Origin of the sequence: Streptosporangium sp. DT93 (assembly GCF_049844535.1) — a bacterium.
Classification (GTDB): Bacteria; Actinomycetota; Actinomycetes; order Streptosporangiales; family Streptosporangiaceae; genus Streptosporangium.
In genome coordinates this window covers 225,478-279,656 of sequence record NZ_JBNCLF010000001.1, presented here as the reverse complement: position 1 = coordinate 279,656, position 54,179 = coordinate 225,478, and the positions used below count along the sequence as shown (strand labels likewise).

56 protein-coding genes (2 of these 56 only partly in view) are annotated in these 54,179 nt (G+C 72.5%); 27 read left to right on the top strand and 29 right to left on the bottom strand.

Features of this window, described 5'->3' with window-relative positions; genetic code table 11:
• Together ACLQ2R_RS01340 and ACLQ2R_RS01335 are read right to left on the bottom strand one after the other, a co-directional pair.
• Positions 1–139, bottom strand: partial view of a replication initiator gene (locus ACLQ2R_RS01340; protein WP_425957410.1) — the 5' end (the start) only. 557 nt of this gene lie to the left of the window's left edge; the window shows 139 of its 696 coding nt (coding positions 1–139); it begins with the start codon at positions 137–139; its stop codon lies beyond the left edge, outside the window.
• Positions 136–1,401, bottom strand: coding sequence for an MFS transporter (locus tag ACLQ2R_RS01335; RefSeq protein ID WP_425957409.1), 1,266 nt, complete (start codon positions 1,399–1,401; stop codon positions 136–138). Before ACLQ2R_RS01335 ends, ACLQ2R_RS01340 begins: the two co-directional genes overlap by 4 nt.
• Before the next feature lie 385 nt (positions 1,402–1,786).
• On the opposite strand from ACLQ2R_RS01335, the gene ACLQ2R_RS01330 reads away from it, so the two are divergent.
• The 7 genes from ACLQ2R_RS01330 (at position 1,787) to ACLQ2R_RS01300 (ending at position 6,240) form a co-directional block, all read left to right on the top strand.
• On the top strand, positions 1,787–2,188 hold the full coding sequence (locus ACLQ2R_RS01330; protein WP_425957408.1) for a hypothetical protein: 402 nt from the start codon (positions 1,787–1,789) through the stop codon (positions 2,186–2,188).
• A complete protein-coding gene (locus ACLQ2R_RS01325; protein ID WP_425957407.1) occupies positions 2,185–2,841 on the top strand; it encodes a DUF998 domain-containing protein in 657 nt (218 codons plus the stop codon). Before ACLQ2R_RS01330 ends, ACLQ2R_RS01325 begins: the two co-directional genes overlap by 4 nt.
• Positions 2,842–2,872: 31 nt before the next feature.
• Positions 2,873–3,289: a YciI family protein gene (locus ACLQ2R_RS01320; RefSeq protein ID WP_425957406.1), complete on the top strand. Its 417-nt coding sequence runs from the start codon at positions 2,873–2,875 to the stop codon at positions 3,287–3,289.
• 4 nt (positions 3,290–3,293) lie between these two features.
• Entirely contained in the window at positions 3,294–4,562 is a 1,269-nt protein-coding gene (locus tag ACLQ2R_RS01315) for an RNA polymerase sigma factor (protein ID WP_425957405.1), read from the top strand.
• A gap of 363 nt (positions 4,563–4,925) precedes the next feature.
• A complete protein-coding gene (locus ACLQ2R_RS01310) occupies positions 4,926–5,078 on the top strand; it encodes a hypothetical protein (RefSeq protein WP_425957404.1) in 153 nt (50 codons plus the stop codon).
• Complete coding sequence (locus ACLQ2R_RS01305; RefSeq protein WP_425957403.1) at positions 5,075–5,491, top strand: type II toxin-antitoxin system VapC family toxin; 417 nt, start codon at positions 5,075–5,077, stop codon at positions 5,489–5,491. The genes ACLQ2R_RS01310 and ACLQ2R_RS01305 overlap by 4 nt, the downstream gene beginning before the upstream one ends.
• Positions 5,492–5,736: 245 nt before the next feature.
• Positions 5,737–6,240: a hypothetical protein gene (locus tag ACLQ2R_RS01300; protein ID WP_425957402.1), complete on the top strand. Its 504-nt coding sequence runs from the start codon at positions 5,737–5,739 to the stop codon at positions 6,238–6,240.
• A gap of 276 nt (positions 6,241–6,516) precedes the next feature.
• Here ACLQ2R_RS01300 and ACLQ2R_RS01295 read toward each other — a convergent pair whose 3' ends face one another.
• Together ACLQ2R_RS01295 and ACLQ2R_RS01290 are read right to left on the bottom strand one after the other, a co-directional pair.
• Positions 6,517–6,894 (bottom strand): GntR family transcriptional regulator, encoded by a 378-nt coding sequence (locus ACLQ2R_RS01295; protein WP_425957401.1) that lies wholly within the window; start codon positions 6,892–6,894, stop codon positions 6,517–6,519.
• Positions 6,891–7,706: a hypothetical protein gene (locus ACLQ2R_RS01290; protein ID WP_425957400.1), complete on the bottom strand. Its 816-nt coding sequence runs from the start codon at positions 7,704–7,706 to the stop codon at positions 6,891–6,893. Before ACLQ2R_RS01290 ends, ACLQ2R_RS01295 begins: the two co-directional genes overlap by 4 nt.
• A gap of 273 nt (positions 7,707–7,979) precedes the next feature.
• On the opposite strand from ACLQ2R_RS01290, the gene ACLQ2R_RS01285 reads away from it, so the two are divergent.
• Entirely contained in the window at positions 7,980–8,180 is a 201-nt protein-coding gene (locus ACLQ2R_RS01285) for a hypothetical protein (protein WP_425957399.1), read from the top strand.
• A 405-nt stretch (positions 8,181–8,585) separates the two neighbouring features.
• Here ACLQ2R_RS01285 and ACLQ2R_RS01280 read toward each other — a convergent pair whose 3' ends face one another.
• Genes ACLQ2R_RS01280 through ACLQ2R_RS01270 form a run of 3 tightly spaced genes read right to left on the bottom strand, consistent with a single transcriptional unit; the run spans position 8,586 to position 11,631 of the window.
• On the bottom strand, positions 8,586–9,038 hold the full coding sequence (locus ACLQ2R_RS01280) for an SRPBCC family protein (RefSeq protein WP_425957398.1): 453 nt from the start codon (positions 9,036–9,038) through the stop codon (positions 8,586–8,588).
• Entirely contained in the window at positions 9,035–10,366 is a 1,332-nt protein-coding gene (locus ACLQ2R_RS01275; protein WP_425957397.1) for a carotenoid oxygenase family protein, read from the bottom strand. Before ACLQ2R_RS01275 ends, ACLQ2R_RS01280 begins: the two co-directional genes overlap by 4 nt.
• Entirely contained in the window at positions 10,363–11,631 is a 1,269-nt protein-coding gene (locus tag ACLQ2R_RS01270) for an MFS transporter (protein ID WP_425957396.1), read from the bottom strand. Before ACLQ2R_RS01270 ends, ACLQ2R_RS01275 begins: the two co-directional genes overlap by 4 nt.
• Before the next feature lie 84 nt (positions 11,632–11,715).
• On the opposite strand from ACLQ2R_RS01270, the gene ACLQ2R_RS01265 reads away from it, so the two are divergent.
• From ACLQ2R_RS01265 to ACLQ2R_RS01255, 3 genes are read left to right on the top strand one after another with little or no spacing between them, the layout of a single operon-like run.
• Positions 11,716–14,325, top strand: coding sequence for an ATP-binding protein (locus tag ACLQ2R_RS01265; protein ID WP_425957395.1), 2,610 nt, complete (start codon positions 11,716–11,718; stop codon positions 14,323–14,325).
• 50 nt (positions 14,326–14,375) lie between these two features.
• Positions 14,376–14,729 carry a hypothetical protein gene (locus ACLQ2R_RS01260; RefSeq protein ID WP_425957394.1) on the top strand — a complete coding sequence of 118 codons (354 nt, stop codon included), beginning with the start codon at positions 14,376–14,378 and terminating at the stop codon, positions 14,727–14,729.
• Positions 14,730–14,737: 8 nt separating this feature from the next.
• Positions 14,738–15,736, top strand: coding sequence for a multicopper oxidase domain-containing protein (locus tag ACLQ2R_RS01255; protein ID WP_425957393.1), 999 nt, complete (start codon positions 14,738–14,740; stop codon positions 15,734–15,736).
• 55 nt (positions 15,737–15,791) lie between these two features.
• Here ACLQ2R_RS01255 and ACLQ2R_RS01250 read toward each other — a convergent pair whose 3' ends face one another.
• The 5 genes from ACLQ2R_RS01250 to ACLQ2R_RS01230 all read right to left on the bottom strand — a co-directional run bounded on the left by ACLQ2R_RS01250 (position 15,792) and on the right by ACLQ2R_RS01230 (position 19,781).
• A complete protein-coding gene (locus ACLQ2R_RS01250; protein WP_425957392.1) occupies positions 15,792–17,288 on the bottom strand; it encodes a PH domain-containing protein in 1,497 nt (498 codons plus the stop codon).
• Entirely contained in the window at positions 17,285–17,773 is a 489-nt protein-coding gene (locus tag ACLQ2R_RS01245) for a PH domain-containing protein (protein WP_425957391.1), read from the bottom strand. Before ACLQ2R_RS01245 ends, ACLQ2R_RS01250 begins: the two co-directional genes overlap by 4 nt.
• Positions 17,773–18,396, bottom strand: coding sequence for a TetR/AcrR family transcriptional regulator (locus ACLQ2R_RS01240; protein ID WP_425957390.1), 624 nt, complete (start codon positions 18,394–18,396; stop codon positions 17,773–17,775). Before ACLQ2R_RS01240 ends, ACLQ2R_RS01245 begins: the two co-directional genes overlap by 1 nt.
• A gap of 137 nt (positions 18,397–18,533) precedes the next feature.
• Positions 18,534–19,115 carry a hypothetical protein gene (locus tag ACLQ2R_RS01235; RefSeq protein WP_425957389.1) on the bottom strand — a complete coding sequence of 194 codons (582 nt, stop codon included), beginning with the start codon at positions 19,113–19,115 and terminating at the stop codon, positions 18,534–18,536.
• Between the two features lie 162 nt (positions 19,116–19,277).
• Positions 19,278–19,781, bottom strand: a complete 504-nt coding sequence (locus tag ACLQ2R_RS01230; protein WP_425957388.1) for a type II toxin-antitoxin system PemK/MazF family toxin — start codon at positions 19,779–19,781, stop codon at positions 19,278–19,280.
• 305 nt (positions 19,782–20,086) lie between these two features.
• On the opposite strand from ACLQ2R_RS01230, the gene ACLQ2R_RS01225 reads away from it, so the two are divergent.
• Positions 20,087–20,881: a hypothetical protein gene (locus tag ACLQ2R_RS01225; RefSeq protein ID WP_425957387.1), complete on the top strand. Its 795-nt coding sequence runs from the start codon at positions 20,087–20,089 to the stop codon at positions 20,879–20,881.
• A 288-nt stretch (positions 20,882–21,169) separates the two neighbouring features.
• Positions 21,170–21,745 carry an HD domain-containing protein gene (locus tag ACLQ2R_RS01220; protein ID WP_425957386.1) on the top strand — a complete coding sequence of 192 codons (576 nt, stop codon included), beginning with the start codon at positions 21,170–21,172 and terminating at the stop codon, positions 21,743–21,745.
• A gap of 19 nt (positions 21,746–21,764) precedes the next feature.
• Here the strand turns inward: ACLQ2R_RS01220 and ACLQ2R_RS01215 are convergent, their stop codons facing one another.
• The 3 genes from ACLQ2R_RS01215 to ACLQ2R_RS01205 form a co-directional block, all read right to left on the bottom strand.
• Positions 21,765–22,682: a DUF6891 domain-containing protein gene (locus ACLQ2R_RS01215; RefSeq protein WP_425957385.1), complete on the bottom strand. Its 918-nt coding sequence runs from the start codon at positions 22,680–22,682 to the stop codon at positions 21,765–21,767.
• 93 nt (positions 22,683–22,775) lie between these two features.
• Positions 22,776–23,573 carry an ArsR/SmtB family transcription factor gene (locus ACLQ2R_RS01210; protein WP_425957384.1) on the bottom strand — a complete coding sequence of 266 codons (798 nt, stop codon included), beginning with the start codon at positions 23,571–23,573 and terminating at the stop codon, positions 22,776–22,778.
• Between the two features lie 221 nt (positions 23,574–23,794).
• Complete coding sequence (locus ACLQ2R_RS01205; RefSeq protein ID WP_425957383.1) at positions 23,795–24,550, bottom strand: class I SAM-dependent methyltransferase; 756 nt, start codon at positions 24,548–24,550, stop codon at positions 23,795–23,797.
• Positions 24,551–24,658: 108 nt separating this feature from the next.
• On the opposite strand from ACLQ2R_RS01205, the gene ACLQ2R_RS01200 reads away from it, so the two are divergent.
• Positions 24,659–25,192 (top strand): CGNR zinc finger domain-containing protein, encoded by a 534-nt coding sequence (locus ACLQ2R_RS01200; protein ID WP_425957382.1) that lies wholly within the window; start codon positions 24,659–24,661, stop codon positions 25,190–25,192.
• Positions 25,193–25,316: 124 nt separating this feature from the next.
• Here ACLQ2R_RS01200 and ACLQ2R_RS01195 read toward each other — a convergent pair whose 3' ends face one another.
• From ACLQ2R_RS01195 to ACLQ2R_RS01185, 3 genes are all read right to left on the bottom strand, one after another.
• Positions 25,317–25,940 (bottom strand): DJ-1/PfpI family protein, encoded by a 624-nt coding sequence (locus ACLQ2R_RS01195; RefSeq protein WP_425957381.1) that lies wholly within the window; start codon positions 25,938–25,940, stop codon positions 25,317–25,319.
• Positions 25,906–26,910 carry a GlxA family transcriptional regulator gene (locus ACLQ2R_RS01190; RefSeq protein ID WP_425957380.1) on the bottom strand — a complete coding sequence of 335 codons (1,005 nt, stop codon included), beginning with the start codon at positions 26,908–26,910 and terminating at the stop codon, positions 25,906–25,908. The genes ACLQ2R_RS01195 and ACLQ2R_RS01190 overlap by 35 nt, the downstream gene beginning before the upstream one ends.
• A gap of 253 nt (positions 26,911–27,163) precedes the next feature.
• Positions 27,164–28,150, bottom strand: a complete 987-nt coding sequence (locus ACLQ2R_RS01185; protein ID WP_425957379.1) for an NADP-dependent oxidoreductase — start codon at positions 28,148–28,150, stop codon at positions 27,164–27,166.
• A gap of 199 nt (positions 28,151–28,349) precedes the next feature.
• Here ACLQ2R_RS01185 and ACLQ2R_RS01180 point away from each other — a divergent pair, with 199 nt between their 5' ends.
• Positions 28,350–29,150 (top strand): neutral zinc metallopeptidase, encoded by an 801-nt coding sequence (locus ACLQ2R_RS01180; RefSeq protein ID WP_425957378.1) that lies wholly within the window; start codon positions 28,350–28,352, stop codon positions 29,148–29,150.
• 40 nt (positions 29,151–29,190) lie between these two features.
• On the opposite strand, the gene ACLQ2R_RS01175 is transcribed toward ACLQ2R_RS01180, so the two are convergent.
• Entirely contained in the window at positions 29,191–29,574 is a 384-nt protein-coding gene (locus ACLQ2R_RS01175) for a hypothetical protein (protein WP_425957377.1), read from the bottom strand.
• A 329-nt stretch (positions 29,575–29,903) separates the two neighbouring features.
• Positions 29,904–30,467 carry a helix-turn-helix domain-containing protein gene (locus ACLQ2R_RS01170; RefSeq protein WP_425957376.1) on the bottom strand — a complete coding sequence of 188 codons (564 nt, stop codon included), beginning with the start codon at positions 30,465–30,467 and terminating at the stop codon, positions 29,904–29,906.
• A gap of 78 nt (positions 30,468–30,545) precedes the next feature.
• Here ACLQ2R_RS01170 and ACLQ2R_RS01165 point away from each other — a divergent pair, with 78 nt between their 5' ends.
• Entirely contained in the window at positions 30,546–32,030 is a 1,485-nt protein-coding gene (locus ACLQ2R_RS01165; protein ID WP_425957375.1) for an alpha/beta hydrolase family protein, read from the top strand.
• 117 nt (positions 32,031–32,147) lie between these two features.
• Positions 32,148–33,365, top strand: coding sequence for a DUF3800 domain-containing protein (locus ACLQ2R_RS01160; RefSeq protein ID WP_425957374.1), 1,218 nt, complete (start codon positions 32,148–32,150; stop codon positions 33,363–33,365).
• Here the strand turns inward: ACLQ2R_RS01160 and ACLQ2R_RS01155 are convergent.
• Complete coding sequence (locus ACLQ2R_RS01155) at positions 33,302–34,336, bottom strand: ion channel (RefSeq protein ID WP_425957373.1); 1,035 nt, start codon at positions 34,334–34,336, stop codon at positions 33,302–33,304. The genes ACLQ2R_RS01160 and ACLQ2R_RS01155 overlap by 64 nt on opposite strands.
• 263 nt (positions 34,337–34,599) lie before the next feature.
• Positions 34,600–35,019, bottom strand: coding sequence for a hypothetical protein (locus tag ACLQ2R_RS01150; protein ID WP_425957372.1), 420 nt, complete (start codon positions 35,017–35,019; stop codon positions 34,600–34,602).
• Positions 35,020–35,117: 98 nt separating this feature from the next.
• Between ACLQ2R_RS01150 and ACLQ2R_RS01145 the strand changes: the two genes are divergently transcribed.
• Complete coding sequence (locus ACLQ2R_RS01145) at positions 35,118–37,865, top strand: helix-turn-helix transcriptional regulator (RefSeq protein ID WP_425957371.1); 2,748 nt, start codon at positions 35,118–35,120, stop codon at positions 37,863–37,865.
• Here ACLQ2R_RS01145 and ACLQ2R_RS01140 read toward each other — a convergent pair.
• The 3 genes from ACLQ2R_RS01140 to ACLQ2R_RS01130 form a co-directional block, all read right to left on the bottom strand.
• Positions 37,845–38,276 (bottom strand): VOC family protein, encoded by a 432-nt coding sequence (locus ACLQ2R_RS01140; protein ID WP_425957370.1) that lies wholly within the window; start codon positions 38,274–38,276, stop codon positions 37,845–37,847. The genes ACLQ2R_RS01145 and ACLQ2R_RS01140 overlap by 21 nt on opposite strands.
• 307 nt (positions 38,277–38,583) lie before the next feature.
• Positions 38,584–41,133 carry a discoidin domain-containing protein gene (locus ACLQ2R_RS01135; RefSeq protein ID WP_425957369.1) on the bottom strand — a complete coding sequence of 850 codons (2,550 nt, stop codon included), beginning with the start codon at positions 41,131–41,133 and terminating at the stop codon, positions 38,584–38,586.
• A gap of 294 nt (positions 41,134–41,427) precedes the next feature.
• Complete coding sequence (locus ACLQ2R_RS01130; RefSeq protein ID WP_425957368.1) at positions 41,428–42,825, bottom strand: FAD-binding oxidoreductase; 1,398 nt, start codon at positions 42,823–42,825, stop codon at positions 41,428–41,430.
• Between the two features lie 244 nt (positions 42,826–43,069).
• Between ACLQ2R_RS01130 and ACLQ2R_RS01125 the strand changes: the two genes are divergently transcribed.
• Positions 43,070–45,259 carry a transglycosylase domain-containing protein gene (locus ACLQ2R_RS01125; RefSeq protein WP_425957367.1) on the top strand — a complete coding sequence of 730 codons (2,190 nt, stop codon included), beginning with the start codon at positions 43,070–43,072 and terminating at the stop codon, positions 45,257–45,259.
• 178 nt (positions 45,260–45,437) lie between these two features.
• On the opposite strand, the gene ACLQ2R_RS01120 is transcribed toward ACLQ2R_RS01125, so the two are convergent.
• The gene (locus ACLQ2R_RS01120) at positions 45,438–45,722 is read right to left on the bottom strand and encodes a hypothetical protein (RefSeq protein ID WP_425957366.1); all 285 of its coding nucleotides are present in this window, start codon (positions 45,720–45,722) and stop codon (positions 45,438–45,440) included.
• Positions 45,723–46,039: 317 nt separating this feature from the next.
• Here ACLQ2R_RS01120 and ACLQ2R_RS01115 point away from each other — a divergent pair, with 317 nt between their 5' ends.
• From ACLQ2R_RS01115 to ACLQ2R_RS01105, 3 genes are all read left to right on the top strand, one after another.
• Positions 46,040–46,513 (top strand): STAS domain-containing protein, encoded by a 474-nt coding sequence (locus ACLQ2R_RS01115; RefSeq protein WP_425957365.1) that lies wholly within the window; start codon positions 46,040–46,042, stop codon positions 46,511–46,513.
• Between the two features lie 123 nt (positions 46,514–46,636).
• Positions 46,637–47,290 carry an NUDIX domain-containing protein gene (locus ACLQ2R_RS01110; RefSeq protein ID WP_425957364.1) on the top strand — a complete coding sequence of 218 codons (654 nt, stop codon included), beginning with the start codon at positions 46,637–46,639 and terminating at the stop codon, positions 47,288–47,290.
• Between the two features lie 213 nt (positions 47,291–47,503).
• On the top strand, positions 47,504–47,995 hold the full coding sequence (locus ACLQ2R_RS01105; protein ID WP_425957363.1) for a GNAT family N-acetyltransferase: 492 nt from the start codon (positions 47,504–47,506) through the stop codon (positions 47,993–47,995).
• 94 nt (positions 47,996–48,089) lie between these two features.
• Here the strand turns inward: ACLQ2R_RS01105 and ACLQ2R_RS01100 are convergent, their stop codons facing one another.
• Positions 48,090–48,449, bottom strand: coding sequence for a DUF742 domain-containing protein (locus ACLQ2R_RS01100; protein WP_386239831.1), 360 nt, complete (start codon positions 48,447–48,449; stop codon positions 48,090–48,092).
• Positions 48,446–50,353 carry a sensor histidine kinase gene (locus ACLQ2R_RS01095; protein ID WP_425957362.1) on the bottom strand — a complete coding sequence of 636 codons (1,908 nt, stop codon included), beginning with the start codon at positions 50,351–50,353 and terminating at the stop codon, positions 48,446–48,448. The genes ACLQ2R_RS01100 and ACLQ2R_RS01095 overlap by 4 nt, the downstream gene beginning before the upstream one ends.
• A 228-nt stretch (positions 50,354–50,581) precedes the next feature.
• Here ACLQ2R_RS01095 and ACLQ2R_RS01090 point away from each other — a divergent pair, with 228 nt between their 5' ends.
• Positions 50,582–50,923 (top strand): SWIM zinc finger family protein, encoded by a 342-nt coding sequence (locus ACLQ2R_RS01090; RefSeq protein WP_425957361.1) that lies wholly within the window; start codon positions 50,582–50,584, stop codon positions 50,921–50,923.
• Here the strand turns inward: ACLQ2R_RS01090 and ACLQ2R_RS01085 are convergent.
• A complete protein-coding gene (locus ACLQ2R_RS01085; RefSeq protein WP_425957360.1) occupies positions 50,833–51,252 on the bottom strand; it encodes a barstar family protein in 420 nt (139 codons plus the stop codon). The genes ACLQ2R_RS01090 and ACLQ2R_RS01085 overlap by 91 nt on opposite strands.
• 169 nt (positions 51,253–51,421) lie before the next feature.
• On the opposite strand from ACLQ2R_RS01085, the gene ACLQ2R_RS01080 reads away from it, so the two are divergent.
• The 4 genes from ACLQ2R_RS01080 to ACLQ2R_RS01065 form a co-directional block, all read left to right on the top strand.
• The gene (locus ACLQ2R_RS01080; protein ID WP_425957359.1) at positions 51,422–52,384 is read left to right on the top strand and encodes a DMT family transporter; all 963 of its coding nucleotides are present in this window, start codon (positions 51,422–51,424) and stop codon (positions 52,382–52,384) included.
• Positions 52,381–53,004: a GntR family transcriptional regulator gene (locus ACLQ2R_RS01075; protein WP_425957358.1), complete on the top strand. Its 624-nt coding sequence runs from the start codon at positions 52,381–52,383 to the stop codon at positions 53,002–53,004. Before ACLQ2R_RS01080 ends, ACLQ2R_RS01075 begins: the two co-directional genes overlap by 4 nt.
• 58 nt (positions 53,005–53,062) lie before the next feature.
• A complete protein-coding gene (locus tag ACLQ2R_RS01070) occupies positions 53,063–53,419 on the top strand; it encodes a hypothetical protein (protein WP_425957357.1) in 357 nt (118 codons plus the stop codon).
• Positions 53,420–53,667: 248 nt separating this feature from the next.
• Positions 53,668–54,179, top strand: the 5' portion of a protein-coding gene (locus ACLQ2R_RS01065) for a sugar transferase (RefSeq protein WP_425957356.1). 952 nt of this gene lie beyond the right edge of the window; 512 of the gene's 1,464 nt are visible here — the first part of the coding sequence; it begins with the start codon at positions 53,668–53,670; its stop codon lies beyond the right edge, outside the window.

Sequence of the window (54,179 nt, the reverse complement as noted above, 5' to 3'; positions counted from 1 at the left end):
GAGGCCCGTCCGGGGACGGTGCCGCGGCGAGGAGGGTGACCTGTGCCGCCGCCTGCCTGATCGCGTCATCCAGTACGGCGAGCGTCGCCCAGTCCGGCGGGGGTGAGGCCGGGCCGTCCGGGCCGTCGAGCCGGATCACGGCGCGAGAGGCTGGCTGGGGAGGGTCGGGAAGTCACGCATGCCGCGCATTGAGGTGGCGAGCAGGAGCAGCGGGGTGACGGCGAAGAAGGTGGCCAGCACCCACATCGCGGCGCCGATCCCGAAGGTTGTCGCCAGGACGCCGGCGGTGGCCGCGCCGAGCGGCACGGTGCCGGAGATGACGAACCGGGAGACCGCCGTGACTCGGCCCAGGAGGTGCGCCGGTATGTAGTTCACGCGGAAGGTGGCGGTGACGGTGCCCGATATCGTGGCGCCGAGCATGACCACGAACGATCCCACCGTGAACAGCGCCAGCTGCCAGCCAGGGCCGCCGGCCGGCAGCAGCAGCATGAACGGCGCGGTCACGACATTGACCCCCACGTAGGTGCGCGCGCTGCCGAAGCGGGTGACGGCCCGGGACGCGAGCACGGCGCCCAGCAGGCCGCCCAGACCGGCGAGGCTGATCAGGCCGCCCACGGTTCCCGGCGCGATACCTTCGGCGCGCACCAGGAAGACGATGCGCAGCGAGAACACGCCGAGCATCCCGAGGTTGATCATCGCCGCCACGATGAGCATGGGCAGCATGAACTCGCCGTACGTGAAGTACCTCAGGCCCTCGCTGAGCTGCCGGAGCATGCCGGGCCGCTCACCCGCCGCCGCCCTCGGCTCGGGCGTGGTCCGCAATCTGAGCAGGCAGGCGGCCGAGACGATGAAGGTGACCGCGTCGATGAGCAGGCCGCCGACCGCTCCGGCCACCTCGGTGAGCAGACCGCCGAGGCCCGGGCCGGCGATCTCGGCGGCCGAGGCGCTGGCCTGGAGCCTGGCGTTGCCCTCCATCCGGTCATCCGGGGTCAGCAGGTGCGGCAGGTAGGCGTTGAACGCCAGGGTGAAGAACATGCTGGACGTGCCGGCGATCAGCACCGCGGCCAGCAGCATGGGCACGGTCAGCACACCGGTCCAGGCGGCGACCGGGACAGCGGTCAGGACCGCGGCGGACACCAGGTTGGCGGACACGAGGATGCGGCGGCGCGGCCGGCGGTCAACCCAGGTGCCGGCCGGGAGGCCGATCAGGAACCAGGGCAGCCAGCCGGCCGCGGTCAGCAGGGTCACCGTGCCGGTGCCGGCATGCAGGACGGTTATCGCCAAGAACGGGACGGCCACCGTGGTGATCGCCGAGCCTAACCCGCTGACCGATTCCCCAGCCCACAGCAGGGCGAAGTTCCGGGTACGGAACAGGCCGCCCGGCCGCCTTTTCTCAGCCACGGTGATGTGCGGCGAAACCCCCGTCTCGCGATTGCCCACCGAACTCACGGTATCGCCGCAGCCGGGAGTGGCGGCGGCATTTAACGGAGCGGTGCGACCGGGCGAGGTGGTGGCGCCGCGCTCTCTGCTCAGCCACTCCCTCAAAAGGAGCCGCACCCACCGTCCACTGCCCCCCGACCCCTGCGAACCGCGACAGCCGTCGACGCTCGAACTCGTTGATCACAGCCCGCCGTGGCGTCGCCGGCCACCACGGACCGAGCACGCTTGACACCGCCGCCGATCGGATGTCTCGGGCCTGGCGGCTCTGCGCTCCGGGTCGGCTTGCCACTGGATGACCTCGTGATCGCGCCGTCCAAGCACACGCGGACAAAGGAATGCCCCCGGTATGGGGGCAGCCGTGCAAAGGCACGCGCTCTTCGGCCTGGAAAACACGTTGATTAACCTGGATGAGGCGTTTCAGATATGGGCCGGAAAGTTCGCCGAGGAACACGATTCAGATCGTGAGGCGGTTGATTGGCTGATCGCTCTCGAGCGAGCCGGCTACCCGCACCGCGCGGTTTTCTTCACCAAGGTTCGTGACCGCCTCACCTTGCCCGAGCCGGTCGACGAGTTATCGAGTCACCTGACGCTCATCGACGTCCGGGCACGGCGGGTGCGTACGACCTCATCCACCGACCGCTTCACTCTCGATCGGGCAGCACCTCGGCTGTCCGATTCCGAGATCCGGCCTCGACTACTCCATGACCGGACGCGACCGGCGTCCATCGTCCGAGGAGTCGAGGCATGACCACTCTCACCCCTCCGTCCACCGCGGACGGCACCCGAACCGACCGGCTGCTGACCGCCGGGCTTCTCGCCGGGCCCGTGCTCGGCCTGACCTGGCTGGTTCAGGGCCTGGTCAGGGACGGGTACGACTTCACCCGCCATCCCATGAGCCTGCTCGCCCTGGGCGAGGGCGGCTGGGTCCAGATCGCTGACTTCTGCGTCACCGGCGGCTTGATGATCGGCTGCGCCGCGGGTCTTCACCGGACCTTGAAGGACGGCCCGGGTGCCCGCTGGATCCCCCGGCTGACCGCCGTGATCGGCGCGGGCCTGATCGCGGCCGGTGTGTTCACGGTCGACCCCGGAGCAGGCTTCCCGGCCGGGGCGCCGGAGGGGGCGCCGGTGCTGAGCTGGCACGGTGTCCTGCACGAGGTCGCCCACCTGGTGGTGGTCGTGGCCTGGACCGCCCTATGCTTCGTGCTGCGTACGCGGTTCGCCCGCCGGGCCGACCGGGGCTGGGCCCGGGCCTGTGTGGCGGCGGTGCCGATCGTCATCGCCCTGGTGACCTTCCCCCATCTCGACTCGTTCCCGATCCGCATCGTCGTGGCGTCGGTGCTCCAGCTCGGCTTCGTCGGGCTGGCGGCCCGGCGGCTCGGCCGCCCCACGCTGACCCGCTGACCGTCGCGACGACACGAGAGGACCACGGACGATGAAGTACATGATCTTGACCTGCGGTTCGCAGCAGGACTACGACGGCATGGCCGGCCAGGACACAGGTCTCCCCGCCTGGACCCCGGAGGACTTCGCCGCCATGGGCGCCTTCATGGGCGAACTCAACCGGCGGCTCACCGAGTCCGGCGAACTGGTGGAGACCCGGGCCCTGGCCGCGCCGGTGCACACCCGCCGGGTGCGGAACGGTTCCTCCGGTGCTCCGATCGTCACCGACGGCCCGTACGCCGAGACCCAGGAGGTGCTGGCCGGCTACTGGATCGTCGAGTGCGACAGCTTCGACCGGGCCACCGAGATCGCGGCCGAGTTCGCCGGCTGCCCGGTACCGGAGCATGTCCGGGCCGCGGCGTTCGCCGACGTCCGCCCGATCGACGAGTACGTCGCCGACGACGCCTGAGGCGATGACCGGGACCGGAGTGACCGAGGACCTGTGGCGTCGGCTGGCGCCCCAGGTCCTCGGCACGCTCGTCCGGCGGTACGGGCAGTTCGCGGTGGCCGAGGAGGCCACCCAGGAGGCGCTGTTGCAGGCCGCCACGGAGTGGAGCCGCTCCGGCGTACCGGACGACCCGCGCGCCTGGCTGACCACGGTCGCCTCGCGCCGGATGACCGACCTGCTACGGGCCGAGCTGGCCCGGCGGCGGCGGGAGGAGGCCGCGGCCGCGTGGACCTATCCCCTGGAGACGTCCGCGGCCGACGGGGCCGTCTCGGCGGACGAGGACGACAGCCTGGTCCTGCTCTTCCTGTGCTGCCACCCCGCGCTGAACCCGGCGGCCCAGATCGCCCTCACCCTCCGGGCGGTCGGCGGGCTGACCACCGCCGAGATCGCCCGGGCCTTCCTGGTGTCCGAGGCGACGATGACCCGCCGGATCACCCGGGCGAAGCAGGCCGTCCGGGACAGCGGCGCGCGCTTCTCGATGCCCGGTGGCGACGCCTACGCCCAGCGCCTGGCGGTCGTCCTGCAGGTGCTCTACCTGATCTTCAACGAGGGCTACGCGACCACCTCCGGGGAGAACCTGCAGCGCGGCGACCTGACCGCGGAGGCCATCCGGCTGACCCGGATGGTGCACCGGGGCCTGCCGGACGACGACGAGGTCGCGGGCCTGCTGGCGTTGATGCTGCTGACCGACGCGCGCCGGACGGCCAGGACCGACGAGCACGGCGACCTGGTGCCGATGGACGAACAGGATCGCGGCCGGTGGAACGCCGCGTACATCCGCGAGGGCGTCGCCCTGCTCACCGCCGCCGTGGCCCATCACAACCCCGGGCCGTACCAGATCCAGGCCGCCATCGCGGCCCTGCACGACGAGGCCCCGACGGCCGAGGCCACCGACTGGGCCCAGATCCGGGCGCTGTACGAGGCGCTGCTGCGGGTGTCGGACAATCCGGTGGTCGCGCTGAACCATGTCGTCGCCGTGGCCATGGCCGGTGGCGCCGAGGTGGCCCGGGCACGGCTGGCCGAGGTCGCCGCCGACCCGCGGATCGCCGACCACCCGCGGTTTCACGCCGTGTCGGCCCACCTGCTGGAGATGGCCGGGGACGTCGAGGCCGCCCGGGCCGCGTACGCCGAGGCCGCCCGGCGGAGCACCAGCATCCCGCAGCAGCGCTACCTCCACGGCCGGGCCGCCCGGCTGGCGCGGAACGCACAGGCCTCTGCGGGGCCGGCCGGGTAGCGTCGGAGCGGCGCCGAGCCGCGCGAGTACGTGCTCAGCGCGAAGTCAGGAAAAGGTGGGGCCGAGGATCATCCGCCGGCGTCATGGGTGATCACGCGCTCGTTCACCGATCTCGCGGCGTGGCCGTTCACCGGGAACGCGCCGTCTGCTGTGGCGGGAGCCGTTCGCGGGACAGGTCGCCGCTATGGACCGATGCTTTGCTACTTCAAGTAGTAAGATGACTTCATGAGTACGCCTGAGCGAGAGTTCGCTCCCGGGAACGGGCCGGCTGCCAAGGTCAGTGTGTCCCTGAGAACGGGTAACATCCGCGCAGTCAGGGAGCGGGTCGGAGCCCGTGGGTTCTCCGCCTATGTCGATGCCGCCGTGGAGCGCCAGATCGAGAGGGATCTTCTGGAGGAGGCCCTCGGGGCGAACGAGGCCGCTTCCGGGCCGATCCCCCAATCGTTGCGTGACGAGGCGGCGGCCCTGTTCCGCCGGGTCAGGTCGGCGCCCGAACTCCAGGGTGAGGACGGGTGACGCGCGCACGGAGCAGGCTGAGCGCGGGCACCGTGGTCCTGGACTGCGAGGGGCTCGTGAAGTGGAGTGAGGCGGACCGGCGGGTGACCGCGTTCGTACGAGAGGCCCAGGACAACGACTTCCGAGTTGTGGTCAGTGCGATGACACCGATCGAGGCGCAGGACGTTCGTGTCAAAAGTGATCGTCTCAGGTGGTACCTGTCACGCCTGAAGATCGAGCCTGTGACCGAGGACATCTCTTCACGGGCGATCGAGCTTCTACGGGACGCACGGCTGCACGGCCACAAGTACGCCATCGACGCGGTGGTCGCGGCTACCGCACTGCGCTCGGTGCGTCCGGTCATCGTTCTGACGTCCGATGAGGACGACATGGGCAAGCTGTGTGGGAAGACCGTAGAGGTGGTTCACGTCTGAGGCTGCTCGCGAGGTGACCGGGAGTGGGCTCGCTCATGCCCGCGCATCGCCGTTCTCCTCGTCTCGGGCATCGGAATCCGGGCGTCGCGGGTCGATGACCGACGCTTCTCTCGTTCTCGTCCCATGAGTATTTGGACCGGGATCGGGCGTGGATTTCAGCACAGACCGCGGCGGGGGTGAGGCGCTTTCCTTGGGACATCGGCCCGACGGGGGCCGGGACCACCGAATCGAAGGACTGAATGAAAATGCGTCGTCATCTCGCCGCTCTCGCCCTCACCGCCGCCGGTCTGGCCGGCATGGTGTCGCTGTCGGCTCCGGCCCAGGCGGCCGCGCCGATCACCGTGACCGTGAGCCTGGGGGGCATGTCGGTCGTCGGCACGACCGTCTCCGACCTGATCACCCTTGCCGAGGGTGGCGGCGGCACCATCACGGTGACCGGGACCGGTGTCACCTCCACCGACAGCGACTGCCAGCCGATCTTCAACGGGGTCAGCTGCAAGAACGCCAGCACGATCATGGTCAACATGCGCCAGGGCGACGACATCGTCAACAACGACACCGTCGGCCGCTTCACCGAGATCTTCGGCTCGGCCGGCCACGACACCCTGTGGGGTGGCAGCGGCCGCGACGTCCTGGTCGGCGGCAGCGGCAACGACTTCCTGCACGGCCGCGGCGGCAACGACACCACCGACGGCAGCGGCGACATCGACACCTGCACCGGCGAGACCGAGCAGAACTGCGAGTTCTGAGCCACCGGCCCCACCTGAAAACGGGGGCGGTGGCGGGCCGGGCATCCGATCGGACGCCCGGCCTCTCCGTATCCGGCCCCACCGGAGGCACGGCCACTTCGACCACGTCCTCCGCCGGCCGGGCGGAGCGGAGCGGTTTGGACAAGGGACCGTCCGAGCCGCTCCTGTCCGGGCGCTCCTCGGGAGTCGGGAATCGTCCCTACAGCGGTCCCACGGAAGGGATGTACGGCGCACGAATGGAGCGGACGGGGCGCGGCCGTGGCGGGAGGGTCGCGGTCAGGACGGGGCCGGTGCCGTTGTACCGGCTGCCAGGGCCGCCTGCACGATGCGGATCGCCTCGCCCGCGTCGATGCCGACGCTGGCGATCACGGCCGCGTAGTCGGCGGCGGCCCGGCGAGCCCGTTCCCGGCCCTCCTCGCCCGCGGCCGACACGAACGAGCCCGCCCGCCCGCGCGTCTCGATCAGCCCCGCCTCCTCCAGCTCCCGGTACGCCCGGCCGACCGTGTTGACGGCCAGTCCGAGGTCTGCCGCGAGGTGGCGGATGGTCGGCAGCCGGGCGCCCACGGCCAGCGTGCGCTCCTGGATCTGCCGGGCGAGCTGGGCCCGGAGCTGCTCGAACGGCGGCACCGGCGAGGCCGCGTCGATGACGATCATCGGACGCTCATGACCCTCCGGGCCACCGCCGCGCTCGACGGCGTCCTGAAGCGGAGCGCGACGCACGCGACCACGCCCAGGAGGACGTAGGTGATCGAAGCGGCGCTCAGCCAGCCGGGAGCGGTGCCGAACAGCAGGATCATGGGCAGCGACCACTGCACGTTCGGCGTGGTGAGCTCGCGGGCGTCCTCGACGCGCATGATGACGTCGGCGGTCAGTGACTCCTCGTCCTCCGCCACGACCGGGTGCCTGAGCAGGTGGCGGAGCTGCACGGCGAGGATGGCCGTCATGCCGAGCAGGGCGATCAGCAGGATGACGGCCAGCTGCCGCAGGGTGGGGTCGGGAACGGTCAGGGCGCCTGCGGTCAGCGCCATCGCACCGGCGAACGTGGCGGCCGCGAAGACGGCGTACGGCGTGCCGAGCACGGTCCGCCAGCCGGGTTGGATCGGATGGGCGGCCCTGCGCGACAGCGTCGCGCCCGCCCGCCGGTCGACGCGTCGCACCCACCGGTCGAGCAGTGACTGCGTCAGCAGCAGCCCGGCCACCAGCACGGCCAGGGCGAGCAGGGCCGACGGGGGCTGGGGCTGGAGGCGGCCGAAGGTGGAACCGGCGGCGAGAGCACTCGCGATGATCAGCGCGGCCGGGATGAGATAGGCGGCGAGGCGGGCGCGTCTGCGGACCGCCAGCCGGTTGGCCAGCAGCGGGGTCGGGCGGGCACCGGCCAGGTCGTGCATGGCCAGCCACTCGCCCGCGATTCGCAGATCGACCTCACGCGCCGGCGGGCCGGTGTCCGGTGACGGTTCGCGGATCATGACGCCTCCTTTGTCGCAAGCTTTGTAGCAACAGGATGCGTCATAACTTGCGACAAAGTCAACGCTCTGTGGCAGATGCCTGGCGTCATCGCTTGCGTTTATTTCGTTCCTGATCAAGCTTCTGGAGGAGGGAAAGATCCCGTTCCGCCTGGTCGGCAAGCACAGGCGCGTCACATACGAGGACCTTCAGGAGTACAAACGTCGCGATGATGCCGAGCGCCGTACGGTTGCCGATCGGCTTGCCGCGCTGGGCCGGGAGTTGGGCATCTGAGCATGAGCTTTGTGGTGGTCCATGACGCGAACGTGCTCTACGGCAACACACTTCGCGACCTGCTCATCCGCCTGGCCATGACGGGGCGGTGCTCGACGCTCTGGAGAAAGCGGGTCTGGTCGAGTCGGTCGCCACCCTCCGCGCTGGATAGCAGGGTGCCCGGAGCTCGGGGTGACAGCAAGAACGATGTGCCGCTGAAGTGAGCGGACACCATCGGCAGTACATCTTCAAGAGCCCCGGCGGCCACCGCGACCCTACCGCCGTGTCCAACCGGCCGATCTTCGACTGGGTGACGGCGAGCGCCGGCCAGACCAGGTGACCTTCGTCGGGATCGTCCAGCACCTCGGCGTAGGAGGCCAGGACGTGGCGTTGGGCGTCCTCGTCGGCCATCCCGTCCTCGATGAGTTCGCGATAGTCGTCACGGACGTCGCAGGCGAGGTCGTCCGAGAACAGCGCGGGACCCCAGGCGCCCATCGGTCTGTCTCCGTTCCATTACGGGGAAGAGCCAACGTATCCCGTCCGCCGGCCCGTCCGACAGGTGACGGAAGGAGCGCCGGGGAGCAGGTGGCTCCGCGGCGCTCCTCTCGGACGTCCGGGTGGACGCGGGCTCAGAGGGAGGGGGATGCGCTCTCGGCCGTCTGCTTGAGGTGGGCGAGCCAGGCGGTGAGGGACCCCTCCAGGGCGGCCCGCATGGCGTCCCGGTCGGCGCGGATCGGCTCGCCGTCCCAGGACTCGGCGGTCCGGACGAGGGTCCGGCCGTCCTGCTCGGTGAAGACCCACTCGTGGACGCCCGTGATGCCGTGGGCGGGCCCGCCCCACAGGATGCGGCGGCCGGGGTCGAGGGCGTGGACGGTGGAGGGGATGTCCATGCCGAAGGTGCTCCAGTGGAACACCGATCCCTCGGCGAGCGGGCCGTCGGCGGAGGCGGCGGTGATGTCGGCCTGCCAGGAGGGCCAGGCGTTCACGTCGGTGTGCAGGTCCCAGACCCGGGACGGCGGCGCGTCGATGACGGTCTCGAGCCGGACGACGACGGGGGCGGCGGTGTCGATGGTGGTGATCACTTGTTGTCCTCGATCCAGTGGCCGTGGATGCCGGCGGGCACCCTGCGGGGAAGTTCGACGGTGGCGACGGTGGTGAGGTCGGTGGCGTCCGCGACGAGGAGCTGGGAGGCGTCCGCGTGGAGATCGCTGACGATGGTGAGCAGGTAGCCGTCGTCCTCGCCCGTCCCGCCCTCGGCGGGGACGAAGACGGCCTCGCCGGGCATGCGGCCGGGTCCGTGGCCGAGCAGTCGCTGCCGGCCGGTGACGGTGTCGAACTTGATGGTGGAGTAGCCGTCCAGGCCCGCGCCGGGGAAGGCGATGGCGTAGCTGTAGCGGTTGAAGGCGCCGGTGTGGGCATCGTTGATGGAGGGGAACTCGGTGGCCAGGTCGTTGAGCGACTCCTCGCTCGCCGTCCCGGTGGCCGGGTCGAGGATCCAGCGGTGGAAGGTGGATCCGGCGTCGAAGGTCACTCCGTGGCCGGGGGCGCCGACCCACCACTTCCAGGAGGTCTCCCAGGCGGAGCGGTCGAAGCGCGGGCCCTCCAGCACCACGCGGCCCTGGGTGTCGACGTAGGAGTTGGTGACGTGCAGGATGGCGCCCTGCTCGACCTCGAACCACGTTACCTCGGGGGGTCCGGTGCGAGGCATGACGCCGATGCGCAGCGGCACCTCGTCGTGCCACCTGTACGGGATGCCGGAGTGCTCGGAGTGGTCGAAGACGACCGGCGAGTTGATGAAGACCGCGTGTTCGCGGGTGATGGCGAAGTCGTGCATGAGCGAGGGCCCGGAGCCGTCGATCACGGTGGTGCGGACGACCCGCCCGGAGGCGTCGGCGACATGGTAGGTCAGGTAGGGCGGGAACGGGCTGTAGGAGAAGAAGTGCAGCTCGCCGGTGACCGGGTCCTCCTTGGGGTGGGCGGTCATCGAGCTGGTGAGGGTGCCGCCGAAGTCGTAGGGGCCGACGGTGTCGAGCTCGGCGGTCACCTCCCAGGGCAGGTTGGCCTCCTGGAGCGCCAGGTAGCGGCCGCCGTGGAAGATGATGTTGGTGGCCGCGGCGGAGACCTCCAGCTCGGTGCCGGTGAACGGCACGCCGTCCAGGTACGGGGTCTTCACCCAGCGGTTGCGGTACCACTCGGCCCGCCCGCCGGCCAGGCGCAGTCCGTGGATCATGCCCTCGCCGCGGAACCAGTGGGAGGGGGTGATGCCGGGCTTGGGGTTGTGGCCGTTGCGGAGGTAGCGGCCGTTGAGCTCGGGGGGCAGCGTGCCGTGCACGGTCAGCTCGTGGGCGGTGATCTCGTCGGTGACCGGCGTGAAGTGGCCGCTCAGGTAGGGCTTGGTCAGGTCTTTCACAGGAGTGTCGCCTTTGCGAGGAGAAGGAGGGTGATGACGGCACAGGCCAGGAAGGCCGAGCCGGACGAGGGGAGGAGGGTCAGGAAGGCCAGGCCGACGGCGCCGCCGATCTGGCGGGTGGCGTTCAGCAGCCCTCCGGCCAGGCCGCTGTCGGCGGCGGGCACGCCCGCCGAGGCGAGGGCGGTGAGCCGGACGAAGGCCACCCCGAGCCCGGCGCCGATCAGCAGCGAGGGGCCGAGCAGGTCGGCGAGGAACGTGCCGTCCGCCGGGGTACGGGCCAGCCAGGCCAGCCCGGCCGCGAGCAGGGCCAGACCCGCGGGGAGTACGGCACGGCCGGGCAGCCGGGGCGTCGCCCAGGACGCCAGAGTGATCATGAGGGCGAGCGGCAGCTGGGTGAGTCCCGCCTCCAGCGGGGTGTAGCCGAGCTCGCGCTGCTGGTAGAGGGGAAGGAAGTAGAACAGGCCCAGCCAGACCGCGCCGAGCAGGGCCATGAGCACGTTCGCCCGGGCCACGATCCGCATCCGCGAGGGCAGCAGCGGGTCGGGGGAGCGGCGCTGCAGCAGCACGAAGACGGCCAGCAGGGCAAGGCCCGCGACGACGAGGGGCCACTGCCCGGACAGTCCGTGGATCAGGGCGACCAGCCCGCCGGTGACGGTGACCGAGCCGGGCAGGTCCAGCCGGCCGCCTCGCGGCGGGGAGGGCCGGACCGTCCTCCAGGTGGCCGCCAGGACGGCCAGCGCGACGGGCACCATCACGGCGAAGACCGAGCGCCAGCCGTACAGATCCGTGAGCAGCCCGCCGAGCAGGACGCCCGCCGCCCCGCCCGCGCCGGAGACCGCGCCCCACACGCCGAGGGCGGTGCCCCGGGCGGTGCCGGAGTACACGGTCAGCACCAGCGCGAGCGCGGTGGGGGCCAGCAGCGCGGCGCCCAGGCCCTGAAAGGCCCTGGCGGCGATCAGCGTCACGGCGTCCGGCGCGATCGCGGCGGCCAGTGACGACAGCGCGAACAGGCCGGTGCCGATCAGGAAGACGCGGCGAAGACCGTACACGTCGCCCGACCGGCCGCCGAGGAGCAGGAGCGCGCCGAAGACCAGCACGTAGGCGTTGATCACCCAGGTCAGCCCGGCCGCCGACAGGCCGAGACCACCGCGGATCTCCGGGAGGGCCACGTTTACTATCGAGGTGCTCAGCACGACGAGGAACTGGGCCGTGGCCAGGACCCCCAACGGCTTCCAGCCGATCCTGGTGGCGTGTGCGCTGCTCATGGCACGACACTCGCAGCGGCGGCAGGACGCTCGCGTCGGTAGTTCTCACCTATATGACGCCTACGCGGCACGATCGGGGCACACATGAGCACGCTGGTCGGCCGAGAGGCCGAGATCGAACGCCTGGACGCCCTGGTCGCGGCGGCCGCGAAGGGCCGGGGCGGCGCGCTGACGCTGTCCGGGGAGCCCGGCATGGGCAAGAGCGCACTGCTGCACCGGGTCGCCGGGAGCGCCTCCGGGTTCCTGGTCGTCCAGGCCTCGGGAGCGGAGTACGAGACCGAACTGCCCTTCGCCACGCTGCACCAGCTCTGCGTGCCGCTGCTCGGGCAGCTGGGCGAGCTGCCACCGCCGCACCGCCGGGCCCTGGAGATCGCCTTCGGCCTGGACACCGGCATCGTCGACCCCTTCCTGGCCGGGGTGGCGACCCTGGGCCTGCTGGCCGAGACCGCCAGGGAACGCCCCCTGCTCTGCGTGATCGACGACGTGCAGTGGCTGGACGACGCGTCGGCCAGGGCGCTGGCCTTCGTGGCGCGCAGGATCGCCGACGAGTCCGTGGCCGTGGTGTTCGCCACCAGGGAGCCGGGATTCGGGACGATTCCCACCCTGGGCCTGGCCGGCCTGCGCGAGAGCGAGGCCAGGGCGCTGCTGGCCGAGGCCCTCCGGGCACCGCTGGACGAGCGGGTCCGCGACCGCATCCTGGCCGAGGCGCGCGGCAACCCCCTGGCCCTGCTGGAGCTGCCCAGGAGCGCGGGCCTGGCGGGGATGGCCGGCGGGTTCGACGTTCCCGCCCCCGGCGTGATCGAGCAGAGTTTCCGCGCGCGGCTGGCGCGGCTGCCGGCGCGCGCCAGGCTCCTGCTGACGGTCGCCGCCGCCGATCCGGTCGGCGACTCCGAGCTCCTGTGGCGGGCGGCCGGGCTGCTGGGCATCGAGCACGCGGCGGCCGAGGAGGCGGCGGAACTGGTGGAGTTCGGTGCCCGCATCCGCTTCAGCCACCCGCTCGCCCGGTCGGCCGCCTACACCGCGGCCCCCGCCGAGGAACGCAGGCGGGCCCACGCGGCGCTGGCCGAGGCGACCGACCCGGTGGCCGACCCCGACCGGCGGGCCTGGCACCACGCCCAGGCCGCCGTCGGACCCGACGAGGAGGTGGCCGCGGCGCTGGAACGGTCGGCGGCCCGCGCGCAGGCCAGAGGCGGGGTCGCGGCCACCGCCGCCTTCCTGGAGCGGGCCGCCGCGCTCACCCCCGGCTCCGGCCCGCGGATCGACCGGGTGCTCGCCGCCGCCGAGGCCAAGCTCTCGGTGGGCGCGTTCGACGCTGCGGCCGACCTGCTCACCACCGCGGAGACGGCCTCGCCCGGCCTCGCCCAGCTCGCCACGATCGACCTGCTGCGGGGCAGGCTCTCCTTCGTCCGCCACCGGGGCGGCGAGCGGCCGACCACCCACCTGCTGCGGGCCGCCGACCGGCTGTCGGAGACCGACCCGGCCCGGTCCGTGGAGTGCTACCTGAACGCGCTGGAGATGGGCGTCCTGATGGGCGACTTCTCCCCGGTGGTCCAGGCGGCCAGGACCGCGGGGAACCCGGTGCTGGAGGGCATGGTCACGCTGGTCACGCAGGGGTACGGTGCCGCGGCCGAGCTGCTGCGGCCCGCCCTCGCGGACGAGACCGTCTGGAGTCGTCACCCCTCGCTCGGCTTCATGCTGGCGAGCGAGCTGTGGAACTACGACGCCCTGCGCGGCATCGCCGAGCGTGCCACCGCGGCCGGCCGCGAGTCCGGCTCCCTCCACACGCTGCCCATCGGGCTGGCCATGCAGGCCGCCGCCGCGGTCGGGGCGGGCGAGTTCGGCGCGGCCATGGAGATGATCTCCGAGGAGGAGGCCATCGCCGAGGCCACGGGCGCGGCGCCGCTGGTCTACCCGCGCATCCACCTGGCCGCGATGCGCGGACGCCGGGCGGAGGCCTTCGAGCTGTTCGCCGCGGTGGATCCCCGGATGACCCTCAGCGTCCAGTGGGGCGCGTCCGTCCTGCACAACGGCCTGGGCAACTACCAGGCCGCGCTGGAGGCCGCGCGCAGCGCCGTCGCGCACGGCAACCTCGGCACGTCCGGGATGGCCCTGCCGGAACTGGTCGAGGCCGCCGTGCGCTGCGGCTCACCCGACGTCGCCACGGGTGCCCTGGCCGACCTGGGCGAACGCGCGGAGGCGGGCGGGCACGCCTGGGGACTGGGAGTCGCGGCCTACGCGCGGGCGCTGGTCACCGGGGACGAGGAGTCCTACCGCGAGGCCGTCGACCGCCTCGACGGCAGCCGCGTGGCGATCTACCGGGCCCGCGCGCACCTGCTGTACGGGGAGTGGCTGCGCCGGGAGGGCAGGCGGCGTGAGGCTCGCGAGCAATTGCGCGTCGCCCACGAGGCGCTGACCGGCATCGGGGCCGAGGCCTTCGCCGAGCGTGCCGCGGGCGAGCTGCGCGCCACCGGCGAGCACGCCCGCAGCCGGTCCTCCGACGCCCCCTCCGAGCAGCTCACCATGCAGGAGGTGCACATCGCGCGGCTGGTCGCCGACGGGGCCACCTCCAAGGAGGTCGCGGCCACGCTGTTCCTCAGTCCCAGGACCGTCGACGCCCACCTGCGCAACATCTTCCGCAAACTCGGGCTCACCTCGCGCAAGCAGTTGCGGGGGCTGCCCGACATCCGGGGATAGGTGGTTTTCACCGACGCGATCGTCATGGCTCAGACGAGAACGTATGAGTCATGACGATCGATGACATGACCACCCAGAAGTCCGCCGAATATCCCACCGGCAAGCCCGCCGGGAGCCTCACCGGGGAGCCCACCGGGAGCCTCACCGGGGAGCCCACCGGGAGCCTCACCGGGGAGCCCACCGGGAGCCTCACCGAGGTGTCCGCCGGGAACCTCACCGAGAAGCCCGCCGGGAACCTCACCGAGAAGCCCGGCAAGAAGTCCGCGAAGAAGAAGGCGAAGCGCCGCGTGGCCAAGGGCCTGGCCTGGCTCGCCCTGATCGGCACCGCCGTCCTGGTCCTGGCGGAGCCGTGGGTCCTGCTCCCCGCGGCCGTCCTTCTCGTCGCGATCGCGCTCTGGGACTGACGGCCACGATGTTCGAGCCACTCTTCCTGACCGACATGCTCCTGGCCTTGGCCGTCATGGTCGCCGCGGCGTTCCTGGGCCGGAGCACGGGGCGCTGGGTGCTGTACGGCACGGCCGTCCTGGTCGCCGCCCGCCTCGTCGTGGCCGCCCTCCTGATGACGGGCGGCCCGCAGCTGGCCGGTACCCGCCTCCTCCTCCAGCTCCCGCTCGCCGTCCTCCCGCTGACGGCCGCCTTCGTACGGCCCGGGGCCAGGCGTCCGGCGGCGGTCGGGGTGGCGCTGTCGGCCGTGTGGCTGTTCGTCCCGTACGCCCAGGCCGAGGCGCTGCTCACGCTGGCCGTCTCCGCGGTCGTGATGGGGGCGACCTGGGCGCTGGGCCACCGGCGCGGCCCCTGGGCCACGCTCGGCTTCGTGGCCGCCCCGGCCGTCGTGCTGTTCCTGGCCTTCCAGGGCAACGTGGCATCGAGCGGTCACCATGACGCGGCGACGGCGAGCGGCGGTCCCGCCGTGGCGCCGGAGGCGGGTGACGGGCCCCTGTTCGACGCGCTGACGTACGGCACGGCCGAGCCGGCCGAGCCGGTCGCCTACGACCGCGCCTACGACGTCGTGCTGGACGACGGGTTCGGCTTCGCGCAGGGCTCCTTCACCTATGTGAGCAGCTCGATCAACGGCAGGCTCTACTCCGCCGTGCCCACGCTGACGGTGGCCGAGGGCGAGCGCGTCAAGGTCCGCATCGTCAACCGCAGCCTCATCGACCACCCCATGCACCTGCACGGGCACCGGGTGAGGGTGCTGTCGCGCAACGGCGCCCCGGCCGCGGGCACCTGGCGGACCGACTCGCTCAACGTCGCTCCGGGGCAGATCTTCGAGGTCGACCTCACCGCGGACAACCCGGGCATCTGGATGGACCACTGCCACAACTTCAAGCACGGCGCGGAAGGCATGATCATGCATCTCGCCTACACCGGGGTCACCTCCCCGTTCCGGTCGGCGCACATCCCCGAGTGACCGCCACCACGAAGGAGCAGGAACGAGCGGCCCGGGGTGTGGCCCGGGCGTGCCGTCAGCGGTGCCCGAGGGCCGGTGACGGGATGGGCACGGCCGGTGCCGGCCGCGCGGCGGGCACCAGGAACGGCGCCAGCAGCCCGGGGAAGGCCTCCTCGGCCAGGGCCAGCCCCTGTCCGACCCCGACGTCCTTGACCCGGTGGGTGCCCGCGGACGTCGCCGCGGTGAGGGTCATCAGGCCCCGGCGGCGTTGCGCCGGGGAGGTGCCGACCGTCCAGCCGATGATCGCGTCCGTCCGCAGTGCCGTCGTCCTGCGGGCGGCCGCGCCGTGGCGGGTCAGCAGGTAGCCGCCGGACACGGCGTGACCGAGGCCGCGGTAGGCGTCGGCCGCCAGCGGCAGCGTGATGGACAGGCAGGCCGGGGCGAGCAGCCACGACCCGTCCGGGAACCGGCCCGTCCACATCCCGAGCCATGCCAGCGGTACGGCCGGCAACGCCACCGTCCAGACGGCGCGTGACAGCCGCAGGCGCAGCGCGGCCCGCGGGTGCCGGCGCAGCCGGGTCGTCAGCACGGGAGCGCCGAGCACCCGGGCGGCCACCCGTAGCGCCACCCGCCGGGGCGCGGGCGGCAGCAGCGCCGCGGAGGTCCGCTCCTCGCTGTCGTCGGGGTTCACCCCGGCCACCAGCGCGCTCAGGCGGGCGCCGCCTCCCCAGCGCAGCGGCAGCGGCTCGGCCAGCCGCACGCCGCGCACCCGGCCGTCCTGGAGCGACAGCGACCGCGTGGCGAGCAGGCCCCGCCGGATCCGGTAGGTGCCGCCGGCCTCGCGCGTCAGCCGGAAACGCCACCACACCTCCACGTGGAGCAGCAGCGCCCCCGCGAACCCGATGGCGAGTACGACCGCGAGGGCCGTGCCTGCCACGACCGGCCAGGAGAGCCGGGACGCCACCTTCCACGCCTCCCGCAGGAAGCCGACCTCGGCGGGCTCAAGGCCGAAGATCTCCAGTACGCGGAAGAGCGCGCCGAACGGCGCCAGGCCGATGAGCGGTGTCCAGCTGCTCAGCAGGGCGTAGCCGATCCAGGCGGGACGCCCCGTCACCGCGTCCGCGTCCTTCTCGCTTGCCTGGCCGAGCATCAGGCGCAACCGCTCGGCCCGGGCCAGGGAGACCGCGTCCAGGCGCAGGTCCGCGTCCTGCTCGCCGGCACCGATGCGTACCACGGTCACGCCGAACAGGCGGTGCGCCGGCCCCGCCGTCGCGTCGACGGTCCGTACCCGGCCGCGCGGGATCGAGCGGTCCCGGCGGAACACCAGCCCGGACCTGACCTCGACCCGCTCCTCGGTGATCCGGTAACGCGTGGTGGCGTGGCGCAGCACACCCAGGGCGGCGATCCCGGCGAGGACGAGCAGCAGGATGGCGAGCGGGACGACGGTCCGCGGCGTGGGGCCCAGGGTGACGACGGCCACCGTGGCGGGGATCGACGGACCGGCCGACCGGCTCAGGGCGACCGCGACCGTCCGCGCGTCGAGCCGCTCCCAGGCGTCCTCGCGGCGGTTCATGTCGCGTCCCCGGGAACGGCCTGCGCCCTGGCGGTGAGGTGCTCGACGAGGTCGACGGCCAGGTGCCGGTCCAGTCCCTGGATCCTGATCGACCCCGCGGCCGAGGCCGTGGTGACCTTCACCCCGGACAGGCCGAAGACCTGCTGCAACGGGCCGCGTACGGTGTCGACGGTCTGGATGCGTGACATCGGCGCCACCCGCCACTTCTGCCACAGCCAGCCGGAGGCGGCGTAGACCGCCTCGTCGGTGACCTCCCAGCGGTGGATCCGGTAGCGCCGGCGCGGCACGCACAGCGCATACCCCAGGCCGGGAGCCGCGACGAGCAGCAGCGCCGCCAGCAGCCACGGCCGGGCGGGTGCGATCAGCGCGGCCAGCAGGGCCAGCACCAGCACCGGTGGGAGCACCCAGGCCAGCGCCTGCGTCGTCCACCAGCGGATCGCCCTGGACTCGACGGGGTTGCGAGGGGGCCGCAGGCTCACCTCCATCAGCTCTCCTTGCGGGTGGCGCGGTCGAACAGGCCGGCCAGCTCGTGGGCGTAGACGTCGAAGTCGAGGTCGTCGTAGGCGGCCATCAGCAGGAGCACGCCGTCGACCGCCTGCTTGACGGTCACGGCCATCACCCGGGTGGAGAACTCGCCGAACTCGCCGGAGGCCTGGCCGAACCGCAGGATCTGCTCGACGTCGCCCATCTCGTTCTCGTTGTCGCGTACGCCGAGCCGCTGCCGGCCGTCCTGGGTGCGGAGGTTGGTCCAGATGTCCAGCAGGGCCAGCATGTGCCGCTGGTGGGTGCGGTAGAACTCCACGCTCGCCTCGATGTAGGCCCGCAGCATGTCCGCGGCCGTGGTCTGCGCCTCGATACGGGGACGGACGGCGGCGTCCCCGGTGGTCATCGCGTCATCGACGATCTGCTGGACCAACTCGTCCTTGCTGTCGAAGTGGTAGGAGATGACGCCCTTGCTGATCCCGGCGTGCTCGGCGATCCGGGCCAGCGACGCCTGCGCGTAGCCGACCTCGGCGATCACGTCGATCGCGGACCGGACGATCTGGGCGCGACGCGCCACCTCGATGAACGAGCGGTCCTGGTCGCTCGCCTTGTTTTTTGACCGCATGGCCAAAAAATAGCACAGGCGTCTTGCGCTTCCCAGATCTCCGGGGCGGGGCCGTCAGGGGGCCGGTGCCGGGCCGGGTCTCCGTGACGGGAGCGGCGGGGGTGCGGTGCCGGAAGGCCGGTCGCCGGCGGGCGTGGTCACCAGCCGTCCCAGTCCCGGCACCCCCACCAGGGACCGGTGAGGTGCCTGAGCCCGTACTCGTGGTCCTCGTCGGAGGGGCGCCCGCCGGGGGCCCACGCGAAGCACCTCGACGGTATGAGGAACATGTCGAAGACATCGAGCCGGGCGGCGGGGGAGGTGCCCCCGGTTCCGGCCGTGTAGTGCCCGCAGACGCTGTACAGCCCTGTCGCCCGGCAGCCGGGGTCGGTGTGCTCGCCGCCGTCGAGGATGGAGGTCGCGTACCGCTCCATGCTGGCCTGCGAGAGCGCGAAGCGCATCCGGAAGGCACCGTCCAGGTGGACGGTGCCCCACACGCCCAGCACGACGAGGGGAACGGGCAGCCAGCCAAGCAACCGCTTCACCGACAACGTCCGCCATCCGGTCGCCAGCGCGACGCACAGGCGGATAAGCCAGGAGAGGACGAGCGGCACCCAGACGAGGAGCCCGAAGACCAGCCCCTCGGTGTACGGGAAGGGCACGCTGGACCACCACAGGCTGACGAACGCCGCGATCGCCACCACGGTGAGGAAACGCCACCCCGGCGGGTTCCCGATCGTCATGGCGTCACCCTGGTGTCCCGGTCTTCGGGAGAGGAGTCGCGCGATGGTTCGCGCCCTCCGAAGCGACGGCCGCCGTCCCGTCATCCGGCAGGGGAAGGGCCGGGGGAGAAGGCCGGGCGTACCTTCGCGGGCGCGGTGCCGGTGAGAGCCGGACGGGGGCCGTCAACGGCCGGGGGAGTGGACCCAGCCGGTCCGGTACCGGCGTTTCACCAGTGACCAGGTCCGGTCGTCGCACGCACCGGCGCGCCGGCGGAAGTCGTCGTCCTCGACGGTGTACGGGGCGTCGAGATCGAGCCAGCTGTCCTTGTCCGCCCGCTCGTCCCAGTGGGCGGTGGGGATGCTGACGCAGTTTCTCCGGTGTGATTTGTCCTGACTCGTAATCTTGAGAACCTCCACGCCCCTGGCGTGCGTGCGGATCACCAGGCACGGCCTGACCTTCGCGCCCGAGCCGTCGGAGAACGGCACGCCGGCCCACCAGATGTCGCCGGGGTGCGGGCGTGACCGCCAGGCCGGGTCCGGTGGCGCGTCGTGGACCTGGGGGCCGGCGGGGCGGGGGGCGAGAAGCCGGCGAACGAAGCGGAAGAGGATGTACGCGGCCGCTATCGACAGGCCGAGGATCACGAGATTGCCGAGCAGTTCCCCGGCCGTTCCGAGGGCTTCAGTCATGGCTCATGACATGCTCGACATGCATTGAATTCCAATCTTAGGTGGATATTTCCACTTTAAGTATCAAGTGTAGAAGAACGCATTGGCAGTGCTCGGGAGAAGGTCACAGGCACGGCGGGCGTCACCCCGTGCGGCCGGTGACCCCGCGTCCCGGACGGTTCCTCCCCGCGCCGGAACGGACCCGCCGGACCTGCCGTACGGTCACCCGCTCTCGCGGCCGGGACGGCGCCGGGACAGCGTTCGAGACGGCATTGTGATCTTCGGTTGAAAGAATCATCCTTCCCTCCTGATCGCGAAGGAAACCGATGAAAAGCATCACCGCGGGCGTCGTCGCGGGTCTCGTGCTGCTCGCGCCGCTGCCCGCCCGTGCCGTCGCCGCCGCCGTCGCCGCCGATCCGGTCGCGGCACTGCGTGCCCAGGTCGTCCCCGGCAGGGGCGTCACCGTCTCCCTGGTCACCCGCACGTCGCCCGACGGCAGGCGGTTCGCCACCAGCCGGACCGACCGGATCGTCGGGTTCCGCAAGGGCGGCGTGGTGGAGACGGACGACACCACCACGTTCTACTCGTCGATGAGCTCCGAGGACCTGAAAGAGGACACGCTCTTCCCCTCGCTGCTCGTCAGGGTCAAGGGCGCGAGCTACGCCTCGGGCGGCGAGCTGATCGGCAGGGTGCCGCCGGACAAGAAGTGGGTCCGCAGCCGCGAGCCCCTGCCCGGCGCGGCGGACGGCACGGTCGATCTCTTCACCCCCGGTACGCTGCGGGCCCTGCTCGCCACCGCCTCCTCCCGGGGATCACGCTCGGCCAGGGGCACGATCCAGGCCTCCAGGATTCCCGGCCGGCCCTTCGACGGATGGACCGAGCCCGGGGAGAGGGTCGCCTGGGCGCTCTGGTTCGACGCCGAGGGCAGGGTCACCCGCCTGGCCACCGCGACCTCCCGGAACGCGGGTGACGGCCGTCTGCCGAGCATCGGTTCCGACCAGCGCTTCACCGGCTGGGGCTCCAGGGTGACCGTCCAGCCGCCGCCCGAGGACCTGGTCATCGAGGCCGGGGAGCTTCCCGAGCCCGCCTCCTCGCCGGAGCAGATCGAGATCCTCCCGTAGGGAGGCCGCCCCCGGGACCGTGACGGCGAAAAGCCGTGCCCGGGAGCGTACGGCGAAAGGCCGCCCCTGGGAGCGTACGGCGAAAAGGTCGCGTGAACCCGGGCGTGCGGGGCGGGGGGCGGCCCGTACCGCCTCCCACCTCCCGCCTGTCCCGTTCCGGTTCCCGGAGATGTCGGTCACCCGCGCGACCCCCGTGATCCGTACCCTGGACGGGACCACCGCGGTCCGGTGGGAACCGGAGACGGTCACGCGCGTCGCGCGACCCACCGAGGGGAAGAGGGGACTTTCGTGGCGGAGGACCTGTCCGGGGTGACCGGCCTGCTGTACGAGATGGGACTGCTCAAGCGCTACAAGCGCACCGGCTGGCTGGTCGCGGGGGTGCGTGACCCCGAGAGCATCGCCGACCACTCCTTCCGTACGGCGATCATCGCGAGTGTGATCACGGCGCTGGAGGGCGGCGACCCCGAGCGTGCGGCGTTCATGAGCCTGTTCCACGACACGCAGGAGAGCCGCGTCAGCGACGTCCACCACCTCGGCAGGCTCTACCTGAAGGCGACGCCGAACGAGGAGGTCACCGCCGACCAGGTGCGCGACGTTCCGCCGGTGGTGGCGGAGATGGTGCGCGGCGCGGTCGGGGAGTACGAGGAGAAGACCAGCCTCGAAGCGATCTGCGCGCGCGACGCCGACAAGCTGGAGTGCCTGATCCAGGCCATCGAGTACCGCGAGCAGGGACACCAGAACATCCAGCCGTGGATCGACAGCTCGCTCGCCGCGCTGAGGACGGGCACGGCGAAGCGCCTCGCGGACGAGGCGCTCGCCACGAACTCGGTGGACTGGGTGAAGCGCGTCCTGAACGGGAACTGACACCCCGGCCGGGGCGCCCTCAGCCGACGAGGCGTTTGCGCCAGTCGAGGGGGACGACGGTGATGGCCTGCCCGGGATCGCCGTTCCACCTCACCGGGAGGCCGACCCCCTCGAGGGCGGCGACGACCTCCCGCCCGACGGACGCCGTCGTGTCCGGGGAACCGTCGAACCCGCCGTACAGGAGCGTCAGCCCGTGCCCGGCCGCGGCCGCGTCCGTGCACTGGCTGTGGAAGTAGGCGTAGCCGCGGGCGTCCGGTGAGCTCACCCCGCCGATCTCCGCCTGGCCGCAGTTGCGGCAGCAGGCGAAGTTCTCCCGTGCCGTGATGCCCGCTGCCTCCAGGGCCTCGAAGGCCCGGCCGATCCGCTCCGGGTCCGTCTCCCCCTCCCAGGAGGCCTGCTCCCCGACGCGTTCCAGCCACAGCCGGTCCACCAGGTCGCGTGCCTGCGCCGGAGAGACCGGCCGGCGGTCCTCCGACGCGAGATACTCCTCGGCGAGTTCGGCCAGCTGCACCCGGGTGTCGTAACCGGCCGCGATCGCCTCACGGACGCGGGCCTCCAGTTCCTCGCGCTCGTCCTCGTCGCATTCGAGCGGGGGCGGAGGCTCGGGAACGTCCAGGTTCACCCGGGTCCAGTCGTGTCCGGAGTCCCATCCGTCCTCCCGGGCCGCCCAGCGGGTCATGGCCGTGACCACCGGTTCGGGGCCGTCGACCAGGGCCTGGAAGTGCCGGTCGGGTGTCCCCTCGCGGTGCTCCAGCGTGTAGTCGTCCTCGTCCTCGTGCCACACCTGGACGAAGACGCCGGGAAGGTCGGGAATCCGCTGGACGACCAGGAACCTGTCGTCCCGGCCCCCGATCCTGCCGACCAGTCCGGCGAGTTCCCCGGCATCCGGGCGAACGTGACGGTGACCGCCCTCCGTCAGTACGGTGATCGCGAGCATGGGGTCACTCTGGCACAGGGAGACGACAGTCGTTCGCCCGTACGACGGGGCGGAGGTCCGGCGCCCCTCGGCGGGAGGCGTCCCGGTGGGCGGCTACGACTCGCGCCGGTCGTTCTTCGCCATCTGGGCGGCGCGGTGTTCCGCGTGCATCTCCCAGGGAGCCTGCGGCAGGACGTGCCCGGTCTCCAGGAGGGACTTGAGGTTGGCCATCACGGCGGGCCATCCGAGGGAGATCGACTCGTGGTCCTCCCGGGTGGCCAGGTTCTCGTGGGTGACGGTGAGGCGGACGATCTCACCGTGGGGTTCGATCTCGAACGTGACCTGGGACGGCTCCCCGAAGGTCAGCACCAGCCGCTCGGGCGGCACGGTCTCCAGGACCGTGCCGACGACGTCGGCGACCCCGGACCCGTCGGTGCGACGGTGCTCCCAGGTGGAGCCGGCCCGCCAGTCCGAGACGTTGCTGTGGCCCCAGTAGTCGGCGGTGAGATCGGCGTCGGTCAGGGCGTGCCAGACCTTCTCCGGGGTGCTCTGGATGTAGGTGACGTACACGTACGTGGGGATGTCGCTCATGTCCTGCTCCTCTGCTCGTCGTCTCAGGGCGCTCAGCGCACGGAGACGCGGACGCTCGAACTTGTCGATCCACCGTTCCTGGATCTCGTGGAGGGGGACGGGGTTGAGGTAGTGCAGCTTCTCCCGGCCCCGCCGGACGGTGCTGATCAGGTTGGCGGCCTCCAGGACGGCCACGTGCTGGGTCACCGACTGGCGCGCCATGTCGAGGTGCTCGCACAACTCGCCCAGCGTCTGCCCGTTGTGCTCGTGAAGTCTGTCCAGGAGATATCGCCGGGTCGGGTCGGCCAGCGCCTTGAAGACCTTGTCGGTGTCCACAGCCACACGCACCATTATGCAGGTATTTACCTGCATAACGTCAAGCCGCCCACGCCCGGCGGGCGGGTGTGGGCGGCTTGACGTGGAGTCCCGGGGCGTCCGGCGTGGGAGACGGTCCCGGGAGCGGGCGGGGCCGTCTCGCGGGCCGGTCGCGAGGGGCGGGTTCAGGGAGACGGTTCAGGAGGACGGGGGCAGGGGGCGGGGGGGGCGGGGGGACGGGGACGGGGTCAGCCGCGGACGGCGCAGAGGAGCCGGTCGTCGCCGCGCTGCCACAGGGTGCCGATCTCGGTGAAACCGGCGTCGCGCAGGGCGGTGACGTGCGAGGAGAGCAGGGGGGACTCCGAGCCGTGATGATCGGCCCCCGCGGTGGTGCGGGCGGAGGCGAGCTCGGCGAGGGCGGGGTCGGCGGCGACCGCGTCCCACCACTGGTGCCAGTTCTCGGGACGCCCGCCGGCGAACGCGCGCTCGGTCGCGCGTTCGTGCACGGCGCGTTCGAGGCGGGCGAGAACCGGGGTGGTGTCGTCGGTCTCCGTGTGGTCGCCGTTGAGCAGCAGCCCGCCCGGACGCAGCACGGTCGCCAGCTCGGCGTACATCTTCGGAAGGTCCGAGTCGGAGATCCAGTGCAGCGCGGTGGTGCTCACCGCGGCGTCGGCGGGCCGGTCCAGGCCCAGGGAGCCGGCCCATCCGGGGACGCGCAGATCCAGGGAGACGAACCTGAGACGCGGGTAGGCGGCCCGGCCGAGGCCGAGCAGCAGCGGGTCCGCGTCGACCGAGACCACCGTCGCCTCGGGCAGCCGCTCCACCAGGCGTGCCGACAGCGACCCCGGCCCGCACCCCAGGTCGATGACCAGCGGGTCGGAGCGGCCGATCGCCTCGACGGCGTCGATCAACGCGGTGAAGCGCTCCTCGCGGTCGGACATGTATCCCTCCTGCTGGCGGTCCCAGCGTGCGATCCACTCGCGTGCGGCATCGTGGGTGAGCACAATCGCCTCCTTGTAACTGTCATATAGGCTCTTGATAGTCACAAGCTAAACCGCGGATGGGTAACTGGTCAAGTGGATTTCAACAGTCACACCGATGCGATCGTCCGGATGGCGGTGGGTCTGGTCAACGAGCTGACCCCCGGGGAGAAGCGAGGTCGTGCCTTCCCGGCGCCGCGCGATCTCGCCGCCGCCGCCACCGAGGGGCTGCGGACCGGCTATCCGGGGCAGCGGGAGGTCACCGACGAGGAGGCCGGTGAGCTCGCCGGTACGGCGGCACGGCTGCGCCTGGTCTTCGAGGCCGTGACCGCGGGGGACATCGACACGGCGGCCCTGCGGGTCAACGCCCTCCTCGACGAGACCCGCGCCCGGCCGCTGCTGGAGCGGCACGACGGGAAGCCGTGGCACCTGCACTTCCACGGCCGCGGCGTCACCGTCGCCGGCGACCTGGCCGCGAGCTGCGCCACCGGGCTCGCGATCGTGCTGGGCGGCGAGTTCCACGACCGTCTCGGCGTGTGCACGGCACCGCAGTGCGATCGGGTGTACGTGGACGTGTCGCGCAACGGCACCCGCCGGTTCTGCGGCACCGCCTGCCAGAACCGCGTCAAGACCGCGGCCTTCCGCGCCAGGGGGAAGACCGGGTGAGGAGGGGGCCGGGCGGGCCGACATCCGAGGGGGGATACCCGGGCAGGCCGTGCCCGGGTAGGCCGCGCTCGGGTGGGACGGGCTCCTGAGGACGTGAACCGCGTCCGGACGTTCCCCGGGAGGTTCAGGTGTTTCTCAGCAGGGAGCGCACCAGTGCGGTGATCTCCGCGGGCGCGGTCGCCGGCGTCCCGGCGTCGAACGGTGGCCGTGGCGCGTACTCCAGCCCGAGCTGGATCGCCATGGCCGTCTCCTCGTCCGCCAGCAGGGACGCGAGGTGGAGCGCCATGTCGATGCCGGCCAGCACCCCGCCCGCGGTGATGATCTTGCCGTCCGTGACGAAGCGTTCGTCGACCGGGTGTGCCCCGAATCCCGCGAGCAGGTCGCGGGCCACCCAGTGGGTGGTGGCCCTGACCCCCTCCAGCAGGCCCGCCGCGCCGAGGGCGAGCGAGCCCACGCACACCGACGTGGTCCACGTGGTGGTCGCGTGGGCCGTCCTGACGTACCGGATCAGCTCCCGGTCCGTCGTGCTCCGCGCCACGTCCGTGGTGCCCGGCACCACCAGGACGTCGGGGGCGGGGAGGTCGGCGAAGGAGGCGGTGGCCGTCAGGGTGACCCCGTGGTCGGCGACGACGCCCGGCCGCTCGGCCACGAAGGTGACCGTGGCGCCGGGAACGTTGCGGAGCACGAAGTAGGGCCCCAGGGCGTCCGCGGCGTCATAGCCCGCGTACAGGGGGATGGCGATCTGCATGTGGGTTCTCCCTGGAGTGGAAACGGCGCCGGTACTCTCCCGGCGAGATCGTGAGGTGGCGCCGGAAGACGCGATAGAGGGTCTCCGGGGTGCCGAGACCGACCCGGGCGGCGACGCGGTCCAGCGGCTCGTCGGTGCTCTCCAGCAGCCGCTTGGCCGCCGCGGTCCGCGCGCGCTCGACGTACCGCGCGGGTGTCATGCCGACCTCGGCCCTGAAGACGCGGGAGAAGTGGCGGACGCTCGTGTTCACGTGTTCCGCGAGGACCCGTACCGACAGGTCGGCCCTCAGGTTCTCCTCGATCCACCCCTGCAGGTCGCGCAGCGGCTCGCGCCTCGGCGTCCGCGCGCTCAGCGGCGTGCTGAACTGGCTCTGCCCGCCCGGCCGCTGCAGGTACACGACCAGCCAGCGGGAGATCTCCCTGGCCAGGTCGTGCCCGTGGTCGTGGGCGACCAGGGCGAGGGCGAGGTCGATCCCCGAGGTGACCCCCGCCGACGTCCACACGTCGCCGTCGCGTACGTGGATGCGGTCGGCGTCCACCCGCACGTTCGGATGGTCGCGGGCGAGCATGTCCCCCACGGCCCAGTGGGTGGTCGCCCGCCGTCCCTCCAGCAGACCGGCCTCGGCCAGCAGCAACGCGCCCGAGCAGATCGCCCCGACGCGCTCGGACTCCCCGGCGAGCCTGCGGATCTCCGGGATCAGCGCGGCCGTGCCGTCCATGACCGCGCCGGTCGGAAGGCCGCCGGCCACCAGCAGCGTGCCGATCGGCCCGCGGACGTCCGGCAGCGCCGTGCCGGCGGAGACGACGACGCCGGACAGGGAGCGTACGGCTCCCGCCTGGATCGCCGTGGTCTCCACCCGGTAGGCGGCGGCCGGGTCCAGCAGGCCGGCCGCGGAGAACACGTCGGCGGGACCCGCGAGGTCGAGCAGCTGGAAGCCGTCGAAGAGGACGATGACGACGCGGTGGGACATGCCGCCATCCTTGGCTCCCGCCCGTCATGGCCGCAAGGACACATGTCATGCAGATTCGGCCATCGCGCCGAGAGGCGGGGAGGTCAGGGGCGTGGCCGCCGCGCTCCCCGGCCGTGCAGGACCGGCGAGAGGGGGCCGGGGCACGGGGCCGCGAAGGCCCGGGGGCACGGGGCCGTGGACGGGCGGGTGCGGGGCGGACGGCGCGCGATACCCGTTCGGCGAACGACACGGCCGGGCTCGTGCCGGTCCGGGCTCACGCGCTCCGGCCGGGCTCGTCCGCCCCGTCGGAGGAGGCCACGGTGAGCACGATCTTGCCGGTGGTACGGCCGGTCTCGCCGCGTTCGTGCGCCTGGGCCGCCTGCTCCAGCGGGAACACCGCGTCGATCTCGGCGCGCAGCCTGCCCGCCTGGGCCAGCGCGGCGATCGCCTTCAGCGCGGCGTGATCGGGCTCCACGAACATGGACTCGGCGCGGACGCCCGCGGCCTCGGCCTGGGCGCCGAACCCCTCGGGCATCCCGGACAGGACGAGTGACACGATGACACCTCCCTCGCGCAGGGTGCGCAGCGAACGGAGGGAGTAGTCGCCGCCCATCGTGTCGAGGACCACGTCGACGTCCCGGACCGTCTCGGCGAAGTCCACCTCCCGGTAGTCGACGAGCTCGTCCGCCCCCAGGCCGCGCAGGAGGTCGTGCTTGGGGGCGCTCGCCGTGCCGATGACGTGGGCCCCCCGCGCCTTGGCGATCTGCACCGCGAGGTGGCCCACCCCGCCGGCCGCGGCGTGGACGAGCACCCGGTGACCGGCCCGTACCGCCGCGACGTCGACCAGCGCCTGCCACGCGGTCAGCGCGGCCAGCGGGAGCGCGGCCGCCCGGACGTGGTCGAGCCCGCGGGGCCTGCGGACGAACGTCCGGGCGGGGGCGGTCACGTACTCGGCGAACGCGCCGTGCCCGTACGGGTAGCGCAGCATGCCGAACACCTCGTCACCCGGTTTGAGGACGGCGGTGCCGAGGCCGACGGCCTCCACGACGCCGGAGACGTCCCAGCCGAGGACGAACGGGGGCCGTCCCAGCAGGCCGCCCGTGGCGCGGTGCTTCCAGTCGGTCGGGTTGAGCCCGGCCGCGTGCACCCGCACCAGCACCTCGGTCGGGCCCGGCACGGGCCGCTCGCACTCCACCTCCCTCAGCACCTCGGGGCCGCCCAGGACGTCCTGGCTGATGGCGCGCATCGTCGATCCGGTCATGGAACCAGCATGCCAGCGGCCGTACGGCGCCCCGGGGCCGCCCCGACGTGGTCCACGTCAGGGCGGAGGGGACGCGTTCCGCCCGCGTTCACGGGCCGATATGTCCGGCGGACGTCCATGGGACGGAGGTCACGGATATGGCGTGAATCGATAAGAAAACCACTCCGCCCAATGGTTTCGCGTCCCCTAAGATCCGGTCATGCGTTTCCCCCGGCTTATGGCAATTTTTGTAGGTTTTTCATTTCTGCTGACGGGCACGGCTCACGCCACCGCCCCGGACCCGGCCCCCGGCGCCCGCTATCCCATCCGCGATACGGCCCTGACCAAGAACAAGCTGTACCGCAGCGGTGAGCTCGAGGCGAGCGAATGCCCGGAACGGGAGCTTCAGGCCCGCAGCGTCACCTCCGCCAAGCGGTACCTGACCTCGGTGCTGACCTGCCTCAACGCCTCCTGGGGTGCGCATTTCAAGCAGGCGGGCATGTCGTTCGCCAAGTCCCGGATCACGTTCGGCACCGATCCGCGGCGGTTCTGCGGGTTCAAGTGGGGGAAGAGCAGCGCGGCGCAGTACTGCGGCCGTGAGCGGCGTTTCCTCGTCAAGCTGGACAAGGCGACGCTGGCGGACCCCTCGGACCTGTTCCTCTTCGCGGTGGCCGCCCACGAGTACGGGCACCACATCCAGACCATTACGGGGATGGAGCGCGCGTTCGACCACTACCCGTACAAGGGCAAGCGCGAGCTGGGCGAGCAGTTCCGCCGGTACGAGCTCCAGGCCGAGTGCCTGGCCGGTGTCTTCATGGGCAGTGTCTGGGACTCCCTGGACCGCACCGAGGAGGACTGGGACTTCCTGCTGGAGCTCACCCGCTACAGCGGTGACGAGGAGCACAAGGCCTCCGACCACGGCAAGGGCCGTACCATCGCCGCCTGGCTCGACAAGGGTTTCCGGGCCGCGTCGCCGGCGGCCTGCAACACCTGGACGGTTCCCTCGTCCAAGGTGCGCTGATCCAGGCTCCGACGCGGGGCGCTCCGATCCCCGGGACCGCTCACCGGACGGTACGGCCGTCCGGTGAGCGGTCCCGGGGATCGGTTAAAAACCTATTTTTTTCCGTATTCTCCTGGGCGGGCATTCCCGCCTCGAACGCTTTCGGATCGAAGGCCCTCACCGGCCGGACCCCCTCCGGATAACGCCACACGACCGTCGCGCCGAAGTCGTCCGCGAACGCCGTGCGCTGCCCGGACGCCGTGAGCGGTCCCGGGGCCGTCTCGGCGGCGCACCTCGGGCGGGTCGCCTCCCGCATCCCCGCCACGGAAGGTCCGGCGGAGGCGCGTGACACCCGCCCGGGACGCCAGGCGGAGAGCGGGAGCAGGGGGAGCGCGGGAAGGACGAAGGCCGTCACGACGGCGTCGATCAGCCCGTCGAACGGCATCCGCCCACCTCCCCCCGCACGTCGGGCACGCGGTGGCGCGGCAGGGCTCCGTGGCCGGTCATCGCCGGGGCGAGACGGCCGGGACGGCGTCGGCCGGGATCGGTGGATCGTTTCACACCTCGTTGGATGCGCGCCGTGCGGGTTTCGTTCTCACCTCCCGGGTCCCACTCCCGGGTCTCACCTCCCGGAGCTCGCCTTCCGGCGGGCGTCCGTCCCGGCCCGAGGTGCGCCCACCGGCCGCCACCCGACACCCGTCCCCGCCACCCGCCGGTCGTCATCGGCGCGAGGCGGGAAACCCGCGGACGTCCTCGACGGGAGGCGGGAAACCGTCAGCCGTCCTCGACGGGAAAGGCGAAGAGCCGGACGAACATCGGCCGCGCGTCCGGTGAGGCGTCCTCGGCCCGGGGACTGTGCTTCATCAGCACCTTCATGTAGGCCTCGAAGAACTCCTCGAACTCCTGCGCGGTCATCCGGGCGAGACCGCGTGACGCCTTGACCCAGTGGGGCTCGCGCTCGTAGACCTCGGGAAGCCGCTGGAGGAGCGCGAGATCCTCCTCCAGGCCGATCCGGTGGAACTCGGTGAGCACGGGACGGTCCTCGGGGGCGAGCTGGTCGGGGGTGGGCAGCCGCATGTCCCTGGGGCCCTCGGTCCTGCGCCACCAGCGTTCCCTGCCCGCCGAGTGGCCGGGGACCTCCTCGACGAAGCCGTACTTCTCCAGCTGCCGCAGGTGGTAGCTGGTGGTGCCGGTCTTGGCGCCCAGCAGGTCGGCGAGGGTCGTCGAGGTCGCCGAGCCGTGCAGGGAGAGATGACGCAGCATGAGCCGGCGCATGGGGTGCGCCAGCGCCTTGAGCCGGGCCGGGTCGTCGAGAACGAACGAGTCCTCATCCTTCATGATGAGCAGCCTAGTCCTGCAGAAGGATCTCTGCAGGAACACGTTTGCAGAGAACTCTCTGCAGAGTATGTTCGGCACATGACACCTCATCTCCTCGCCCTGACCGCCGCCCTGTTCCTGTCGGCCCTCTCCCCGCCGGTGGAGCCGTCGCCCGCGGAAGCCTCGCCCGCGGCACCTTCACTCGCGGTGCCTTCACCCGCCGTCCCCGCCGTCCCCGCCGTCCCCGCCGTTCCGGCCGACCTGAGAGCGGCGCCGGTGAGTTTCGGCGGCTCGGAGGGGTTGCCCCTGCACGGCACGGTCCTGTCGCCGGTCGCGGGGAAGCCCGCGCGGCCGGGCGTCGTCCTGGTGCACGGGTCGGGTACGGGTACGCCCCGCACGAAGCTGCTGACCGAGGCCGTCGCGTTCGCCCGCCAAGGACTGTCCGTGCTGATCTACGACAAGCGCTCCAGGGACTACTCGCTCTTCGAGCGGTCCTACGCGCAGCTCGCCGGGGACGCGCTCGGCGCGGTGGCCGCGCTCCGTTCCCAGCCGGGCGTCGATCCGGCGAAGGTCGGCCTCTGGGGGTTCAGCGAGGGGGGCTGGGTCGTCCCGCTCGCGGCCACCCGTTCGCGGGACGTCGCCTTCACGATCCTCGTGGGGGCGAACAGCGGTCAGCCGCTGCGCCAGCAGACCTGGGCCGTGGCGGCCGGGCTGCGCAAGGCCGGGGTCACCGGTTCGCTCGTCGACCGGGCCGAGCCGCACCTGTACCGGACGATCGCGGACGGCGACCTGTTCCCCGAGCCCTACTACGACCCGACGCCGGTCATCGCCGCGATGCGCCGGCCGGTGCTCGGCATCTGGGGCGTCCACGATTTGCTCACCCCGCCCGCGGAGAGCCCGCGGGGGTTCGCCGAGGCGCTGGAGAAGGGCGGCAACCGGCACTACACGTTCCGGTTCTTCGCCGACGCCGACCACGCCGTCCACCGGACCCCCGACGGCGGCGTCACCCGGCTGCCGGAGCTGGCACCCGGTTACGCGGCCCTGGTCGGTTCCTGGGTGCACGGCGTCACGGCGGGCGAGCCTCCGGGGACGCGCTGGTCGGGGCCCGATCCGGTGCAGGACGCCCCGACGATGCCGATGGATCCTCCGGCCGGCTGGGAGTCGTCGAACGTCCAGCTGGCGGCCCTGCTGCTGCTCGTGATCGCGTTCACCGCCTATCCGGTGGTCGCGCTGGTACGCCGCCTGCGCGGCCGCTCGCGGACACCGGTGACCGGGGCCGCGCGGTTCCTGAGCGCCGGGGGGCTCACGGTGGTGCTGGGATCGTTCTGCTACCTGAGCTACCTGCTCATGACGGGAGGCAAGCAGGCCACCACCGGCCCGGTGCTGGCGGGGCGTCCGATCGTCTGGCTGGCGCTGCAGGCCCTGGCGGTGGCCTCGGTGGTCGCGGCGGTCCTCACCGCGCTGGCCTGGCGCCGTGCCGCCGCCTCCGTTCCGGCCGGGGAACGGGTACGGCTCGGCGTCCTGCTCTGCGGCGGGCTGGTGTTCGTCCCCTGGTCCCTCTACTGGGGGCTGCTCCTGCCGTGACGGCGCGGGACGGGGTCCGGGCCGAGACGGGTCGTGTCACCCCTCGCGCGGCGCCGGCCGCCAGGACGGCCGAAAACCCTTTACCGGAGCCGCGGGTGCGTTGGTATGGTGCCGGAAGTGGGAGACGATCAGGCGCGTCCCGCGGGGATCGCGGGGATCGCGTCCACCGGCGGTCTCCTGGAGATCGGCTGCGACGAGTCCGGTTCCGAGGGCGAGAAGCTCATCGGCGGCAACACCGACGTGTTCGCGCATGCCGGGGTGGGGTTGAGCGTCGCCTCGGCCGCGGAGTGCGTCCAGGAGACGCGGAACAGGATCCGGTCCCCTGCGCAGGAGTACAAGGCGAACCACCTGCTCCGCGAGAAGCACCGGGCCGTTCTCGAATGGCTGCTCGGGCCGTCGGGGCCGATTCACGGGAACGCGCACGTCCATCTGATCGACAAGGAGTTCTTCGCTGTCGGCAAGCTCGTCGAGCTGCTCACCGGTGAGATCACCGGCGAGATCGACGGCGAGATCGACGGCGAGACCGCCGGTGAGACCACCGGTAAGTCCGACGGTGAGGTCACCGAAGGGGCCGCCGGGCAGGCCGGCCGCCCGGCGGGCACGGGCGCCCGCCGGGACCGGCGGGCCGAGGAGACGGCCCTGATCCTCTACCGCGACGGCCGGGACGCGTTCGGCGGGCCGCGGTGGGACGCCTTCCTGGAGGCGTTCAACGACCTGGTGCGGGCCAGGGTGCCCGCCGAGGACTTCCTGCGGGCGGTGGACGACCTGCGGCTCACCGGCGCGCGGGGCGGCGACGGCCGGGCCGCGGAGATCATGGCGTCGCTGGCGTGGGCCGGGCCGCGCGCGGCCTCCCTGCGGAAGCGGCTCACGGACGGCACCGGGGCGATGCCCGTGCTGGACCCGCTGATCCCGGCCGTCGTCCAGGCCGTCCTGCACTGGGGGCGGGGAGGGCGGCCCGTCTCGATCGTCCACGACGAGCACTACGCGCTGACGCGGGAGCGGGTCGCGCGGCTCACGGGGACGCTCGGGGAGCAGACGGCTCCGGGCCGTTCCCCGGCGGGGCGGCTGGCCGGTCTCAGGCTCGTCGACTCCCGCTCCGACCCCCGCGTCCAGGTCGCCGACTTCCTCGCCGGCGTGGCGCGCAGGATAGCGTCCGACGAGCTCAACGGCCGGGGTGACACCGTCCTGGTGACGCTGCTGCGGCCGTACGTGGTCCCGTCCTCGGTCTGGGGGGACCGCCGGAGCCGGATCCTGTCCGCGCCCGGCGCCGGTCAGCCGGCCTCGCGCAGCGCCCCGGCGACCTCGGCGGGGGTGAGGCGGCGGGAGGCGACGTAGTAGAGCACGGCCCCCGCGGGCAGCAGGGTCCGCCAGCCGGGGTTGACCAGCAGGGTGTCGCCGTCGCGCGCGGCGAGCAGGGTGGCGCCGTACCGGCGGCCGAGGGTGACCTGGCACCGCTCGACCTGGACCGTGCCCAGGGACTCGGGGAGCCGCAGCGAGTAGGTGTCGGCTCCGCCGTGGGTCATGAGCTGCGTGTAGACCTCCGTGATGCCGGGGTCCCTCAGCTCCTCGGTGATCATGTGGGGGCTGTGCCACTGGACGCAGCGCACCCGCGCGTCGACGTAGCGCATCTGCCGGATCCGGCCGAGGTCGCGCAGGGCGACGACCAGGTGGGCCCCCTCGGCGACGTGGGCGGCGGTGATCGCGATCGCCAGCGCCTCGTTGTCGTCGCGGGCGTCGACCAGGACGCTGTGGGCCCGGTGCACCCCGGCCCGGCGCAGCACGCCGTCGTCGGTCGGGTCCCCCCGCACGAACGCGATGTCGCGGTCGGGCATCGGATGCGCCGGTACGTCGTTCCCGGCGCAGAGCACGATCCCGGCAGAACCGTCGGCGGCCAGCTCCTCCACCATCTGCTCGGTCCGCCCGGGCGTGTAGCCGAGCAGCACGGTGTGGCCGGAGACGTCCACCGTGAGGGAACCCTGCATCCTTCGTCCCTTCGCTCGTTCCAAGGTCGCCGACAGGCGGGTGAACACCGTGGTCAGCGTCGCGATGCCGCCGATGATGACGTACGCGCCCACGACGTGGCCGAAGGCCGACTCGGGGTACAGGTCGCCGTACCCGACGGTCGCGGCGGTGACCACGAAGTACCACCAGTAGTTGGCCGGTTCGACGATCGAGCTGCCCGAGGGCTCCGCGAGCGCCATCAGGGGCCAGCTGGTCAGGAACACCAGGCTGAAGACGAGGACCGGCGTCCACCACGTCCCGAGCAGCCTGAACCTGACCAGCAGGCGGGCCAAGAAGATCGGCACTCTTCCTCCCGTCGGGAAAGCTCGGTGCCGTCACCTTAACCGGACAAAACCACCAAATGACGACAGGATTCATGGATTACTCCAGATCGAGACATCGCAGGTGGGAAGCGTGCCGCCTCCCGGACGGTCCCGCGCGGGAGGGCGGGCCGTGTCGTCGCGGCGGGGGCGGGGGTCACCCGGGTCGTCCGAAGGGCGCCGCCCCCGGGACGACCTCCGCGCGGGCCGGTGGACCGCGTCGTGGCCGGACCGGCGACCGCCACCCCTCAGGAGGCCCTGCGCAGACCGGCGAACTGCAGCGCGGTGAGGTCGGCGACCGCCACCGCCTGCGCGATCACCAGGGCCGTCCCGAGTCCGGTCAGCGGGAACCAGCCGGCGACGAGCGACTCCACGCTCGCGACCACCCAGGCGACGTTGACGGCCATCGTGACGCCCACGGCCGCCCTGCTCACCGCGGGCCGCGAGCCGAGCAGGAACAGGACCGCCGCGAAGGCGACCAGGAACGCCCCGGCCGGGTAGAGGAAGGCGGCGGGCAGACCGAACAGCTCGCCGAGGACCGCCGCGGCGGCGACGTAGAGGACGCCGTTGGCGCCCGAGGCGATCGCGTCCGCCTTGAGGGCGAGGCGGAGCAGCCCGGCGTCGGTGACGGTCCTGGAGGTGCGGGTGGTGATACCGGCGGTGGTCATCTCGGAGATCCCTTCGTCGTGCCGACGTGCTGATGACCATGAAATTACGCGGGCCCGCCCCCGCCCGAATCAGTCATCGTGACGGTAGGTTCCTGACCGTGCTGTACGGACGGGCGGGCGAACAGCGGGAGATCGAACGGCTCCTGGTGGAGGCCGGGACGGGCCGGAGCGGGGTCCTGGTCGTCCGGGGCCAGGCCGGGATCGGCAAGTCGGCGCTCCTGGACCACGCCGCCGCGCGGGCGCGGGACCTGCGGGTGCTGCGCGGCGTCGGCATCGAGTCCGAGGCCGAGCTGCCCTTCGCCGCGCTCCACCTCCTGCTGCGCGGCGGGCTCGACCGCGTCCACGCGCTGCCCGCCGCCCAGGCCGCCGCGCTGCGCGGAGCCCTCGGCCTGGACGACACCGTCCCGGAGAACCGGTTCCTGGTCGGGCTGGCCACGCTGAGCCTGCTGTCCGAGCTCGCCGGGGACGGCGCGCTGCTCTGCCTGGTCGACGACGCGCAGTGGTTCGACCGGGCCTCCCTCGACGCGCTGGTCTTCGCCGCCCGCCGCCTCGACACCGAGGGCGTCGTCATGATCTTCGCCGCCCGCCCGGAGTTCCACGCCCCCGGCCTGCCCGAGCTGCCCCTGGCCGGGCTGGACGGCGAGGCCGCCGCCGCCCTGCTGCCGCCGGGGCTCCCCCCGCAGGTGCGCGAGCGCCTGATCGAGGAGTCCGGCGGCAACCCGCTGGCGCTCATCGAGCTTCCCGCCGCGCTCACCGCCGAGCAGCGGGCGGGACGGCTCTCTCCGGTGGGGGCGATGCCGGTCGCCGACCGGGTCCGGGAGGCGTTCCAGGGGCGGATGGCCGCGCTGTCCGAGGAGGCGCGCGCCGCGCTGCTGATCGCGGCGGCGGACGGCTCGGGCGAGCTCGCGACCGTGGTGGGCGCGGGCGCCTCGCTGGACGGCCTGGAGGCGGCCGAGCGGGACCGGCTGATCGAGATCACCGGAACGACCGTCGGGTTCCGCCACCCGCTGATCAGGGCCGCGGCCTACCAGAGCGCGCCGGTGACCCGGCGCCTCGCCGCGCACCGGGCCCTGGCCGGCGCCCTGACCGGTTCGGGGGCCCCGGGCGCGGCCGACCGCCGGGCCTGGCACCTGGCCGCCGCCGCGCTCGGCCCCAACGAGGCGGTGGCGCGGGAGCTGGAGCGGGCCGCCGAGCGGGCGCGCACCCGGGGCGGCGGCGCCTCGGTCGCCGCCGCCTACGAGCGGGCCGCCGAGCTCACCGCCGATCCGGTACGGCGGTCCGCGCGGCTGGCCGCCGCCGCGCTGGCGGCCAGCGACGCCGGGCTGACGATCCGCGCCGCCGCGCTCGCCGACAGCGCCGCGCCCGACGTGGACGACCCCGGCGTGACGACCGCCCTGATCCAGGTGCGCGCCCACCGCGAGTTCGAGTCGGGTACGCCGCTCGCGGCGGGCCGGATCATCATGGACGGCGTCCCCCGCGTGGCGGCCCGCTCCCGCGAGCAGGCCACCTGGCTGCTGGTGGAGGCCGTCCGCTGCGCCTGGTTCGCCGGTGACGCGCGGCAGGCCGGGGAGGCGGCGGCGAGCCTGCGCGCGCTTCCCGCGACCGGTTCGCCGCTGGTCGGCGGGGCGCTCGGCCTGGCCCGCCTGCTGGGCGGCGACGTCGAGGGCGGGATCGCGCTCCTGGAGGGGGCCCTCGACGCCCACGCCCTCGACGGACCGCGCGACGGACCGGGCGACGGGCCGGGTGACGGGCTGGGGGTGCCGGGCCGGACGTTCCTCGCCTCCCTGTGCCTCCCGCTGGACCGCCCCGGCCGCTCCGAGGAGATCGCCGGGCGGGTCGTGGCGGACTGCCAGCGGAGCGGCATGATCGGCTGGCTCGCCATGGCGCTCCACGACCAGGGGCTCGCCCAGGGGTGGCTCGGCCGCTACGGCGAGGCCAGGGCGACGTTGAACGCGGGGCTGCGGCTGGCCGCCGACCTCGGGCAGGAGCACCGCCTGACCCACCTGACCTGCTCCCTGGCCTGGGTGCTCGCCCACCAGGGCGAGGCGGAGGAGTGCCGTGCCCTCGCCGCGCGGGGCGTCGCCGGGGCCGCGGGGCAGGGCCTGGCGCTCGCGGAGGTCGTCGGACGCTGGGCGCTGGGCCTGCTCGACCTCGGCATGGGCGATCCTGGGGCCGCCCTGGAACGGCTGGAGGAGATCCCCGCCTCGCCCGTCGCCGCGCCGGCCGCCGACCAGGTCGAGGCGGCCGTCCGCGCCGGCCGGCCGGAACGGGCGCGGGAGCCGCTGGAGCGGTACCTGACCTGGGCGCGGCACGTCCGCCGGCCGTCGTCGGACGCGATCGCCCTGCGCTGCCGAGCCCTCGCCGAGGACGACGAGACGCACTTCGCCGGGGCCGTACGCCTGCACGAGCGGGACGACCGGCCGTACGAGCGGGCCAGGACGCAGCTCGCCTACGGCGAGTGGTTGCGGCGGGCGCGGCGGCGCGCGGACGCCCGGGCGCGCCTGCGCGAGGCGCTGGAGACCTTCGACCGGCTCGGCGCGGAGCCCTGGGCCGAGCGCGCCCGCGCCGAGCTGCGCGCGACCGGGGACGTGCCGGCCGCGCCGCGCAGGGCCGGGGACCCGCTCAGCGTGCTCACGCCGCAGGAGCGCCACATCGTCCGGCTGGCGGCCGAGGGCGCGTCCAACCGGGACATCGCCGCCCGGCTCTTCCTCAGCCCCAGGACCGTCGGGTACCACCTCTACAAGGCGTTCCCCAAGCTGGGCGTCACCTCCCGCGCCCGGCTCGCCGACCTCGTCCGGCCCGCGCCGGGGGGCGGGACGCGCCGGTCAGGTGGCGAAGATCTGTGACTCGTCGGCGAACGCCTTGAACTCCAGGGCGTTGCCGGCCGGGTCGAGCAGGAACATCGTCCACTGCTCGCCGGGGCGTCCCTCGAAGCGCAGGTAGGGCTCGATGACGAACGCGGTGCCCGCGGCCCGGAGCCGGTCGGCCAGCTCGTGGAAGCGCGGGACGTCCAGGATCAGGCCGAAGTGCGGGACCGGCACGTCGTGGCCGTCGACCGCGTTGTGCGCCCGCCGCTCCGGGACGGGGGCGAGGTGGGTGACGAACTGGTGGCCGCGCAGGTTCCAGTCGATCCAGGTGCCGGACTCCCGCCCCCGCTCGCAGCCCAGCACCTCGCCGTAGAACCGGCCCGCGGCCTGAAGGTCGTCGACGGGTACGGCCAGGTGGAACCGGGGGATCGATGCGTCGGCCGTGGTCATCGGCGCTCCTGCCTTCCGGAAGACCGCTCGCGCGTCGGGCGCGGGCGCTGCCCACATGGTAGGCACCGCCCGCCGCCGCGGGAGCGCGGCCGTTCCCGGGTGGGGGGAGCGGGATGCCTCGGGTCTCGGGATGGGAGGAGCGGGATGCCCCGGTCCCGGGGCGGGCGCGAGCGGCCGGGGCGCTCTTCGTTCCGGGGCGGGAAAAGGCCGTGGGCCCTCCGGACGACGGAAGGCCCACGGCGGGGGGTGGACGCCTGATCAGCGGGGAGAGCGCCGTTACCACCGCTGATCAGGCGGGCTCGGCGCCTCAGGGATAGGAGGCGATCTTGGACGGGACAGTGGCGGTGCCCTGGGCGGGGCCGCCGACGCCGTTGATGACGTGGTTGATCCGGCCGTTGCCGCCCAGGGAGACGGTGAGCAGGCTGTGGAACCTCACGCCCGGCTTCACCGGGGTCTCGAACGCGCTCTCCACCTCGATCGTCGGGTCGACGTTGAAGTAGACGTAGCTGCCGAGTCCCCAGCCCTCGTGGGTGTTGACCGCCGGGCCGACCTTGTAGGCCGCCCACCCCTTGCTGGAGCCGTTCATGTAGGCGGCCTGGTTCGGCGGGTCGTAGGCCTTCTCGTTCTGGAAGAAGATCGTCCGGCCGCGCTCGCCGTACCACTCGACGTCGTACCTGCGGTAGTGCTCGACGAACAGGCCGGTGGCCAGGACGTCGTCACCGTTGACGATCAGGCCGGTCTCGGCGGTGTTGACGTTCCAGCCGATGCCCTCGCCGTGGTCGCCGCGCCAGAGCCAGGTGTGGTCGATGATCACGTCGTCGCTGTTGACCACGACGCTGGTGGTGGCGTTGCCGGCGAAGGCGCCGCCGATGCGGACGAAGACGTCCTGCAGCGTGGTCGGGTTGGCGGCGTGGTCCGCGCTCGACCCCTGCGGGCCGACCTCGATGAGCACGTCGGACTTCTGCGGGCCCGCGTCGACCAGGAAGCCGGCGAGCTTCACGCCGTCCACGTCGGCGACCTTGACCGCGCTGACCCCGTTGCGGGGGATGAGCGTCGCCAGGCCGAGTCCCAGGACCACGGTGTCGGCCCGGTTCACGGCGATCGGCCGGTCGAGGTCGTAGATGCCGGGGGTGAGCAGCAGGTGCAGGCCCTGGGCGAGCGCGGCGTTGATCCGCGCGGCCGTGTCGGAGGGCTTGGCCACGTAGAACTGCGACAGCGGGATCGAGCTGCCGGGGGTGGACCCGTTCGCCCAGCTGACGCCGCGCGCGTTCGTCCGCTTGGCCGGGACGAACACCCGGTACTCGTTGCCGGAGACGTACAGGTACGGCTTCTCGCGACTGATCGGCGTGGTGTCCAGCGTCGTGTAGGACTTGCCGAGGAAGTCGGTGGCGGGGGCGCCCTCGACGCCGGAGAACACCATGTTCCACACGCCGTTGACCCAGCCGCCCACGGAGCTGTCGCGGGTGTACCACTGCTGCTGGGAGTACGGGCCGACCGCGCCGTCGATCTTGCTGTCGGAGATGTAGCCGCCGCTGGCCCAGCCGTAGCCGGTGGGCGCCAGGTTCAGCGCGCCCTTGATGTGCATGCGGCGGAACGGCGCGGCCTGGGAGACGGCCCACTGGTTGGTGCCGCCGGGCGGCTGGACCGACAGGTTCTCGGTCGAGCGCCAGAAGTTCTGGGTCGCGTTGCCGCCGAACCAGCCCGCGTCCACGGTCACGCCGTTGAGGGTGACGTCGTCGGGGTTCTGGCCCAGGCCCACGATCGAGGTGTAGAAGCCGACCTTGGCGTTCACCGGGTAGGAGCCGGGCTTGAACAGGAAGGCGTGCCGCCCGGTGCCGAACTGCGCCGACTCCTGCTGCTGGAACACCGTGTCCAGCCGGCTCTGGATGGTCGCGGCGGGCGTCGACGGGTCGAAGACGTGGACGTTCGGGCCCAGGTCCCCGCCGCCGGGGATGACCGGGCCGTCGCCCGAGGTGGTGCGCACCGCGAACTCCCACAGTGAGTAGCCGTAGCCGGTGGCGCGCGCGGTGCCGTACATCCGCACGTAGCGGCCGGAACCGCTCACGTCGTACGACTGCGTGCCGCCGGTCGCGCCGGTGACCGACCTCAGGTCGGTCCAGGTGGTGCCGTCGGCCGAGGACTGGAGCTTGAAGGCGGAGGCGTGGGCGGCCTCCCAGCGCAGGTCGATCCCGCAGATGGTCTGCGTGGAGCCGAGGTCCACCCGGATCCACTGCGGGTCGGCGGCCGCGCTGGCCCACCGGGTGCCGTTGTTGCCGTCGAAGGCGGCGCTCGCCGGGGTGCCGGCGTTCTCGGTGGAGGAGGCGCCGGCGGCCTTGTTCAGGGCGGCGTTGACGGTCCCGCAGCCGGGCACCGGGTCGGAGGTGCCGCTGTAGACCTGGAACTCCCACAGCGAGTAGCCGTAGCCGGTGGCCCGGGTGACGCCGAGCATCCGCACGTAGCGGCCGGTGCCGGTGACGTCCCAGGTGTCGACGCCGCCGTCGCCGCCGGTGACGGTCCTGAGGTCGGTCCAGGAGGTCCCGTTCGGGGAGATCTGGATCTTGTATCCGCTGGCGTAGGCGGCCTCCCAGTTCAGCACGACCCTGCTGACGGAGGTGGAGGCGCCGAGGTCGACCTGGAGCCACTGGGAGTCGGAGGCCGCGCTGGACCAGCGGGTCGCGGTGTTGCCGTCGACCGCGGCGGCCGGGGCCGTGCCGGCGTTCTCGGTCGAGGAGGCCGTCGCGGCCTTGCCCTGCGACACCAGCGTGTCGGCGAAGGCGGGGAGGGGTGGGGCGGCGATCAGGGCCGCCAGGACCGCCGAGGCGGTCCATAAGGCGGCAGGTCGGAACAGACCTCGCATGCGTGTCTCCACAGTGGATCCGGGGGGTGGAAAATCCAACGGCAGATGAGGCGCGACTTACGTGAGGCAGTAAATCAACGCTTATTTCTACACTTAATTTAACTCGTCTGAAACACTCGGTCAATAGACCCCGAACGCCCGTTCCGCTCCGTCACCCCCGAGCCCCCCTCCTCCTCCGGCCCTCGCCTCCGGCGAGCCCTGTCCCTCCCGAGCCTTCTCCTTTTCGGCCTCGCCTCACCCGGCGCCCCGCCCCACCCCGGCGGACCTCGGTCCTCCCCCCGGTCGGCAGGGCCTTCAGACGCGGGGCACGACGTGGCCGAAGCGGAACATCCGGTCCGGGTCGTAGCGGTCCTTGAGGGCGGCGAGCCTGCCCAGCGTCTTCTCGGGCCAGGCACGGGCCAGCTCGGCCGCGCCGAGCGCCGCGCCGTGGAAGTTGAGCGTCGTCCCGCCCGTGGACCACGGGGCCAGGGCGTCGAGCACGGCGCCGCCCACGGCCGGGACGGCCTCCAGAAGTTCCGGGACGGCGAGGCCGACCACCAGCACGGTGAAGGCGGCGTCGCGCCCGCCCACGGCGTTCGGCCGACGCGGCTCGCGGCCCAGCGCCCCGCCCATCTGCCGCACCTCCACCATGACCAGCGGCACGTCGGCCGCAGGGCCCGCCACCGCCAGGAGCGCCTCGACGGTGTCCTCGCCGAGCTCGCGGAGCAGGGCGCCGCGCTCCCAGGTCGGCATGGGCTCCGTCGGGTCGCGGTGTACGGAGTCGAGCGCGGCGAACGGTATCCGCCCGACCTCGCCGAAGATCGGCTCCGCGACGGCCCGCATCGGGGCCAGCAGCGCCTCCGCCTCGCCGGAGTCGCCGAGGGCGGCGAAGCGCAGATGGGTCACGAAGCGCCCGCGCAGCTGCGGCGGGAGCTCGGGCAGCGGCGGCACGCGCAGCATGGCCACCGAGGTGGTCGCCGATTCCGGCAGGGTCGCGGCCCACGCCCGGTAGGCGCGCAGGACGGCCGGGGTGTCCTCGGCGCCGAAGTAGAGGCCGCCCCCGTGGAGGACGGAGACCGGGAACAGGTCGACGACCATGGAGGTGACCACGCCGAGACTGCCCTTGCCGCCGCGCAGGCCCCAGAACAGGTCCGGCTCCGTGTCGGCGTCGGCGACGCGGACGGTGCCGTCCGCGGTCACGACGGTGATCTCCCGGACGTGGTCGGCGGCGAAACCGAAGGTGCGCGCCATGGGGCCGATGCCCCCGCCCAGCGTGTACCCCACCGCCCCGACGGCCGAGGAGGAACCGCTCAGCGGCGCCAGGCCGTACGGCGTCGTACGGGCGATCACGTCGGCCCAGCGGCAGCCCGCGCCGATCCGCGCGGTGCGGGCCCCGGGATCGACGTCGACCCCGCGCATCCGTGAGGTGTTGATCAGCACCGCCCCGTCGGCCGCCTGGAGCGCGCCGTGGCCCGTGGCCTGCACGGCGACGGGCAGTCCCAGGCGTCCGGCGAAGCGGACCGCCTCGGCGACGTCCTCGGGGCGGGTGGCGCCCACCGCGACGACCGGCCGGTGCCGGACGGCGAGGTTGAAACCGGCGACCTCCTCGTCGTAGCCCTCCTCGCCCGGGCACAGGACGGGGCCGGCCACCAGGCGGCGCAGGAGGTCCGGTTCCCCGCCGAGGTGTTCCGCCGGGGAGGTGACGATGCTCATGACGATCTCCAGTGCTGTGCGACACGATGTGAGGTGTGACCGGGACGGATCGCGTCCGGCCGGTCCCCCGGTTCTCGCAGGTGGCTCTTGGAGATGACTGCGCTCTGACTGCACCCGCGCCCGGTCGTACGGTGGCTTTCACGACCCTCGTGACCCGTGCGGCCACGCGGGTCTCACCGGTCCCAGGGTCGGCAATAAGTGCGTCATGTGCCGGAAGACCTTTTAAAACCAATAATCTGATGCCATGGCAGAACGGGGTGAGGAGCAGCAGCAGGGGACCGGGCAGAAGATCACGCGCCTGCTCGCCGTCGGAGCGGCGGCGGGTGTGCTGGTCGCGGGGATCGCGTTACCGGCCGTGGGGGGCGTGGGCCTGGGGATCGTGTCGGCGGCCAACGAGGTGAACCTCAAGCCGGAGGAACTGGTCGAGCCCCCGCCCGCGGAGGTCACGATCATGCAGGACGCCCGGGGCAAGGAGTTCGCGCGGTTCTACCAGGAGTACCGCAGGGTCGTCACGCTCGACCAGATGGCCGACGTCATGAAGACGGCGATCATCTCGATCGAGGACGACCGGTTCTACCAGCACGGCGCGATCGACCTGGAGGGCACGATCCGCGCGCTGGCCAAGAACCTGTCGACGGGCGGGGTGAGCCAGGGCGGGTCGAGCATCACCCAGCAGTACGTCAAGCAGGTGCTGCTCAACTCCGCCGACACCAAGGAGGAGCAGAACAAGGCGCTGGAGGCCAGCTACGCGCGCAAGCTCAACGAGCTGCGCCACGCGATGGCGGTGGAGGAGAAGTACTCCAAGGACCAGATCCTGGAGAAGTACCTGAACATCGCCTACTTCGGCGCGAGCGCCTACGGCGTGGAGGCGGCGGCCAACCGCTTCTTCGGCGTGAAGGCCGCCGACCTGACCCTGCCGCAGGCGGCGACGCTGGCGGGTGCCGTGCAGGACCCCAACGCCACCGACCCCAACCTGGGCAGGAAGCAGCGCGCGCGACTGCTGGAGCGGCGCAACGTGGTGCTGGACCGCATGGCCGAGCTCGGGAAGATCACCGAGGCCGAGGCCGCGAAGGCGAAGGCCACCAAGCTCGGCTACAAGGGGAAGGGTTTCCCCGGCGGCTGCGAGTCCAGCAGGTACGCCTACTTCTGCATCTACGTCCGCAACGAGATCCTGAGCAACCCCGACTTCGGCAAGACCGCCAAGGAGCGCCTGAGGTTCCTCAACCGGGGCGGCCTGACGATCAGGACCACGCTCGACCCGGCCATGCAGGTCGCGGCGGACAGGGCGATCGGGAAGTGGGTGCACGCCTCCGACAAGCAGGTGGCGGCCGAGGCCCTGGTCCAGCCGGGCACCGGGGCGATCAAGGCCATGGCGGCGAGCCGGAGGTTCGGCGGGGACGAGGACAGGAACGAGATCTCGTACAACGTGGTCGCGGACGCCGCGCACGGTGGCGGCGTCGGCTTCCAGGCGGGGTCGACCTTCAAGACCTTCACCCTGATCAGCGCCCTGAACAAGGGCATGAAGCTGAACGACGGGTTCAACGTCGGCGCCTCCTACAACGCGCCGAGTACCGCGGCGTTCAGGACCTGCGCGGGGGAGCCCGTCGGTGTCCCCGGCCACAGCGTCACCAACGACGAGGGCAGCCCGGGCTGGAGGACGCTGCAGACCGGCACCTGGGGTTCGGTGAACACCTTCTTCCTGACGCTGGAGGAGCGGGTCGGGCTCTGCGACACGGTCAAGGTGGCCAAGTCGCTGGGCGTCCACCGGTCCGACGGGGGGAAGCTCATCGAGAACGAGACCTTCACGCTCGGCACCAACGAGATGGACCCGGTGACGGTGGCGAACGCGTACGCCGCGATCGCCGCCCGGGGCCGGTACTGCGCGCCGATGGCGATCTCCCGGATCGTCGACCGCGACGGCAAACCCACCGTCTACAAGCCCAAGTGCCGCAAGGCGCTCGACCCCCAGGTCGCCGACGCCGCGGCCGACGTGCTGTCGGGGGTGTTCACCAAGGGCACGATGAGCGCCGTCGGCGGCATCGGGCGCGACGCGGCCGGCAAGACCGGCACCACCGACGCCTACGCCAGCGCGTGGTTCGCCGGCTTCACCCCGGACCTGGCCGGCGCGGTGAGCGTGGGCGACCCGCGCGGCTCGCAGAAGTACAAGCTGAGCGGCGTCACCATCGGCGGGCGGTACTACGGCTCGGTGGTCGGGGCCAGCATCCCGGGGCCGATCTGGAAGGACACGATGCTGGCGGCGCTGCGGAAGGTCGAGCCGAGCTCGTTCACGCCGGTCGACACGGCACGGTTCGGCGGCTGCGGCGAGAGCTGCCGGCCCGCGCCGCCCCCCTCGGAGGACGAGGGCACGGTCGACGGCACCGACGGCGAGGACTCCGAGGGAGGCGGGGAGATCCTCACCTCTCCGCAGCAGTGACGCGACTGCCGGGAACGATGTCCGGAGGGGTGACGCCACGCCGGGGGGCGGCGTCCCGAGGAGTGACGCCACGTCGGGGGGCGTCCTGAGGGGTGACGCGACGCCGGGGACGACGGCCGGCCGGGGATCGACGTCCCCGGCCACGCCTCCCCGGCCGTGGTCGTCCCGGTGGTTTCGGTCACTCCGATGATTCCGGTCGCGTCGCCGGTTCCGGTCCGGCCGGTCGCTCCGGCCCGTCGGCCGGCCGGTTCCGTCTGGCAGGGGTCCGCTGATCCGCCTCGTCGGCCAGTTGGTCCTCGACGATGGCGCACCAGCGGTGCCAGCGCGCCAGGTCGAGATGCTGGTCGACATCGCCCACACCCGCGTCGGCCATGAGCTGGTGGCTGGTGGCCGCGGCCTCGTGGGCGTTGACCAGCGCGTGATGGCCGTGGTTGGCGAGTGATTCGCTGACCGCCAGATTCACGGCGATCTCTCCCATTGTCCTGGGCCGGCCCGAAAGTCCATCGCCGGCCCCCCTTCCAATGAAGTCGTGGCTCTCCGGATCGTGGCTCATAGCTGCTGAGTGCCCCGCAAACCCTAGATCTATCTGGCAGTTCCGATCCGATGTGGATGATTTTCGGACGCGGCCACGGACCGGCCCGCCGACCGGCCCGTTCGTGGCGGGACACCCAAGCCCAGGACGCGATTCGCTTACGGGCGTGTTGCAGTTGGCCGGAGAGCGTCATCTCTCCAAGATCTTTAAAATAGCCTCGGCCACAACCGGCGTAAGGATCGTGGAGGATGACGACGCGGCTTGATCTCTCGGTACGCAGGCACCGGAACGCCTCGGTGATCGCGGTCGCCGGTGAGCTGGACAAACTGTCCTGCCCCCGGCTTCAGGACGTGCTGGCGGGGCAACTGGACGGCGGGGCGTGTCATCTGGTCCTCGACGTCAGCGGCCTGAGGTTCTGCGACTCCACCGGCCTGTGGACGATGCTGGCCTTCCAGCGCCGCGCGGGCGCGTCGGGGGGTTCCCTGCGGCTGGCCGGCGCGTACGGGGTCCTGGAGAGGATCCTGACCGTCACGGGCCTGACGGCCGCGTTCCCCGTCGACCTGGACGTCTCCGCGTCGCTCCGGGCCGTGTCCTCGGCGAACGGGAACGCGAGGGCGGGGGACCCGGCGGGCGGGAACGCGGCGGGGGACCCGGCGCACGGGAACGCGGCGGGCAAGGGCACGGAGACCAGGGACACGGCGGACGGGGATACGTCGGGTTAGGGCAGACTTGTCGCCCGTGGGCCCACCCCCGGACCGGGCGGCGGGCCCGGCCGCCGGCCCGACCGGCCGCGCGGCCCGCCACCGAGGAAGGGCGTGTGAGTCGTGTCCGGTGAGGTGCCCGGGGTGAACGTCCCGGATGGGCGGGGACGTACCGGGCTGGACAGGGCGGGGCTGGACCTGACCGGCAACCCGCGGGTGCGGGTGCGGGAGGTGGAGTTGCTCTCCTCCAGCTGGTACGTGCTGCGCAGGACGACGTTCGACTACCGGCGCCGGGACGGCGGCTGGAGCACCGAGCACAGGGAGACCTACGACCGGGGCAACGGCGCGACGGTCCTGCTCTACGACGCCGAGCGGGCGACCGTCCTGCTGACCAGGCAGTTCCGCTATCCGGTGTACGTGAACGGCCACCCGGACGGGCTGCTGGTCGAGACGGCGGCGGGCCTGCTCGACGACGACGACCCCGAGACGGCGATCCGCAGGGAGGCCGCAGAGGAGACCGGCTACGACATCGGGGAGGTGGAGCGCGTCTTCGACGTCTACATGAGCCCGGGGTCGGTGACCGAGCGCATCCACTTCTTCGCCGCCCCGTACCGGGCGGATCGGAGGATCTCCGACGGCGGCGGGCTCGCCGACGACGGCGAGGACATCGAGGTGATGGAGCTGCCCTTCGCCAAGGCGCTGGACATGATCTCCTCGGGGGAGATCGCCGACGCCAAGACCATCATGCTGCTCCAGTGGGCGGTGCTGTCCGGCCCGTTCTCCGGCCGCGACAGGTGAGAGCGCGGTTCTCCGGCCTGGACGGGTGAGAGAGCGGTTCTCCGATCTGGACGGGTGAGAGCGCGGTTCTCCGGCGGGGCGGGTGAGCGCTCCGTCGTCCGGCCGGGGGGGGGGCGGGCGTTCCTCCCGAGCCGAGGGTTCTTCCCGGACAGGACATTCTTCCCGGACCGCGCGTTCTTCCCGGACCGGGCGGTGGGCAATACCCTGCACGGCATGACCGAAGTGGAGTTGCGGGAGTGGCGGCCCGACGACGTGCCGGTCGTGCTCGGCGCGTTCGCCTCCCCGGACATGGCCGAACAGGCGGCCCGGCCCGTCGACACCCCCCGGGCGGCGCTGGAGTGGATCGGGGTGTGGGGGTTCCGTGACGACGCGCAGGCGTTCGCCGTGGTCTCAGGCGGCGAGGTCGTGGGGAACGTGGCGGTGAGCGGCATCGACGCGTACGACATCGGCTGGGTGTCCTACTGGACGCTCCCGCACGCCAGGGGTCGCGGTGTGGCCGTGGCGGCCACCCGGAAACTGACCGAGTGGGCGTTCCGGGAACGCGGGCTGTTCCGCCTGGAGCTGGGGCACCGGATCGGCAACACGGCGTCCTGCGCGGTGGCCACCCGGGCCGGGTTCCTGCCCGAGGGGGTCGAGCGGGCCAAGCTGCTTCACGAGGGCGTCCGCTACGACGTGGAACGGCACGCCCGGCTCGCCACCGACTGAACCGCCCCGCCCGGCCGCCGGCCGGATCCCACCGCCGGCCGGCCGGAACCGATGGCCGGTCGGGCCGGCTCAGGGCACTCAGGGCTCAGAGGAGTCAGAGGGCTCTGAGACCGTCGAGGAGGTCGCGGAGCAGGTACTCGCGGGAGATCTCGGACGAGGCCGCCGACGACGGCACGGTGATCAGGCCGCTCTCGCGCAGGTCGCCGAGGAGCACCTTGAGCACCCCGACGGCCAGGCCGGTCCGCCCGGCCAGTTCCACGACCGGGAGCGGCGCGGGGCAGGCGTCCAGGATCGACACGTACTCGGAGGGCAGGTTCCGGCGCGGGACGCCGGTCGCCATCACCGGGGTCAGCAGGCCGAAGGGGGTCCCCGAGGACCTGGTGCGGCCCCGGGTCATCGTGTAGGGGCGCACGACCGGGCCCGCCTCCCCGTCGAACCGCCGCCCGCCCGTCACGGGTTCCCCGGCGCGCTGTGCCGCCCGCCCCGGGAGGCGCCGGCTCCCACGGCGCCCCGCTCGGCGCGGGTGCCTCCGGCGACGGCGCCCGGCTCGGTGGAGGGGGCAGGGGTCGCCACCAGGTCCTTCGGGAGCAGCACGATCGCCGTGGTGCCTCCGAAGGGGGAGGGGCGCAGGAAGACGCGGATGCCGTGCCGGGAGGCGAGCCGGGCCACGACGAACAGGCCGAGCCGCTCGCTGTCGGCCAGGTCGAACTCGGGGGCGTCGGCCAGCAGCGCGTTGAGGTGGGACCTCCGCTCGGGGGAGAGGCCCAGCCCCCGGTCCTCCACCTCGATCGCGTACCCCTTGGCGACCACCTCGCCGTGCACGCGCACGCGGGTGTGCGGGGGAGAGAACAGGGCGGCGTTCTCCACCAGCTCGGCGAGCAGGTGGATCACGTCGGTGACCACCGCGCCGGTCACCGAGGGCCCGTAGGGGACCTCGATCGTCACGCGCGGGTAGTCCTCGATCTCCTCGGTCGCCGCGCGGACCACGTCGTGGACCGTGACCGGCGCGTGCCACCCGCGGCCGGGAGCGGCACCGGACAGGATGATCAGCCCTTCGGAGTGGCGGCGCATCCGGGTGGTCAGGTGGTCGAGGCCGAACAGGTCCTCCAGGGTCTCGGGGTCGCCGGCCCGCCGCTGCATCGTCTCCAGCATGGCGAGCTGCCGGTAGAGCAGGGACTGGCTGCGCCGGGCGAGGTTCACGAACACCGCGTTGACGCCCTTGCGCAGCCGGGCCTGGTCGGCGGCGGCCTCGACGGCGGTCCGCTGGACCGAGGAGAACGCGTCGGCCACCCCGGCGACCTCGACGGTGCTGCCGACGTCGAGCGCGGGCACCTCGGAGCAGACGTCCTCGCCGCGGCGGAGCCTGCGGACCACGTCCGGCAGCCGCTCGTCGGCCAGGTCGAGGGCGGCCCTCTGGAGACCGGCGAGCTCGCGGCTCAGCCGCCGGCCGAACCGGATCGAGACGAAGACGGAGAGGGCGACGGCCAGCAGGCCGAGCCCGCCGGCCACGCCGATCCGGATCAGGGCCTGCCGGGCGAGCGGCACGGCCCGCTCGCCGATGCGGGCGCCGACCTGCCCGGCGCGCCGGTCGAAGTCGTCGGAGAGCCCGGTGGCGACCGCGACCCAGGAGGGGGCCGGCGTGCCGGAGGCGACCACGGCGTTCTCGATCCGCTCGAACGAGACGTAGGCGGGCGAGTCGCGCAGGGAGGCGTACACGGGGCGGAACTCGGCGTCGAACCGCTCGGACCCCAGCGAGTAGAGCAGCCTCCGGCCGGTGACCAGCTCGCCGAACCTGGCGTGCTCGGCCGGGGTCAGGGCCCCCTCGGGTGCCGCCCCGGCCAGCAGCGCGGCCTGCCGGCTGAGCATCTCGCGGCTCCGCCCGACCATGACGAGGGCCCGCGCCTGGTCGGTCAGCTCGGTGTCGCCGGGTATCCGGACCTTCTCGTAGGCGTCGAACGCGACCATGACGATCTCGCCGTAGGAGTCCAGGACCCGCAGCCGCGTCTCGGTGCGGGCGTCGACCCCGCCGCGGATCCTGGCGATCCGGTCCAGCGCGGTGACGAACCTGTTCAGGCGCTCCCGGGTGCCGGGGGTCAGGTCCGGCCCGGTCCTGGCGACCAGCCGCTCCAGCTCGGACCTGGCACGGTCGGTCCGTACCCGCTGGGCCTCCAGTCCGGTACGCGCGACGCCGAGGTCTCCCAGCACGGAGAGCGAGAGCAGGCGCTCGTGCTGGAGCGCGGTGGTCACCGCCCTGATGGGCAGGACGACGTACCGGTAACCGTCACGGATCGCGAACAGCTCCCGGCCTCCCTGAACGGTCAGGGTCGCTGCGAACGCCCATACCGCCACAAGGGACACGATCGGCACAAGAAGCAGGGCAAAGATTTTTACCCCGATCGTGTACTTTCGGCCAGCCATAATCCCTCGCACTATTGTGCTGCGCGGTTAACGGTGGCGAAACCCTAGCAACATGGATCACTTACCAACAGCCATGCACATGATTCCCTTTGACAGGATTTATCGCGCCTTGTCGGTGCGGAACCATCGCTCCTTCGGGTACGTCTCTTCTTGAGGAGGGAGGCACCGATGCAAAGGATCGCGGATCTGATCGGAGCCGAGGCCGAGCGGGCGGGACGGGCGGCGCTGGCGCGCGGTGGCGAGCTGGCGGGGGCGGGTGCGGTCCAGCTGGTCCGCTTCAACCCGACCCTGGTGACCGCCGAGGTCGACGACGACGCCGCGTGCGTGGAGTTCCGCATCGTCGACGAGACCCTGCGGCGGTACTGCAGCTGCCCCGAGGGGCGGGACGGCGTCTTCTGCGCGCACTGCGTGGCGACGGCTCAGTCGGTCAGGATGAGGACGGACAGGAAGGACTCCCCGGGCGCGTCGTCGGCCACCGCGTCGGAGAGCACGGTCCGGACGGCCTCGTAGGCGGGCCGGTCCGCCGCCCTGAGCGCCGACGGCTCCGTCCAGACCAGCAGGTGCTCGCCCGGCGGCAGCCACGACAGGTCGGTCAGCACGTCGTAGAGCGCGTCGAGGTTGTGCCCGAAATGGTCGGGGAGGTCGAGGACCTCGGCGATCGCGTTCATCGCCTCGGCGGAGGTGGTGATCTTCAGGCCGTCGAGACGGTGCACCGTGACGGTGTCCGTCATGGTGTCGGTCGCCGTGCCCTGGGCGGCACCGGTCCCGGTCTCCGGCGTGGCGCCGGACACGGCCTCCGCCTCGCTCGCCGGGCCGTGGCGGAACGTTCCCCTGGCCATCCGCGTCACCCGAGCCCGTCGCCGGGCCGCGGGCTCGTCCTGTTCCTGGGATATCTCACCTGGCCGAACTACCCGTCCCCGCCGCTCGAAAAACCGTGGACGGCCCATCCGGGGGTCACGGGCGCGATGAGGTTGTCTGGTTGTCAGACAATATGCCTACAATCGGCCCATGAGAACCGCCGTGATCGCAGCCGCCGTGCTCTGGGGGACCGCGGGGACCGCGGGCGCCCTCGTCGCCGGGGTCGACCCCGTCTCCCTGGCCGCCGCCCGCCTGGTGATCGGCGGCCTGGTGCTGGCGGCCGTCACCGCCCCGGCCCTGCGATCGGTCCTCGCCCCCGGCAGCCCCCTCCGCGTCCCCCCTCTCCGTGCCGGCCCCGTCCCGGACGCGGCCCCCCTGCGGTTCTTCCGGTTCCCGGCCCGTCCGGGCCCCCTCGTGGCGGCGGCGGTGGCCGTGGCCGCGTACCAGCTCTGCTTCTTCGCCGCGGTCGGCAGGACCGGGGTGGCGGTCGGCACGGTGGTCGCCATCGGCAGCGGCCCGGTCTTCACCGGCCTGCTGTCCTGGCTCCTCGACGGGGTGCGGCCCGGCCGCCGCTGGGCCGGGGCGACCGCGGTGGCGATCACCGGCTGCGCCGTGCTCACCGGCGGGGGCGGCGGGCAGGTGCGCGCCGACGGCGTCCTGCTCGCCCTGCTCGGCGGCCTGCTGTACGCCTTCTACGCGGTCGGCGCGGCGCGGGCGATCGGCGCCGGGGCGCCCTCGGACGCGGTGATGGGGCTGATGTTCGGCGGCGCCGGGCTCGTCATGCTCCCGGTCCTGCTGTGGACCGGCACCGGCTGGCTCGCCGAGCCGCGCGGCCTGCTCGTCGCCCTCTACCTGGGCTGCGCCACCACCGCCCTGGCCTATCTCCTCTACGGCAGGGGCCTGCGCACCACCCCGGTCGCCACCGCGGCCACCCTCGCGCTGGCCGAACCGGCGGTGGCGGCCCTGCTCGGCGTGCTGGTGCTCGGCGAGCGGCTCACGCCCGCGTCGGTCGCCGGGCTGCTGCTGCTCGGGATCAGCCTCGCCGCGGTCGCCCCGCCGGAGAGGGAGACGGCCGGGGGCGGCGGGCGCGGGGCAATAGGGTCGTCGGCGTGACCCTGCCGCTGCGTCCCGTCTCCGCCGTCGGCGCGCTCGCCGACGCCCTGCGCCGGCGGGTGCTTTCCGGCGAGATCGCCCCCGGCACCCCCCTGCCCGAGCAGGAGCTCTCGGCCCTGTACGGGGTGGCCCGCCCGACCGTCAGGGAGGCGCTCGCCGTGCTCGTGCACGAGGGGCTGCTGCGGCGCGAGCGGCACCGCAGCGCCCAGGTGGCCGAGGTGAGCGTGACCGACCTGGACGACCTGATGTTCGTCCGGCGCCCCCTGGAGGACCTGGTGGCCGTCACGCTGGCCGGGCGGCGGGTGGCCGAGGCGGACGCGGCACTGGCCCGCATGGCGGCCCTGCCCGCCGACGCCCCCTGGTCGGAGGCGGTGGCCGAGCACATGGCCCTGCACCAGGCGCTGGTGGTCGCGGTGGGCAGCCCGCGGCTGGAGCGGCTCTACGGCGTGCTCGCCGCCGAGACCAGGCTCGGCCTGGTGCGGCTGCGCGAGGTCTACACCGACCGGCACGTGCTGGTCGCCGAGCACCGGAGCCTGCTCGACGCGATCGGCCGGGGCCCCCGGGAGGCCGCGAGAAGGGCGGTCGCCGCGCATCTCGACCATCACTGGGGTGATGGATAGCCATCGATGTGCATGGCTCTATTGCACGCGGCGCCCGGGAGTCGTCACAATCGCGCCCATGCACGGCAACTCAGTGCCGGACTCCTACGTGTACGTCACCGAAGAAGGCGTGACCCGCCACCACGAGGACGGCAGCGTCGACGCCCTCGCGTGGGAGGACGTCGTCGAGGTGCGCGTGACGGGGGAGCCGGGCTCGGACGCGGATATCCTCTACATCCTCCTCGACCGCCAGGGCCAGGGGTGCGTGGTCCCCGGCTCGGCGATCGACGCGACCTTCCTCGCCCGCCTTCGCTACCTTCCGGACTTCGACCTCGACCGGCTCGGCGCGGCGGTGGAGTCCGTGCGCGAGGACCACGTCGTGGTCTGGCGCAGCCCCGAGCCGCCGTCGGCCCTGCCGGATTTTGAATACGACTAATCTAGAATTAGCTGCATTAAGTGCCTGTCAAACGTACACGTTTGGATCGTTCCGTCAAGATGCTCTCTTCGCTGCTCTTAGGCCGATAGTGGACAGGTGCCGCTATTCCCCTGCCCATTAGTGATCACTAGGATTTCCCTGGTATCTGAGCTTCTGGCGCATTAGAGATGCGGTTGACCACTGAAATTGTGATGCGCGGCGATTCGCATGGTCGCGTGGTCGCGTCGGGGCATCGTGGGCGAGGTGGCATGAGAGTGGAAACCGAGGAGCTCGCCCTCGGGCTTCTCAAGGGTCCGGCGCGGACCTCCTCCAGCATCTGGACGCGCTCCTACGTTCGTATCCTGCTCGCCGGGGACGTCACGTGCGCGGTGATCGCCTGCGAGGCCGTGCTGGGGGTCCGGCTCTGGCTCGGGGCGTACATCCCCGAGGCGGAGGCGCTGCTCGGGCTGGGGCTCGCCCTGGTCTGGCCGCTGGCCCTGGCGGCGGGCGGCGCGTACCGAAAGCGCACGCACGGCGAGGGCAGCGACGAGTTCCGCGCGGTCTTCAACGGTGCGGCGAGCCTGACGGCCGCCGTCGCGATCGGCGCCTACGTCACCCAGACGCCGATCGCCCGCAGCTTCGTCATGGCGATGTTCCCGCTGGCCTGCGTCCTGACCGTCGCCTTCCGCTACCGGATGCGCAAGCGGCTGCACCACAGGCGCGCGCGCGGCGACTACATGCGCCAGGTGGTCGCGGTCGGGCACCGGGAGTCCGTGCTCGA

Excerpts from the sequence above, each read along its gene's own strand:
- ACLQ2R_RS01140 (WP_425957370.1), bottom strand. The coding sequence starts at position 38,276 with ATGACCACGGCCGACGCATCGATCCCCCGGTTCCACCTGGCCGTACCC.
- ACLQ2R_RS01285 (WP_425957399.1), top strand. The coding sequence starts at position 7,980 with ATGAGCTTTGTGGTGGTCCATGACGCGAACGTGCTCTACGGCAACACA.
- ACLQ2R_RS01255 (WP_425957393.1), top strand. The coding sequence starts at position 14,738 with ATGTTCGAGCCACTCTTCCTGACCGACATGCTCCTGGCCTTGGCCGTC.
- ACLQ2R_RS01200 (WP_425957382.1), top strand. The coding sequence starts at position 24,659 with ATGGCGGTGGGTCTGGTCAACGAGCTGACCCCCGGGGAGAAGCGAGGT.
- ACLQ2R_RS01235 (WP_425957389.1), bottom strand. The coding sequence starts at position 19,115 with ATGACGATCGGGAACCCGCCGGGGTGGCGTTTCCTCACCGTGGTGGCG.
- ACLQ2R_RS01265 (WP_425957395.1), top strand. The coding sequence starts at position 11,716 with ATGAGCACGCTGGTCGGCCGAGAGGCCGAGATCGAACGCCTGGACGCC.
- ACLQ2R_RS01090 (WP_425957361.1), top strand. The coding sequence starts at position 50,582 with ATGCAAAGGATCGCGGATCTGATCGGAGCCGAGGCCGAGCGGGCGGGA.
- ACLQ2R_RS01195 (WP_425957381.1), bottom strand. The coding sequence starts at position 25,940 with ATGCAGATCGCCATCCCCCTGTACGCGGGCTATGACGCCGCGGACGCC.
- ACLQ2R_RS01080 (WP_425957359.1), top strand. The coding sequence starts at position 51,422 with ATGAGAACCGCCGTGATCGCAGCCGCCGTGCTCTGGGGGACCGCGGGG.
- ACLQ2R_RS01115 (WP_425957365.1), top strand. The coding sequence starts at position 46,040 with ATGACGACGCGGCTTGATCTCTCGGTACGCAGGCACCGGAACGCCTCG.
- ACLQ2R_RS01170 (WP_425957376.1), bottom strand. The coding sequence starts at position 30,467 with ATGAAGGATGAGGACTCGTTCGTTCTCGACGACCCGGCCCGGCTCAAG.
- ACLQ2R_RS01230 (WP_425957388.1), bottom strand. The coding sequence starts at position 19,781 with ATGACTGAAGCCCTCGGAACGGCCGGGGAACTGCTCGGCAATCTCGTG.
- ACLQ2R_RS01250 (WP_425957392.1), bottom strand. The coding sequence starts at position 17,288 with ATGAACCGCCGCGAGGACGCCTGGGAGCGGCTCGACGCGCGGACGGTC.
- ACLQ2R_RS01240 (WP_425957390.1), bottom strand. The coding sequence starts at position 18,396 with ATGCGGTCAAAAAACAAGGCGAGCGACCAGGACCGCTCGTTCATCGAG.
- ACLQ2R_RS01290 (WP_425957400.1), bottom strand. The coding sequence starts at position 7,706 with ATGATCCGCGAACCGTCACCGGACACCGGCCCGCCGGCGCGTGAGGTC.
- ACLQ2R_RS01165 (WP_425957375.1), top strand. The coding sequence starts at position 30,546 with ATGACACCTCATCTCCTCGCCCTGACCGCCGCCCTGTTCCTGTCGGCC.
- ACLQ2R_RS01325 (WP_425957407.1), top strand. The coding sequence starts at position 2,185 with ATGACCACTCTCACCCCTCCGTCCACCGCGGACGGCACCCGAACCGAC.
- ACLQ2R_RS01150 (WP_425957372.1), bottom strand. The coding sequence starts at position 35,019 with ATGACCACCGCCGGTATCACCACCCGCACCTCCAGGACCGTCACCGAC.
- ACLQ2R_RS01295 (WP_425957401.1), bottom strand. The coding sequence starts at position 6,894 with ATGATCGTCATCGACGCGGCCTCGCCGGTGCCGCCGTTCGAGCAGCTC.
- ACLQ2R_RS01070 (WP_425957357.1), top strand. The coding sequence starts at position 53,063 with ATGCACGGCAACTCAGTGCCGGACTCCTACGTGTACGTCACCGAAGAA.
- ACLQ2R_RS01300 (WP_425957402.1), top strand. The coding sequence starts at position 5,737 with ATGCGTCGTCATCTCGCCGCTCTCGCCCTCACCGCCGCCGGTCTGGCC.
- ACLQ2R_RS01245 (WP_425957391.1), bottom strand. The coding sequence starts at position 17,773 with ATGGAGGTGAGCCTGCGGCCCCCTCGCAACCCCGTCGAGTCCAGGGCG.
- ACLQ2R_RS01125 (WP_425957367.1), top strand. The coding sequence starts at position 43,070 with ATGGCAGAACGGGGTGAGGAGCAGCAGCAGGGGACCGGGCAGAAGATC.
- ACLQ2R_RS01260 (WP_425957394.1), top strand. The coding sequence starts at position 14,376 with ATGACGATCGATGACATGACCACCCAGAAGTCCGCCGAATATCCCACC.
- ACLQ2R_RS01320 (WP_425957406.1), top strand. The coding sequence starts at position 2,873 with ATGAAGTACATGATCTTGACCTGCGGTTCGCAGCAGGACTACGACGGC.
- ACLQ2R_RS01215 (WP_425957385.1), bottom strand. The coding sequence starts at position 22,682 with ATGCTCGCGATCACCGTACTGACGGAGGGCGGTCACCGTCACGTTCGC.
- ACLQ2R_RS01175 (WP_425957377.1), bottom strand. The coding sequence starts at position 29,574 with ATGCCGTTCGACGGGCTGATCGACGCCGTCGTGACGGCCTTCGTCCTT.
- ACLQ2R_RS01085 (WP_425957360.1), bottom strand. The coding sequence starts at position 51,252 with ATGGCCAGGGGAACGTTCCGCCACGGCCCGGCGAGCGAGGCGGAGGCC.
- ACLQ2R_RS01105 (WP_425957363.1), top strand. The coding sequence starts at position 47,504 with ATGACCGAAGTGGAGTTGCGGGAGTGGCGGCCCGACGACGTGCCGGTC.
- ACLQ2R_RS01225 (WP_425957387.1), top strand. The coding sequence starts at position 20,087 with ATGAAAAGCATCACCGCGGGCGTCGTCGCGGGTCTCGTGCTGCTCGCG.
- ACLQ2R_RS01180 (WP_425957378.1), top strand. The coding sequence starts at position 28,350 with ATGCGTTTCCCCCGGCTTATGGCAATTTTTGTAGGTTTTTCATTTCTG.
- ACLQ2R_RS01130 (WP_425957368.1), bottom strand. The coding sequence starts at position 42,825 with ATGAGCATCGTCACCTCCCCGGCGGAACACCTCGGCGGGGAACCGGAC.
- ACLQ2R_RS01270 (WP_425957396.1), bottom strand. The coding sequence starts at position 11,631 with ATGAGCAGCGCACACGCCACCAGGATCGGCTGGAAGCCGTTGGGGGTC.
- ACLQ2R_RS01135 (WP_425957369.1), bottom strand. The coding sequence starts at position 41,133 with ATGCGAGGTCTGTTCCGACCTGCCGCCTTATGGACCGCCTCGGCGGTC.
- ACLQ2R_RS01330 (WP_425957408.1), top strand. The coding sequence starts at position 1,787 with ATGGGGGCAGCCGTGCAAAGGCACGCGCTCTTCGGCCTGGAAAACACG.
- ACLQ2R_RS01315 (WP_425957405.1), top strand. The coding sequence starts at position 3,294 with ATGACCGGGACCGGAGTGACCGAGGACCTGTGGCGTCGGCTGGCGCCC.
- ACLQ2R_RS01190 (WP_425957380.1), bottom strand. The coding sequence starts at position 26,910 with ATGTCCCACCGCGTCGTCATCGTCCTCTTCGACGGCTTCCAGCTGCTC.
- ACLQ2R_RS01185 (WP_425957379.1), bottom strand. The coding sequence starts at position 28,150 with ATGACCGGATCGACGATGCGCGCCATCAGCCAGGACGTCCTGGGCGGC.